The following is a 53,241-nucleotide window of genomic DNA, read 5'->3' as shown; positions in this document are numbered from 1 at the left end:
CACCTCCAGTGCGGTCAGGAGTTCGTCCAGCCAGGCGGCCGCGTCCCGGCCGTCGGCGATCGGGGCGCTCTGCACGCTCGCGCCCGGTTCGCCGACCGTGTCGACGGCGATGACCGGGCGGTGGCGGGCCAGCGTGTCGATGTAGCGGTGCCACATCAGTGCGTTTCCGCCCGAGCCGGGCAGCAGCACGATCGGCTCGCCGTGCTGCGGGCCGGTCCGGTAGAGGCGGGTGGTCCCGAACGCGGTCGGGAGGTCCAGCGCCGTCCGCGGCCCGGGCCACAGTTCCGTCAGGGCCCGCTCGTAGGCGGCGCGAAACCGGTCCCCGGCCTGGTCGTTCTTGAACTGGCTGATTCGCATGATACATGTGTATCACGGCATGATACGGGTGTACCAGGGAGGTCGTTCATGAACGCGCGGGTCGATCACGAGGAACGCCGGCGGCAGATCGCCGAAGCGCTGCTGCGCATCGCCGACACCCAGGGGCTGCAGGCGGCCAGCATGCGGGCGGTCGCCACCGAGGCGGGCGTCTCCCTGCGGCTGGTGCAGTACTACTTCACGACCAAGGAGGGGCTGCTGCTGGACGCGCTGGAGCGGCTCGGCGCCCAGCTCCAGGCCCGCATGGCGGCGTGGATCACCGCGGCCGCCACCCCGTCCACGCCGCGCGGCCTGGTGACCGCGGTCCTGTCCAGCATCCTGCCCACCGACCCGGAGAGCCGCCGGATCACCCGCACCTACGCCGCGTACTACACGCTGGTGCTCAGCGATCCCGCGCTGGTGGAGAAGCACGGGACGCCCCAGCCCGACCTGCTGGAGGGCTTCCTCGCCAAGCAGGTCCGCGCGGCCCAGCAGGACGGGCAGATCGACCCCGCCAGGGACCCGGAGATGACCGCCGCCGGGCTGCTGGCCATGGTCAACGGCCTCGGCTCCAGCGTGCTCGGCGGCCAGCGCACCGGCGACGCCGCGCTGGCGATCCTCACCCACCACCTGGACGAGCTGTTCCGCGGCCGTCCCCGCGGTGACGTCCCGGACCTGCCGGCCGCCTGACCAGTCGACCCCCGGACCGGCCGGCCTTCCCCCGCCGCCGGGGGCGGGCCGCCGTTCGGCCGGATCCCGTCCGGCCGCCCCGCAGGCGCCCTGTCCGCCCCGCCGCCGGTGCACGAGAATGTGCCGGTCCCGCGCGAGGGGCTGGCGAAGCGGCCAACTCCCGTACCGGGCACTCCTTTTCCGTTACCGAATGGGGAGGTTCACCGACCGTGTACAGGAGACTTCCGCAAGCCGTGCTGTCGGGTGTGCTGGTCGTGGCCTTCGCGGGAACGACCGCGTGGGCCACGACGACCACGGCGGGCACCGCCCCCGCCCCGGGCATCGCCGCCGGGTGCGGGGCCGACGCGACCGCCCAGGGCCTGGCCAGTACCGCCCTCCCGAACACCCTGCTGGAGACGCCGCGCTCCGACGGGCGGACCGAACAGTTCCAGCAGTTCTACGACAGTTCGGCGGCCTCCCTCCTGCCCTTCGTCTGGCACCGCTCCCAGGACGCGCCCGGGGGCGCCTACGGCGGCTGGGAGCGCGTCAGCGCCACCCCCGTGGGCCCGAAGCTGTACCAGGTGAGCGCCGTCGAGAACGGCGCCGGCGCCCTGGAGGTGTTCTTCGCCTCCTACGGCGGCTTCTGCCACACCGTCCTGCCCTCACCCGGCGACTCCTGGACCCCGACCGAGAACTTCGAGCTGTCACCGCCGCCCTACCACGGCGGGCTCACGCTCTTCAGGGAACGCGACGGCCGGCTGCACGCCTTCGCCTCCGGCGCCGACACGAGCGCGGCCATGGAGGTGCGCAGCCAGGACGGCGACGCCCGGGACTCCTGGGGCCCGGTGCGCCGGCTGCCCCGGCTGCCGGACCCCAACGCGGGCCTGGGCGCGCCGTCCTCGGTCGTCCAACTGCCGGACGGGCGGCTGCGGGTGACCGTCCGCGAGTGGAACCGCGACCGCTCCTGGCGGACCACCGAGGCGGACCGGTTCGTCTCCTGGGAGCCGTGGCAGCTCTGCGCGGACAGCACCTGCGCCTGACGGCCGGGCGGCGGGCAGTCTGACGGCCGGGCGGCGGGCAGTCTGACGGCCGGGCCCGGGCGGGCGCTCCCGAGCGGGCACCGACCCGGGCGCTCGCCCGTCCGGGCGGGCTGCGCTGGCGGCCGGGTGGGGCCGCCGGTATGCCTGGGGGGACGGCGAGGCGGCGGAGAGGACGGCGGGGTGGGCGGCGCGGACGGGGACGGGAGCGGGGAGCGGGACGGCGGGGGGACGCGGGCGCCGGGCAACCGGGCGGTGGTGCTGGGGGTGCTGGCCTCCACCGCGGTGGTGCTGCTCGCCCAGGCGGCGAGCGGCACCAGCGCCCGGCTGGTGCTGCTGCTGGTGTTCCTGCCGGCCCTGCTGGCAGGGCTGGGCACCGTCGCGCAGACGGTCGCGGCCTCGGTGTGGGTGGCCGGGGTGGTGGCGGTCAGCACGGTGCTGTTCCCGCCGTCCTCGCTGGCCGCCCGGGTGGGCACCCTGGTGGGGGTGGTCGGCGCCGAGGCGGCCGTGGTCGGGCTGTGCGCGCGCCGGGTGCGGCGCGAGCGGGAGCTGTTCCGGATGCGGCAGACCGCCGTCGCCCTGCAACGCCAGCTGCTGCGCCCGCTGCCGGTGCTCACCCCCGACGTCCAGCTGTACGGGCTGTACCGGCCGGTGGAGGAGGACGCCCTGGTCGGCGGCGACCTGTACGACGTCGCCGACACCCCGTACGGCACCCGGGTGCTGGTGGGCGACGTGCAGGGCAAGGGCCTGCCGGCGATCGGCGCGGGCTTCGCGGTGCTGAGCGCCTTCCGGGAGGCGGCCTTCCGGGAGCCGGCGCTGACCGGCGTCGCGGACGCCCTGGAGGCGGCGGTGGAACGGCACAACGCGTACGCGGTACAGGGCGGCGAGAGCGAGCGCTTCGTCACCGCGACCGTGCTGGGCGTGGAGCGCGGCGCGGACGTGCAGGCCGTCAACTGCGGCCACCTCGCCCCCTACCTGCTGCACGGCGGCCGGGTCGAGGCCGTGCCGCTGCCGGCCGGGGTGCCGCTCGGGCTGGCGGAGCTGACCGACGAGGTCCGCACCGTCCGGTGGTTCGCGCTGCCCGAGGACGGCGTGCTGGTGCTGCTCACCGACGGGATCACCGAGGCCCAGGACGCCACCGGCGCGTTCTACCCCGTCGAGCGGGGCCTGGCCGCCCTCGCCGCCGCCCCCGCCTCCCTGCTGCCCGAGGCCCTGGACCGCGAGGCCCGCCGCTGGAGCGGGGGCCGCAGCCGCGACGACGTCACGGCACTGTCCCTGCGCCGCGCGCCCTGAGGCTGCCGGGGTTCCCCCGAGGCGCCCTCACCGCTTCAGGAACTCCAGCAGGTCGGCGTTGAAGCGCTCCTTGTCGCCGGGGACCATCGCGATGCCGTGCGAGCCGTTCTCGTACACCTTCAGGACGGCGCCGGGGATGATCCGGGCGGCCCGGCGGGCGGTGGCCTCGACGGGGACGATCCGGTCGTCGTCGCCGTGCACGATCAGGGTGGGGATGTCGAACCCGGCCAGGTCCTCGTGGAAGTCGGTGTAGCCGAAGGCGTCCACGCAGTCGACGCCGCCCTCGATGGTCTGGTGCATCGCCATGAACCAGAAGGCGTCCCGGTTGCCCTGGGTGGCGCGGGAGCCGGGGCGGTCGGCGGAGAAGAAGTCGACGGAGGTGTCCTTCCAGAACTGGGAGCGCTCGGTGAGGATGCCGGCCTTGAGGTCGTCGAAGACGGTGCCGGGCACGCCGTGCGGGTTGTCGGGGCCCTGGAGCATGGACGGGGTGATCGCCGACAGCAGGACGGCGGAGCGGATCCGCCCGGTGCCGTGGCGGCCGATGTAGCGGGCGAGCTCGCCGCCGCCCATGGAGTGGGCCACCAGGGTGACGTCGCGCAGGTCGAGCCCGGTGAGCAGGCTGTCGAGGTCGTCGGCGAAGGTGTCGAAGTCGTAGCCGCCGTAGACCGGGGCGGAACGGCCGTGGCCGCGCCGGTCGTGGGCGATGGCCCGCAGGCCGGCGTCCGCGACGGCCTTCAGCTGGTCCTGCCAGGCGTCGCCGTTGAGCGGCCAGCCGTGGATGAACACGACGGGGCGTCCGCTGCCCCAGTCCTGGTAGAAGATCTCGACGCCGTCGCGGGTCCTGGAGATGGGCATGCTCCTGCTCCTTCGGGTGGTGCGCCGGGGTGGGGTGGCCTGCCGGGTTGACCTGCCGGGGGCGGCCTGCCCGGGGCCTGCCGGGCCGCAGGTTCATCCAACGGGAGGCGGGTGGGGCCCGCATCCCGCGGCGGCCGGGGCCCGCGCGGGAGCGGACGCGGCGCTACGCCGTTCGGATGAGTTCGGGCGAGGGCGGGCGGGTTTCGGATGAGTTCGGGCGGGGGCGGGTGAGTTCGGGCGGGGGCGGGTGAGTTCGGGCGGGGGCGGGTGAGTTCGGGCGAGGGCGGTTCAGCCGCTCTCGCGCAGGCGGGTGCCGAGGGCGTCGGGGGGCAGCAGGGGCGCCGGGTAGCCGGCCGGGGGCTCGGCCAGCTCCCAGGGGCGGTGGACGGCGCGGGCGGGCAGGTGGGCGAGCTCGGGGACCCAGCGGCGCACGTAGGCGCCGTCGGGGTCGTAGCGGTCGGCCTGGCGCAGCGGGTTGAGGACGCGGTTGGGGCGGGTGTCGGTGCCGGTGCCGGCGACCCACTGCCAGTTGAGCTGGTTGTTGGCGAGGTCGCCGTCGACGAGCAGGGCGAGGAAGTGGGCGGCGCCGGGGCGCCAGTGGTGGCGCAGGCTCTTGGTGAGGAAGGAGGCGGTGAGCAGGCGGGCCCGGTTGTGCATCCAGCCCTCGTGGGCGAGTTGGCGCAGGCCGGCGTCGACGATCGGGTAGCCGGTGCGGCCCTCGCGCCAGGCCTGGAGCTCGCGTTCGTCGTCGTACCAGCGGACGGGGCGGGGGCGGTAGTCGGCGTGGGCGGCGTCGGGGCGGGCCGCGAGGACCTGGTGGTGGAAGTCGCGCCAGGCGAGTTGGCGCACCAGCGCGGCCGCGCCGGGGGTGTCGGACTTCCCGGCGCGGTGGGCGAGTTCGGTGGCGGACAGGCAGCCGAAGTGCAGGTACGGCGAGAGGCGGGAGGTGGCGTCGGCGGCGAGGTCGTCGTGCAACTGCTCGTAGGCGTCCGGGTTCCAGGCGCGCAGGCGGCGGCGGGCGGCGCTCTCGCCGCCGGGGGCGCGGCCCGGGGAGGTGCCGGCGGGGGCGGCGGGCAGCGGGGCGCTCGCGGGGCCGTCGGGGGTGGCGAGGGCGCGCGGGGCGGGCAGGACGGTGCGCCGGGGGGCCTGCTGCCAGGCGCGGTGGTAGGGGGTGAAGACGGCGTAGTGGTCGCGCCCGGCCGGGGTGACGAGGCCGGCGGGGACGATGGTGAGCGCGGCGTCGTGCAGGTGCAGGCGCTCGCCGAGGGCACGGCGCAGGGCGTGTTCGCGGCGGGTGGCGAAGGCGGAGACGCCGGCGTTGGTGTGGACGGTGTCGGCGTCGCACTCGGCGGCCAGGCGGGCGGCCTGTTCGGCGGGGTCGCCGTGGCGCAGGACCAGGCGGGAGCCGGCGGCGCGCAGCGCCCGGTCGAGGTCGGCGAGGCTCTCGGCGAGGAAGGCCTGCCGGTTGGGGGCGGCGAAGCCGGCCCGGGCGATGGCCGGGTCGAGGACGAACAGGGGGACGACCTGGTCGGCGCGGGTGCGGGCGGCGTGCAGGGCGGGGTTGTCGTGCAGGCGCAGGTCCTGGGTGAACAGGACGACGGCGGTGCTCATCGGGGGCCTCGTGCGGTGGGGTGCGGGTACGGCGGCGGGCGGGGACGGGGGTATCAGGCGGCGGGTGGGGGTGTCGGGCGGCGGGTCGGGTGGGGGTGTCAGCCGGCGGGTCGGGCGGGTCGGGCGCGTTCGGTGATGTTGCGGGCCATGGCGCCGAACACCAGGGCGTGGAAGGGCGCCACCGACCACCAGTAGAGGTGGCCGGCCAGTCCGTGTGGGTGGAACAGCGCCCGCTGCTGGTAGAGCGCGCCGCCGGCGCCGTCGGGTGTCACGCGCAGTTCGAGCCAGGCCAGGCCCGGCAGGCGCATCTCGGCGCGCAGCCGCAGCAGGTGTCCGGGTTCGATCTCCTCGACCCGCCAGAAGTCGAGCGCGTCGCCGACCCGCAGCCGGTGGCGGTCGCGGCGGCCGCGGCGCAGGCCGACGCCGCCGGCCAGGCGGTCCAGGCGTCCGCGCAGGGCCCAGGCCAGCGGCAGGGAGTACCAGCCGTTCTCGCCGCCGACGCCCTCCACCACCCGCCACAGCGCGGCCGGGTCGGCGGCCACCCGGCGCCGGCGCAGGTCCTGGTAGAGGCTGCCGCCGGCCCAGTCGGGGTCGGTGGGCAGCGGGTCGCTGGGCGCGCCGGGCAGCGAGGCGGAGGACCAGCGGGTGGAGACCTGGGCGTCGCGGATGCGCCGCAGGGCCAGTTCCACGGCCCGGTCGAAGCCGGTCAGGCCCTCGGGCGGGTCGGGGATCCAGCGGGCGATGTCGTGTTCGCGGCACACCACCTCGTGGCGCAGCGACTCCACCAGCGGTCGGGCGAGCGAGCCCGGTACGGGGGTGACCAGGCCCACCCAGTGGCTGGACAGGCGCGGGGAGAGCACGGGCACCGGCACGATCAGGCGCCGGGGCAGGTCGGCGACCTCGGCGTAGTGGCGCATCATCAGCCGGTAGGTGAGCACGTCGGGCCCGCCGATGTCGAAGGTGCGGTCGACCTCGGGGGGCAGGGCGGCGGCGCCGACCAGGTAGCGCAGCACGTCGCGTACGGCGATCGGCTGGATGCGGGTGTCGACCCAGCGGGGGGTGACCATCGCCGGGAGCCGTTCGGTCAGGTGGCGCAGCATCTCGAAGGAGGCCGAGCCGGAGCCGATGATCACCGCGGCCCGCAGTTCGGCGGTGGGGACGCCGCCCGTGCGCAGGGCGCGGCCCACTTCGGCGCGCGAGCGCAGGTGGGCCGACAGGTGCGGTTCGGGGACCCCGGCGGGCAGCAGTCCGCCGAGGTAGACGATGCGCCGGGTGCCGGCGGCGGCGGCCGCCCCGGCGAAGGTCTCGGCGGCCTGCCGGTCCCGGGTCTCGAAGCCGGGCCCGGTGCCCAGGGAGTGGACCAGGTAGTAGGCGGCGTCGATGCCGTCGAAGGCCGCGGGCAGGGTCTCGGCGCGGGTGACGTCCCCGGTGACGGCCTCCACGTCGGCCCGCCAGGGCTGGTCCCGCAGCCGGAGCGGGTCGCGGACCAGGCAGCGCACCCGGTACCCGGCGGCGAGCAGTTCGGGCACCAGGCGCCCGCCGATGTAGCCGGTGGCACCGGTGACCAGGCAGTGCGGGCGCGTCCGGGTCGGCTCGTCCACCTGCGGCTCCTCTCGTGCGGGCGGGTGCGCCCCCCGTGCCCCGCCAGGCGCGGGGGGCGCTGCCGGGGTGTTCGGAGCGGGCGCGGCCGGGGATTGGACACGGCCGGGGATTCGAGTCTTCCAGGGGTCTCCTGCGGGCGCCCGGGCGTGCGCGCGGGGGTGTGCCGTGGGCCGACAACATCGCGCTGTTGCCCGCCCGGGCGTGCGCGCGGGGGGCCGGGAATCCGGGCGTGCGCGGGGGCCGGGAATCCGGTGTCCTTGGCGGGCAATCCGCGCCGGGTGCGGCTTCGAACGCCTGACGTCGCCGTGTTCCGTCGGCCCTGCCGGGTGTCCGCCCGGCCGGGATTCCCTGGAGGTCGTGCCATGCCCACCGTCCACTGGCCGGGGCCGTCGCCCGTGTGTTGCGAGCGCGAGGCGGCCGGATGAGTACGGTCGTTCACCTGTCCGGGCCGGGGCGTCCGGGTGCCGACCTCAAGGAGTTGCTGAGCAGGACCGCGCGCGGCGACCGGGAGGCGTTCGGTCGGCTGTACGACGCGGTGGCGGGCCCGGTGCTGGGGCTGGTCCGCCGGGTGCTGCGGGATCCGGCGCAGTCCGAGGAGGTCGCGCAGGAGGTGATGCTGGAGGTGTGGCGCACCTGCGCCCGCTACCGGCCCGAGCGCGGGGAGGTGCTGGCGTGGGTGCTGACCATCGCCCACCGCCGCGCCGTGGACCGGGTGCGGGCGGCGCAGGCGGCCGCCGACCGCGACCGGCGGGCCGCCGCCGCCTCGCACACGCCGGCGTTCGACGAGGTCGCCGAGCAGGTCGAGGGGCGGCTGGAACGCGAGCAGGTGCGGCGCTGCCTGAAGGGGCTGACCGAGCTGCAGCGGGAGTCGATCACGCTGGCCTACTACCGCGGGTACACCTACCCGCAGGTCGCCGAACTGCTCGGCACCCCGCTGGGCACCGTCAAGACCCGGATGCGCGACGCGCTGATCCGGCTACGCGACTGTCTGGGAGTGGGAGCATGAGCGGCGCCGACCTGCACACGCTGACCGGCGCCTACGCCGCGCACGCCCTCGACGCGGACGAGCGCGCGCAGTTCGAGCGCCACCTGGCGCAGTGTCCGGCCTGCGCCCGGGAGGTCGCCGAGTTCACGGCGACGCTGGCCAGGCTGGGCGCCGCGCAGGCCGTCGCGGTGCCCGGGGAGCTGAAGTCGCGGGTGATGGGCGCCCTGGACACCGTCCGGCAGGAGGCCCCGCGCGCCGCAGCCGGACCCGACGGTGCCCGGCGCCCAGGGCGGCTCGCCCGCGGCTGGCCGCGGCTGGCGCTGGCGGCCTGTCTGGCGGCGGCCGCGGCCCTCGGCGGCGTGGCCGTCCAGCAGCACCGGGAGGCGGACCGGGCCAGGGCCCTCGCCGCCGCGCTGCAGCGGCACCAGGACCAGGTCACCGGGCTGCTGGCGGCCCCCGACGCCCGGCGGGCGAGCGGCCCGGCGGCCGGCGGCACCGGCACCGGGGCGGTGGTCTGGTCGCACGACAAGGGCCGGGCCGTCCTCCTGGCCTCCGGCCTGCCCGCCCCGGCGGACGGCACGGCGTACGAGCTGTGGTTCGACGACGGCGCCGCGATGCGCCCGGCGGGGCTGATGCCCCGGGGCGACGGCGCGTTCCTGCTGGACGGCCCCCTGGACGGTGCGCGCGGTATCGGGGTCACGGTGGAGCCCTCGGCCGGCTCCGCGCACCCCACGGGGGCGCCGGTCCTGCTGATCCCGTTCACCTGAGCGGGAGGGCCGGGCCGGGCGGCTGGCCCGGCGGAAGGCCGGGTCGGGCCGGGGCCAGGAGACGGTGAGGGTGCCGCTCAAGGGCGCCCCGGGCGTCCCCGGGCGCCCTTGAGCGGCCTTGAGCGGCCTCGGCCCGGGGCGCCGGGGCCGGGTCTCCCGGCGGTCCGGCCCGTTCCGCCGCCCGTCCGCCGCCCGTCCGCGGCCCGTCCGCGGCCCGTCCGCCGCCCTCAACCCTGGCCGGGCGGTGTCACCCGGCCAGAGCAATGTCACCCGATCGGGGGGTATCCGGACTCGCACCCATCCGGTGGAGCCGGACCGCCGAATGAGGACCGTGACCGATGAGACGAGCAGCAGCCCGCCGGGCGCCCTCCCCCGAGCACGCACCCGTGCCGCCGGGCCGGCCGTGGCGGCGCTGTGCGGGCTGGCGGCCGCCGCCGCGGCCGTGGGAGCCGGTGAGGCGGCGGCGGCGTTCACCCGCCCCCAGGCCTCACCGGTGGTGGCGATCGGCTCGGCGGCGATCGACCTCGCGCCCACCGCCGTCAAAGCGTGGGCGGTCCAGCGGTTCGGCACCGGCGACAAGACGGTCCTGCTGGGCGGGATCTACACCGTCATGGGCCTCGCGGCCGCGGCCCTCGGCGTGCTGGCCGGACGCCGTCGCGGCGCGGCCGCCGCCCTGTTCACGGCCTTCGGCGGCCTCGGCGCCTGGGCCGCGCTGGCCCGCCCGCAGGCCCTCCCCACCGACCTGCTGCCCTCCGCTGCCGCGGCCGGCGGCGCGGTCGCCGTGCTGTGGTGGCTGGTCGGCCCCGCCCTCTCCCCCGGCCCTTCCCTCGACCCTTCCCTCGGCTCGGGCCCGGTCCTGCCGGCCGGGCCCGAACGGCGGCGCGTCCTGGCGGCCGGCGCCACGATCGGCGCGGCCGCCGCCCTCGGCACGGCCGCACGCGTCCTGTCCGACCGGCGCGGCGACGTCAGCGCGGCCCGCGCCGCCGTCCGCCTGCCGCCGCCGCTGCGCCCGGCTCCACCGCTGCCGCGCGCCGCCGGCGCCACGGTCCCCGGCCTGCCCCCGTTCATCACCCCCACCACCGACTTCTACCGCGTCGACACCGCCCTGACCCTGCCGCGCATCGACCCGCGCACCTGGTCGCTGCGGCTGCACGGCCTGGTCGACCGCCCGCTGCTGATCGGCTTCGACGACCTGCTCGCCCTCGGGCTGGAGGAGCTGGACCACACCCTGTCCTGCGTCTCCAACGAGGTCGGCGGCCCCTACGCGGGCACCACCCGCTGGCTCGGCGCCTCGCTGCCCGCCCTGCTGCGCCGCGCCGGCGTCCGCTCCGGCGCCGAGCAGCTCGTCGGCCGCTCGCAGGACGGCATGACGATCGGCACCCCGGTCGAGACGCTCCTCGACGGGCGCCGGGCGCTGCTCGCGGTGGCGATGAACGGCGAGGCGCTGCCCGTCGAACACGGCTTCCCCTGCCGCACGGTGGTGCCCGGCCTCTACGGCTACACCTCGGCCACCAAGTGGCTCGTCGACCTGGAGGTGACCACCTTCGCCGCCCGCGACCCGTACTGGGTGCGGCGCGGCTGGGACCGCACCGGCGAGGTCCGCACCGCCTCGCGGATCGACGTGCCCGCGCCGTTCGCCCGCGTGCCGCCCGGCGACGTGACGGTGGCCGGCACCGCCTGGGCCACCCACCGCGGCATCGCCGCCGTCGAGGTGCGCGTCGACGGCGGGCCCTGGCGGCAGGCCGAACTGGCCGCCGACGCCGGGCCCGACCTGTGGCGCCAGTGGACCCACACCTGGACCGGCGCCGCCCCCGGGACCCACCGCCTCGAGGCCCGTGCCACCGACGGCACCGGGGCCGTCCAGCCCGCCACCCGCACACCCCCCTACCCCTCGGGCGCGACGGGCTGGCACAGCGTCGTCGTCACCGTCACCTGACCCCACCTCACGACCTCCCCACCCCTTCGGCATCCGGGATCCGCCCGATGCCACCTGACAGGAGAATCCGTCCATGAACACGACCGTCCTGGTCCGCAAGCCCTTCGCCGCCGTCCTCGCCGCCGGCCTGCTGGCCGCCTCCCTGAGCGCGTGCAGCAGCGGCGGCGACGCGAAGTCCTCGGACACGGCCAAGAGCACCACCGCAGCCGCCGCGGCCCAGCCGTCCGGTGCCCCGGCTTCCGGTGCCCCGTCCGCCGAGCAGGTGACGGCCGGGCAGCCGTTCGGCACCGCGTGCGCGGCCGTCCCCAAGGACGGGGCCGGCAGCTTCAGCGGCATGGCCAAGGACCCGGTCGCCACCGCCGCCTCCAACAACCCGCTGCTGTCCACCCTCGTCACCGCCGTCAAGCAGGCCGGCCTGGTGGACACCCTCAACTCCGCGAAGAACATCACCGTCTTCGCCCCCACCAACGACGCCTTCGCCAAGCTCCCGAAGAAGGACCTCGACGCCGTCCTCGCCGACAAGGACAAGCTCACCAAGATCCTCACCTACCACGTCGTCCCCCAGCGCCTGGCTCCCGCGGCACTCGCCGGCGGGCACAAGACCCTGGCCGCCGACGACCTCACCGTGACCGGCGCCGCCCCGGACTTCACCGTCAACTCCGCCGCCAAGGTGCTGTGCGGCGACGTCCAGACCGCCAACGCCACCGTCTACATCGTCGACACCGTCCTGATGCCCGCCTCCTGACCCGGCATCAGCCCATGAACCGCGGCCCCGGGCGAACAACCCCCCGGTAGCCGGGGGCCGCACCCCCACCTCCCGCCCCCGCTTGCTTGCCCGCCAGCTGACTATGTAGACCGACCGACATATTCTCCCCACGTCCTGTCTCGCAGGCCTGCCCGTGCACAGGAAGTCGGACCCGCCGACTTCCTGTGCACGGTGGCATGGCGGCACTGCGGCGCTGCGGCCCAACCAGGGAAATATGTAGACCAACCGGCATATTTCTTCTGGGCCACGATTCCGGCCGCGGGGGGGGGGGGGGGGGGGGGGGGTGGCGGCCGCCCCCCCCCCCCCCCCCCCCGCCCCCCCCCCCCCCCCCCCCCCCCCCCCCCCAAATATAGATACGCCCCAATATTTTTCCGTTTCGCAGGCCGCTCGCCTGCAGGCCCCGCCGCGTGGCGAAGCCGAGGGCGAGCCACCCCGCACAGGAAGTCGGGCAGGCCGACTTCCTGTGCGCACTGCGGGCACGATCAAATCTGTAGACCGGTCGGTATATTCACTCCGGAGCCGGCGGCGCGAGCCCGCGGGCAAGGCTGTATGGCGCACGTTCCGCGGTTCCGCAGGGGCGGGGGTTCAGCGCAGCAGGTGCTCCAGCTGGTCGAGGGCGGTGGGCAGGTCGCGGGGGCGCAGGGCGCCCGGGGGGCGACGGGGGCCGGTCCAGCCGGGGCCGGCGGTCAGGACGACGGGACGGGTGCGGGCACCGTGGGGGCCCCAGGCGGTCTCGGCGACACGGCGGGCCAGGGCCCGGTCGGCGGTGCGGGCGACCTGGGACCAGAGCAGGACGGCGGGCGGGCCGGTGCGGCGGACCGCTTCCAGCAGGGCTTCGGTCGGCAGTGCCGGGCCGAACATCCGAAACGGCAGACCCCGTTCGGCCAGCCCCGCAGCCAGCGCCTCCAGCGGCAGGGCATGCAGTTCGGTGGGCATGCCCGCGAGCAGGACGGCCGGACCCTGAGGCGGCTCGACCCGGTCGGCGGCGCGGCGCAAAGCAGCGGCCACGTGCCAGGACAGCAGGTGCTCGACCTCGACGTAGCGCTCGCCCTCGGCGGCCCACTTGCGGCCGGCGGCGCGCAGCGCGGGCATCATCACCTCGGTCCAGGCGGCGACCGGGCCGAGGGTGTCGACGCTGTGTCGCAGGATCCGGGCGAGCTCGGGGGCGTCGAGGCGAACGGCCGCGCGGGCCAGCCCCCGGCATTCGGGGCGGACGGTGCCGACGGGCAGGGCGTTCCCGCCACCGGGGGCCGACCCGCCGGCAGCCGGCCCCGCCGGCTCGCGAGCCTCGGGCGGTTCTGGGGCCTCGGCGGCGAGGGCGAGGCGGGCGGCCTCGGCCGGGGTGACGCCGCGGGCGGTCAGGCGGCACATCTCCGCCAGGACGGCGACGTCCCGCGGGCTCCACTGGCGGTGGCGCCCGGGGTCGCGCCGGGCGGGGCCGATGCCGTAGCGGCGTTCCCAGGAGCGGACGGTGGTCGGGGAAACGCCGAGCATGCGGGCGAGGGCACCGGTGGTCAGGCTGGCCTGGGCCGGCGGCCGGTCGGCGGAGGCAGCCGCGGGGACGGGGACGGGGACGGGCACATGCGTGAGCCTATGCGGGACAGGCCGGGGCAGCGGGCGTCGCGGACGCGGACGGCAAGCAGGGCTCGTTCCCCGGAAGCCATCGGCGCGCGCAGGAAGTCGGGCTCGTCGACTTCCTGTGCGCACCACGACCGCGGGTCCGAGCAGAATATGTAGGCCGGTCTACAGATTCGCCCCCCCGGCGCGCCGAGAACCCCGGCAGGGCAGGCCCGGACACAGAACCAAGCCGCCGGCGCGCACAGGAAGTCGGGCCCGTCGACTTCCTGCGCGCACCACGACCGCGGGTCCGAGCAGAATATGTAGGCCGGTCTACAGATTCCCCCCCGGCGCGCCGAGAACCCCGGCAGGGCAGGCCCGGACACAGAACCAAGCCGCCGGCGCGCGCAGGAAGTCGGAGCCATCGACTTCCTGTGCGCACCACGACCGCGGGTCCGAGCGGAATATGTAGGTCGGTCTACAGATTTGGCAGGCGGGTGCGGGCGCGGGGCTGTGCCGGGTGGGGTGGGGGGTCGGCGAGTTGGGTGCGCAGGCGTAGCAGGGCGTCGCGGATGCGGGTCTTGACGGTGCCGAGGGGGGCGCCGAGGGCTTCGGCGGCCTGGGCTTGGGTGCGGCCGCCGTAGTAGACCAGCAGCAGGCATTCGCGCTGGACGTCGGTGAGGGTGGCCAGGGCGCGGCGGACCCGTTCGCGTTCCCGGCCGCGGTCCAGGTCGCGTTCGACCTGGTCGGCGACCTCGTCGAAGACCGGGGTGTAGGCGCGCAGGGCGGCGGTGCGGTCGCGGTCGGCGGCGGCCTGGGCGGAGCGGACCCGGTCGACGGCGCGCCGGTGGGCGAGGGTGAGCATCCAGGGCAGGACCTCGCCGCGTTCGGGACGGTAGCGCGCCGCCTCCCGCCACACCTGCAGGAACACCTCCTGGGTGACCTCCTCGGCCTGGGCGTGGTCGCGCAGCACCCGTAGCACGAGGCCCAGGACGGTTCCGGCGGTGGCGGCGTACAGCTCCTCGAAGGCCCACTCGTCGCCGCCGGCCACGCGTGCCGCCAGGGCGCGCAGCCCGGCCTGTCCGCCGCCGCCCGGGGGTTCGATGCCGGGGGGTTCGGTGCCGGGCGTCTCGTCTGACGGGGGCCGGGGTGCCGGGGGTCGGGGTGCCGGCCGGTCGATCAGTGCGTGCACACTGCGACCGTCCCGGAGCGGCCACCGCCCGGGCTACTCGCATCGTTTGCGCATCGTTGCGCCCGCGTGTGTGCTCCCCGGGCTGCCGCGGTGGTCCGGCCCGTCCGGCCCGTTCGGCCCGTTCGGCCCGTTCGACTTCGAAGCGTTGTGAGGCGCGTCACTTTCGCGGTGGCGGTGCAGCAGGGCGGTGCCGGGGGCCGTCATGGGGGCGAAGGTGACGGCGGAAGAGTGAAGAGAGCGAGGGCGGCGGGTGAGGCTGCGCAGGGCCAGTCCCGGGATCGACTTCGTCGAGTTCGTACAGCAGCGTTCGGGCGCGCTGTTCCGGACGGCGTACGTGCTCACCGGGGACGCGCACACCGCGGAGGACCTCGTCCAGGAGGCGCTGGAACGATCCTGCCGCAACTGGCGGCGGGTGGCGGCCGCGGAAGCGCCCGAGGCGTACGTGCGCCGGATCCTGGTGAACCTGGTCAACGACCGCTGGCGGCGGCTGAGCCGCTCCGGCGAGCGGCCCGCCGCGGCGCCCGGCGCCGAGCGCGCCGACCCGCGCGACGCCTACCGGTCGGTGGAGTTGCGCGCGGAGCTCGTCGCGGCGCTGCACACGCTGCCGATGGGGATGCGCACCGTGGTCGTCCTGTACTACCTCCACGACCTGGGGGACCAGGAGATCGCGCAGACGCTGGACATCTCCCCCGGCGCCGTGCGCTCCCAACTCGCCCGCGGCCTCGCGAAACTGCGGTCCGCACTGCCTCGGCAGGACGTCCCGTCCGCGCCGCCGACCTCGCGCGGAGGTGCGTGATGACCCGCTTCCCGTCCCACGATCCCGGCCCCGACCCCGACCACCCCGCCTCCGACCCCGCCTCCGACCCCGGCTCCGACCCCGACTTCGACAAGGAACTCCTCGCCGCCATGACCGCATTCGCCGACAACACCCCGGCCCCCGTCATCGACGCCCTCGCCATCCGGCGCACGGTGCGCCGTCGCACCGTGCTCAGCGGCGCGGTGGCGGCGGCCGCGGTGGTCGCCATCGGCACGGGTGCGGCACTGCTCGCGCCGGGTTCGGGTCCGTCGCCCTCCGGCGGCCTGCCCGCGGGCCCCGCGAACGCCTCGGCGCCGACGTCGTCCGGCACACCCTCCCCCGGCGCGCCCTCCGACACGCCCACGCCCGGGCCCTCGATGGCCTTCGGCACCCCCACGCCGCCGCCGATGCAGCCGACCGACGGGGTGCAGGTGAGTGTGCCGCCGCTCGCCAACCTGGCCAAGGACGCGGCCATCAGGGCGCTGGAGACGGCGGGACTGCGCTACGAGGTCCACGAGTTCACCGACTGGAACGTGCCCGCCGGGTCGGTCATCAACTCCGAGCCGCAGGCCGGCCGCACCACACCTGCGCACTCGACGGTCCAGGTGTTCGTCTCCAAGGGCAGGCCGGGCCGCTGACCGACACTGCCACGTCCAACGCCGCTGCGCAGGAGGCTAGTTGACGATACCCACCGGCCTCCCGCCACACGGGCGGCGAAGGGGCCGGGCGGGGCCGGACGAGGCCGTGCGCAGCGGGGTGGGCGGGCCGTGGACTGGGCCGGCCGGGTGAGGAGCGACGCGGTGCCGGGCCCCAGCCCCGGCCCCCCTGCTGCGGGCCCCACCTGCGGCGATCTAGGGTGCAGGCATGATCTCCTCACCGATATCCGGCCCCGACCAGGCGATGCGGGTGCTGATGGAGGGCAATGCCCGTTTCGTCGCGGGCAGCCCGGAGCACCCCAACCAGGACGCCGGGCGCAGGGCCGCCCTCGCTCCGGCACAGCGGCCCTTCGCGGTGCTGTTCGGCTGTTCGGACTCCCGGCTGGCGGCCGAGATCATCTTCGACCGGGGGCTGGGCGACCTGTTCGTGGTGCGGACGGCCGGGCACGTCACCGGGGCGGAGGCGCTGGGCAGCATCGAGTACGGGGTGAGCGTGCTGGAGTGCCCGCTGGTGGTGGTGCTGGGGCACGACTCGTGCGGCGCGGTGGGCGCGGCGATGGAGGCGCTGGACCAGGGGCGGCTGCCGGGCGGGTTCGTGCGGGACGTGGTGGAGCGGGTCACCCCGAGCGTGGTGTCGGCCCGGGCCGCGGGCATCGAGGACCCGGACGGGATCGTCGACGAGCACATCCGCCAGACCGTGGACCTGCTGCTGGAGCGTTCCCAGCTGTTGGCCGCCAAGGTGGCCGAGGGCGCGGCGGCCGTCGTGGGCCTGTCCTACCGGCTGCGCGACGGCCAGGCCCGTACGGTGGCCGCTCGCGGTCCGGTCAGCGCCGCGTTCTGACCGCCGGCCGTACGGGTGCTGAACCCGCCCGTACGGCCGAACCGGTGTGTCGGGGCCGAGCCGACGCGTGCAGGGCCGTCCGGCGTAGGGCCGTCCGCCCCCGTCGGGGCCGGGAACGCCGTGTCCGATCACCGCCAGCGCCCCCTCCAGGGCGGGGGCAGAGTCGGAGACCGGCAACGGTTTCCCACTCAAGGACGGCATTCCCGTGCACAAGGCCACCGACCTCAAGGTTCTCTATTTCGGCACCCCGGTGGTGCTGATCAGCTCGCGCAACGAGGACGGCGGCGCCAACCTGGCGCCGATGTCCTCGGCGTGGTGGCTGGGGCAGTCCTGCGTGCTGGGCCTCGGCAACACCGCCCAGACGGCCGTCAACCTGCGGCGCGAGGGCGAGTGCGTGCTCAACCTGCCCTCCTCCGGGCAGGTCGACGCCGTCGACGCCCTCGCGTTGCTGACCGCCAACCCGGATCTGACCGAGCACCGGCGGCAGCAGGGCTACCGCTTCGAGCGGGGCAAGTTCGCCGCCGCCGGGCTCACCGAGCAGCCGTCGGAGCTGGTGCGGGCGCCGCGCGTCGCCGAGTGCCCGGTCCAGTTGGAGTGCCGGTTGGAGGCGGCCGCGCCGCTGGCGGGCAACCCGCACTGCACCGCCTTCGAGGTCACCGTGGTGCGCGCGCACGTCGAGGAGCGCCTGATCGTGCCCGGTACGGACCACTACGTGGACCCGCTCGGCTGGGATCCGCTGATCATGAAGTTCTGCGAGTTCTTCGGCGACGGGCGCCGGCTCGCCCCTTCCCGTCTCGCCGAGGGCTGGCAGATGCCGGGCCGCCTGCCCGCCGGTGTCCGGGCCTGACGCCCCGCCGCGGGTCCGCGAGCTCCCGCCGCCCGCCCGGCCGCCCGACGAGCCGCCCGCCTACCCGACCGCCCGCCCGTCCGTCTGGCCGCCCGACGAGCCGCCCGCCCGTCTGGCCGTCTAGTCGGCCGCCGCGGCGGGCACCAGGTCGTGGAGCAGGAAGTGGAGCTCCGTGTCGTCCGTCGACTCCACCCACAGCCCGTCGGCGTCGAGCACCGAGGCCGCGACCATCCGCGCCTCGGCGACGAGTTCGGGGTGGGAGTCGAAGCCCGGCCACGGCAGGACGGGGAAGTCGTTGTCCTCGCCGAAGCGCCGCACCCGTTCGATGTCGCCCAGGACGGCGGGCGGCAGCGACTCGTTCGCCCAGGACCACAGCCAGGTCTGCCGGGCGAGGCTGACGCTGCCGATCATCGTGAGCCGGCCGGTGAGGAACACCTCGCTCTTGCGCGACCACTTCCTCCTGCGCGACCAGGTGATCCGCGCGTCGTCCATCGACCAGTGGTACTGCACGTCACCTGACAGTCCGAAGCGCTCGACCATGAGGGCCTGCCGCGAGCGGGCACGTTCGCGGGCCGCGATCACGACGCCCTCCCACCGGGAGTGGTCGTGCTTCGAGTGGTCGTCCACCGTGCCTCCTCGTACGGAACTGCCGGCAAGATCATCCCATCCGGCCTGCTGCTCCGTCCGGGCCCGGCGTGATCCGCAGGAGAGCCCCTACGCGCTGGCGCCGCAGGAGTCGCAGATGCGGGTGGCGGGCAGTTGGAGGAAGCAGGAGGGGCAGATCGCCGGGGGGCGGGGCGGGGTGGCGGCGGCCGCCTTGCGGTTGACGGCCGCTTGCAGGCGCGGGGCCAGGGCGGGGGTGCCGCCGTCGGCGGGCAGCTGGGCGCCGAAGTGCCGGTAGCAGGCGAGGCGGGCGGCGGCGGCGTGGTGTTCGCGGTCCATGTCCGCTGCCAGCGGCGGCTGTCCGGCCACGGCCAGTACTTCCTGGTAGCCGACGCCGACCATGCCGTCGGTGGAGTGGACCACCAGTGCGGTCAGCGGCGGGTCCCCGCGGCGGTGTGCCTCGCGCACCACCAGGGCCAGGACTTTGCCGATCCAGGTGCGCTGGTGCACCCGGGTGCGCACTCCGGCCGCCTCCTGCACGGTCTCGGCCAGTTCGGAGTAGGTGATCACCGCGTGGTAGCGGCGGGCCACGTCCACCAGGGCCGGGTAGGCGGCCCTGGTCCAGGCGACCTGGGCCTGGGTGGAGCTGACCGCCGAACCGTCCGCGACCCGCCAGTAGCCGCGCTGTTGCTGTTCCATTCGACCGCCCCTGAAACCTCGTCCGCCGGCCCCCGCCGGGAGCGAGGCTACCCCGCCCTCCGGCGCCTCGGGCCGCCGGGGGCTTGACTTCAAGTGCTGTTGAAGTCGTCGAATGGGTCCCGACCGCAGCCGTACGGGCATCGCGGTCGATGCCCCGCCCGTACGGAACGACCCGGGTCCGGGGCTGCCTGCTTCCCGATCGTGCCGCAGGCGGCCCCGGCCCCGTCGTCGTCCGCCGGCCCGCCATCCACCACCCGCCACGGGGCGCAGGCCGGGCGTCACCAGCAGCGCCGGGCGACGGGCTCAGGCCGCGGCTTCGGCTTCGGCTTCGGCGAGGGTGTGGGCGACGAGGGCGTTGGCGTGGCCGTGGCCGAGGCCGTGCTCGGTCTTGAGCCAGGCGACGAGTTCCATGTGCTTGCTGAGCGGGGAGGCGCGGATGAGGTCCTTCCACTCGGCGACGGGCCGGCCGTACTTCTTCTCGATGGACGGGAAGTAGCTGGCGGGGCCCTTGGCGGGGGTGGCGGTCATGGCCGGTACGCCCTTTCGGGAGCGGACGGGAACGGACGGGAACGGATGCGGTCGCGGTCTACCCAGGTAGGACCGCGACCGCATCGTCAACTCATCGCCCAGCCGGAGTGACCCGCGTCACACTCCGACCTTGCGCTTGGCCCGCCGCCCGGCGGCCGGGGTGGGGTCGGCGTTCCAGGCGGCGACGGGGTTGCCGAGCCAGCGGGTGGTGCCCGGGACGTTCTCGCCGCGCATGACCAGGGATGCGGGGCCGACGGTGGTGCCGGCGCCGAGGGAGGAGTTGAGCAGGACGATGGAGTGCGGGCCGGTGGTGGAGCCGGGGCCGAGGTGGACGGGGCCCAGGCGCATGACCCGGTCGTGGAAGAGGTGGGTCTGCAGGACGGTGCCGCGGTTGACGCTGGCGCCGGCCTCGACGGTGACGAGGTCGCTCTCGGGCAGCCAGTGGGTCTCGCACCACACGCCGCGCCCGATGTGGGCGCCGAGGCTGCGCAGCCAGGCGTTGAGGTAGGGCGTGCCGGTGATGCTGGAGCCGCCGAAGGGCATGGCGAGTTCCTCGACGAAGCTGTCGTAGAGCTCGTTGCGCCACACGAAGGTGGACCACAGGGGGTGTTCGGCGACGCGGAAGCGCCCGACGAGGAGCCACTTGGCGGCGGTGGTGACCAGGCAGGCGACGACGGCGGCGCCGATGAGGACGAGGCCGGCGGCGGCCAGGGCGCGCGGGAGGCCGTAGTCGTCGCGCAGTTCCTGGAGGGTGGCGAGGACGAGGTCGCCGAGGAGGGCGGCGAGGACGATGGGCAGCAGGCGGCACAGCTCGACGCCGGCGCGGGCCCACATCAGGCGCCGGGGCGGGTTGTAGGTGCGGGCGTCGCCGCCGGCGGCCGCGACGCGCGGCAGGGCGAAGGCGGGACGGCCGAGCCAGGAGGAGCCTTCGGGGGCGTTGACGGGGGTGTCGGACAGGACGCCGACGAGGGAGTTGTCGGGCAGTCGGCGGCCGGGGCCGACGATGCCGGAGTTGCCGACGAAGGAGCGGCGCCCGACGTGCGAGGGGCCGATGTGCAGCCAGCCGGCGCGCAGCTCGTAGGGGGCGACGAGGGTGTCGTCGGCGAGGAAGGCGCCGTCGTCGACGCGCATCAGGCCGGGCAGGGCCAGGACGGTGGAGGCTTCGACGCGGCGGCCGACCTTGGCGCCGAGCAGGCGCAGCCACACCGGGGTGAAGAGGCTGGCGTAGAAGGGGAAGAGGGTGCGCCGGGCGGTGTCGCTGAGCCGGGTGACGGCCCAGGCGCAGAAGGCGACGCGGCCGTGGGCGGGGTGGAAGCCGGGGCGCAGCGGGATGGACAGGAGGCGGACCGTGGTCGCTATCAGCGTGGCGTGGCACACCAGGGTGAGGGCGGCCAGCGGGATGGTGGCGGGCAGGAGTTGGAGGAGGGCCGCGGTGAGGGTGCGGTCGGTGTCGACCATCGTGAAGACGATGGCGAGCGCGGGGAGGGCGGCGATGATCGGCAGGAGGCCGAAGACGGTCAGGCCGACGCCGTAGGCGAGGTTCCAGAAGCGGGAGCGGGGGGTGGCGGCGGCCGCGGGCCAGGTGGTGCGGGCCTCGGTGGAGGGCCGGGCCGGGGAGCCGTGCCAGTGTTCGCCGGCGGGTACGGCGCCGGTGACGCAGGAGCCGGGGGCGATGTCGGCGCCGGCGCCGATGCGGGCGCCGGGCATGAGGGTGGAGCGGCCGCCGATGCGGGCGCCGTCGCCGATGTCGATGTGGCCCAGGTGGAGGGTGTCGCCGTCGAGCCACCAGCCGGCGATGTCGGCTTCGGGTTCGACGGTGGCGCCGGCGCCGATGCGGGCGAGGCCGGTGACGGGGGGCAGGGTGTGCAGGAGGACGCCGGCGCCGATGCGGCAGCCGAGCGCGCGGGCGTAGCGCAGGGCCCAGGGGGTGCCGGCGAGGGCGCCGACGCCGAAGAGGGTGACGGCGCGTTCGGCGGCCCACAGTCGCAGGTGGGCCTGGCCGCCGCGGGGGTGGCTGCCGGGGCGCAGGCCGGCGGTGAGCAGGCGGGCGGTGCCGGCGGCGAGGAGGGTGCGGCCGGGGGCGCTGTAGAAGAGGAGGAGGCCGGCGGCGACGGGCCACCAGGAGCTGTGCGGGGCCCAGCTGAGGTGGTTGCCGATGAGGTTGTCGAAGGCGGTGAGGGCGAGGATCCAGCGCAGTCCGGAGATGCCGAAGACGCCGAGCAGGATGAGGGTCTGCCACAGGCCGGCGCTGGCGGGGGTGCGGCGCACGGTGCGGACGGGGGCGGGGGTGGGGGTGCGCGCGGCGCCGCCGGCATGAGGGGGGCCGGCGAGGTTGTCGAGGTAGTCGGCGAGGTCGCCGAGGACGGGGTGGGCGTAGAGGTCGGCGACGGAGACGCCGGGGTGGCGGGTGCGCAGTTCGGAGACGAGGCGGGCGGCGGTGAGGCTGGAGCCGCCGAGGGCGAAGAAGTCGTCGCCGTGGCCGGGGGCCATGCCGAGCATGCTCTCCCAGCGGCCGGCGAGCCAGCCGGCGGTGCCGTCCAGGGGGGCGGCGGTGCCGGGGGTGGCGGTGCCGGTGGTGGCGAGCGGCCAGGGCAGGGCGTTGCGGTCGACCTTGCCGGAGGTGCGGGTGGGCAGGGAGTCGACGAGGGCGAGGACGGGCACGAGCGGGGCGGGCAGGCGTCCGAGCAGGTGCTGGCGGGCGGCGGTGAGGTCGGGGGTGGTGCCGGGCTGGGCGACGAGGTAGCCGACCAGCAGGTCGGCGCCGGCGGGGCTCTTGCGGACGGCGGCGGCCGCGGCGCGGATGCCGGGCAGGGCCTGGAGGGCGGCGTCGATCTCGCCGAGTTCGATGCGCCGGCCGCCGAGTTTGATCTGGTCGTCGGCGCGGCCGACGAAGACGAGGCCTTCGGGGTCGTTGCGCACGAGGTCGCCGCTGCGGTAGACGCGCGGGGAGGCGAGGGCGGGGTGGGCGCTGAACTTCTCGGCGTCCTTGGCGGGGTCGAGGTAGCGGGCGGTGCCGATGCCGGTGATGAGGAGTTCGCCGGTCTCGTACCAGGGGACGGGGTGGCCGGCGGCGTCGACGACGGCGATCTCCCAGCCGTCCAGGGGGGTGCCGATGCGTACGGGCTGGCCGGGGAGCATGCGGGCGGCGGTGGCGACGACGGTGGTCTCGGTGGGGCCGTAGGTGTTCCAGAACTCGCGGCCGGGGGTGGCGAGGCGCTCGACGAGTTCGGCGGGGCAGGCCTCGCCGCCGACGATGATCAGGCGCACGGCGTCCAGGCACTCCTGCGGCCACAGGGCGAGCAGGGTGGGGACGGTGGAGATGGCGGTGATGCGGCGCTCGACGAGCCAGGGGCCGAGGTCGGTGCCGGCCTTGACGAGGGAGCGGGGGGCGGGCACCAGGCAGGCGCCGTGGCGCCAGGCCAGCCACATCTCCTCGCAGGAGGCGTCGAAGGCCACCGACAGGCCGGCCAGGACGCGGTCGCCGGGGCCGAGCGGCTGCTGCTGGAGGAAGAGGCGGGCCTCGGCGTCGACGAAGGCGGCGGCGGAGCGGTGGGTGACGGCGACGCCCTTGGGGCGGCCGGTGGTGCCGGAGGTGAAGATGATCCACGCGTCGTCGGCGGGGGTGGGCCAGGCGGGGTTGCCGCGGGGCTCGGCCCCGGAGCCGGGGGCGAGTCGGCGTTCGGCGCCGAGGACGGCGCACACCTGGGCGTCCTGCCAGATCATGTCGGCGCGCTCGTCGGGGTCGTCGGCGTCGACGGGCACGTAGGCGGCGCCGCAGCGCAGCACGGCCAGGATGGCGACGTACAGGTCGGCGGTGCCGGAGGGGATGCGCACGCCGACCCGGTCTCCGGTGCCGATGCCGTGCCCGGCGAGGACGCCGGCGAGGGTGTCGACCTCGTGCATGAGGGCGCGGTAGTCGAGTACGGCGGTGCCGGTGTCCAGCGCGGGTGCGTGCGGGTGGGCGTCGGCGGTGGCGGTGACGATGTCGAGCAGGCTGCGGGGGTGCGCGGGCCGGACGGCCGGCCAACCGGCGGCGTGGGCGGGCCCGGGACGGTTCAGCGTTCCCGGTCCTGCCATGTCCTGGCGTGCGTCCATAAGGAGTGTCCTCGGCTGGGAGTAGTCATAAGGATGAATGCGGGGAGTCACCTTGCGTGGTGCCTCACTCACCATGACTCGACTGGGAGCCCGCTGGATGCCGTGAAGGTGGAGTCAAAGGAACTTTTCATTTTCGGCGACATATGGGGGCATCAGGGAACGATTCGAAAGTCATTTCGGGGTTTTTCGATCGCTTTCGGTGGCGAAGGGTAATCGCCGGAGGCAGGAGGCATATGACGGGAAGGCGAAGAGTGGTCTACGCCATAGCGGCGGGGACGCTACCGGTAGTGAAAGCGGACCCACCAAATCTGGAGGTTTAGCGATGATGGTGGCCGGATCCCGCCGGTGGCTGGCCGGGGGCGGGGGCGGCGCTTCCGGTAGCCCGACCGGCGGCGCGGAGGGCAGTGCGGAGGGCGGCACGGGGCTCGTCTGGTACGCGGCGTACGGGTCGAACCTGCACGCCGCCCGGCTCGCCTGCTACCTGCGCGGCGGCCGCCCCGACGGCGGCGCGCGCACCTACCCCGGCTGCCGCGACCGCCGCCCGCCGCGCCGGGACGTGGCCACGGTGCTGCCCGGCACGCTGTACTTCGCGCGGGAGTCGGCGGTGTGGGGCGGCGGCAGCGGCTACTACGACCCGGACGCGTCGGGCGAACTTCCCTGTCGCATCTACTTGGTGACGGTCAGTCAGTTCAGCGACATCGCCGCCCAGGAGATGCACCGTTCCCCCGGCGCCGACCTCGACCTCACCCGCGCCCTCGCGCACGGACGCGACCGACTCGGGCCCGGCCGGTACGAGACGCTGGTGCACGCGGGCGCACTGGACGGGCACCCGCTGCTGACCTTCACCGCCTCCGAAGGCGTGGCCGGCGCCGAACTCAACCCTCCCTCGGCGCCCTATCTGCGCACCCTGGCCGCCGGCCTGGCCGAGTCCCACGGCTGGAGCGCGCGCCGCTGCGCCGACTACCTGGCCTCCCGCCCGGGCGCCGCCGGGCACTGGAACGCGGCGGACGTCCTGGCCGTACTGGGCGGTGGTCTGGACCTTTAGGCGTTGTTCACCCCGTGGTGACCGTACGGTGACAACTACGTGGGTTCCGGCCACATCAGGCAAAGGAAGCGCCAGGCCACCGCACGGGTGAACCGGCGCTTCCCGCCGACGGGTGGCGGCGAATGGCGGCGGCCACCCGGCGGCTTCGTCAAAGGCGGTTTTAAGATCGCGCCCTTCAGCTTGAGCGTTGGCCGTGGAGGAGGAGGGGGACGGCGCGGTTGGCGAGGGCTTCGGCGGCGCGGGCCGCTTGGGCGGGGGCCATGACGTCCGGGAGTTCGTGGGCGGGGACGAAGCGGGCGCCGAACAGGCCGCTGCGGTGCCGGGGCGGGACGGTCAGGCGGGCGGCGGCGTGCTCGGTGACGGTGCCGCCGTCGAAGACCAGGTTGAGGCGCTCCAGGTAACGGTCGGCGGGGGTGAAGTCGACGGCCAGGACGTCCGTGAGGCGCAGGTTGAGGCCGGTCTCGGCGTGGAGGTGGCGGGCGGCGGCGAGGTTGGGCGGCTCGTTGGGCTGGGCGGCGCCGCCGGGCAGGATCAGGCCGTCCATGTAGTCCGGGTCGACGAGGAGGACGTCGCCGCGCGGGTTGCGGACGAGGACGAGGCAGCCGAGCCGGCACACCGGCGGCTTGGCGAGCAGACGGGGGTCGCGCATCGGGTAGTTCACCTTCTGAGGGCGGCGAGGAGCAGGAGGGAGAAGCCCGCCCACCAGAGCAGGCGGACCAGGAGTTCAGCCGTCATGCGTCAGGCGCTCGTAGCGCAGCCCCTTGCGCAGCAGGTCCACGACCCGCAGGAGTGCGGACGGGCGGGCGCAGCCGAGGCCGATGAGGTAGCAGCCCGTCCTGCGGCCGTGCTCCCAATCCACCTCGACGGAGGGCAACTTCACCCCGCCGAGGGCGAGGACGGCCGTCAGGTCGTCCAGGACGTCGGCCGCCTGGCGCCGCTGGTCGGCCGTGGCCCGGTAGACCTTCTCCCCCATCACGCCCCCACCTGCCGCCGAACCTCGAACCCCCGCCACGCGCTGAAGGCAGCGGAGAAGGAGGAGAAGGAGGCCAGCTCACCCGAGGTGCCGCTGCGCAGCCACTCCCCCGTCGTCTCGTTCCGCACCCGGTAACACCGGCCCTCCGGGTCCCAGCGGACCCCGTAGCCGTGGAGCCGGGGCACTTGGACATCGCCCATGGGAGTAACCTTCCGCGATCAGAGTTTCACGTTCTGTGCACATGGTGGCTCTGTGTCGCCTAGCATCGGAAGTGGCAGACGACTTGACCTCGGTGGTCTGGAGAGTTGGAGCAGCCATGGTGAACATCAAGGAAATTGACCCGCAGTCATCTCCCTGGGCTCCGTTCGGGGTCCAACTCCGCAGGTCACGCAGGGCGATGGGGCTCAAGCAGGAACAGCTCGCGCGCAAGATCGGAGTCCACCCGTCCTACGTCTCGTTCGTCGAACTTGCGCAGCGACCGCCGAGTGAGAAGTTTGCTACCAAGGCCGACGAAGTCCTGCAGACCGGCGGGACCCTGCTGCTGATGTACTGGCAGCTCAAGCACACTGCCCTGGTCCCGGGCTTCCCCGAGTACGCCAACTACGAGAACCGTGCCGCCGAGGTCAGGCTGTTCTCGATCGACATCGTGTCTGGCCTGCTGCAAACCCCGGCCTACGCCAGCGCTTGGGAAGCGGGCAACGTCCGGCGTGGCAACGCCACCCCCGAGCAGGCCGAGGAGCGGGTGAACTTCCTCATGACGCGCCAGCAATTCCTGAACCGCACCCCTCCGCCTCTCCTTCATGCGGTTCTCGACGAGAGTTGCCTGCGTCGGACTGTCGGAGGAACAGAGGTGATGATCGAACAACTGCGGCACCTCGATGAGTTGGCCGCAAACCCGAACATCCTCCTCCAGGTAGCCCCGTATTCTTTGGGTGAGGACCGGCCTTTCAGCTCACACGTGACGTTGCTGACCATGCCGGACCGCAAACTGCTCGGATACACAGAAACCGAGCTGCGCGGGTACCTCGACCGCGATATCAACGCTGTCCTTCCGCTAGCCAGGGACTACGATCGGCTGCAGATCGGGGCACTGAATCAGGCCGCATCCGTGAAGATGATCCGTGCGGTACGGAAGGACTATGAGGATGGACGTTGACCTGGCTAGCGCCGGCTGGCGTAAAAGCACGTACAGCGGCGGGCAGAACGGCTGCGTCGAGGTCGCCGACGGCTTCACCGGCCTCATGCCCGTCCGCGACTCCAAGGACCCCGAGGGCCCGGCCCTTCTCTTCTCCTCCGCCGCCTGGCAGGCCTTCGTCACCGCCACCCGTACCGGCGAGTTCGACTCCAACTAGGCCTATCTGACGCCGGAGTGGGAAGTCATCCCCACCGACTTCCCACTCCACCCACAGGAGGCAACCGCGATGGACACCACCTGGCGCAAGAGTTCGCACAGCGGCAGTGGCGGTCAGTGCATCGAGGTAGCCGACGGCTTCACCGGCGTGCAGCCCGTCCGCGACTCCAAGGACCCCGACGGGCCCGTCCTCCTCTTCCCCTCCCCCGCCTGGCAGGCCTTCGTCACCGCCGTCCGCGCCGACGAGTTCGACGCCCGGTAGACCCGCCTCTCGGCGAACTGATCCGTGGCCTGCGGAGGAGAAGGCTGACTGCGGCGTGGACCCGGCCGTTCTCCAGCCGGATCCACGCGGCCTTCTCGATCGGCTCGGGCATCGTGTGCGCCCTCGTCAGGGCGCGACGGGCGCGACGGGCGCGCCGGCGACGCGGCGTTCGCCGCCGTTGCGCTCGCGCCACGCCCGGTAGACGTCGATGGCCGCGTCGCTGGGCCGGTAGCGCATCGGCAGCCGGCGCTCGTCCCAGTTCTTGGCGAACTCGGTGTAGAAGGTGGCGAGTTCGAAGTACTTGCGGTCGTCGACGTAGTGCGGTTCGTAGTCGTCGCGGGTGGTGAGGAAGACGACCTCGTCGGGGCTGCAGTAGTAGAGCGAGCCCAGGCACATCGGGCAGGGGTGGGCGAGGACGTAGATGGTGGTGCCGGTCAGGTGCTCGGTGCCGAGCCTCGTGCAGGCGTCGCGGATGGCGAGGATCTCGGCGTGCGCGGTGGGGTCGCCGGTCTGGGCGACCTTGTTCGGACTCTCGGCGAGGATCTCGCCGTCCTTGACGATGACGGTGGCGAACGGGCGCCCGCCTTCGGCGACGTTGCGGCGGGCGAGGTCGATGGTGTGCTGGGCGAAGTCCACGGTGGCGGTTCCTTGCTGGTCGGGGGTGGGACGGCGGGCCGGGGGACCCGTCGGTCCGCCCCGGCCCGCACGGGGATCAGAACGGCTTGGTGGGCAGGTACTTGCCGTCCAGGGTGATGACGGCGCGGTGGCCGCCCTCGGGGTCCTCGACGGTCTTGACGTCGAGCTTGAAGTTGATGGCGCTGATGATGCCGTCGCCGAGCTGCTCGTGGACCAGGGCCTTGAGGGTGGTGCCGTAGACCTGGAGCATCTCGTAGAAGCGGTAGATGGTCGGGTCGGTGGGGATGCCGCCGGGGATGCTGCCGCGCAGCGGGATGGTCTGGAGCAGCCGGGCCGCGTCCTCGTCCAGGCCCAGGAGCTCGGTGACGGCCTTGGCCGCGTCGGCGGGCAGGGCGTGCTGGCCGAGCAGGGCGGCGGTGACGAAGGCGACGGACAGGCCGGTCGTGTCGGCGAGCTCCTGCCAGGTGAGGTCCTTGCGGGTCTTGGCGTCGACGACCTCCAGGGCGAGCTGCTGACGGGCGGTCTGGTCGAACTGCGCGTGCACCATGGGATGGGCCTTTCGGGGATGGGTCCGGGGCGGGTGCCCGGACCTGGTCTGGGGATGGTGGGAGGGAGTGGTCGGGGGGGGGACGGGGTGGTCAGCCCGCCAGGGCGACGAACCGTCCGCTGTCGGTGTCGAGCGTCTCGGCGGAGCCGGATCCGATGTCGTAGACCCAGCCGTGCAGGGTCACCCTGCCCTGCACCAGGGCCTTGGCCACCGACGGGTGGGTCTTCAGGTTGGCCAGCTGGGCGAGGACGTTGTCCTTCACCAGGGCGGCGACCCGCTCCGCGCCGGCCGGGTGCTCGGCCGCGTCGGTGCGGGCCTTGGCGACGTCCGCGTGGTGCAGCCAGGTGGCGACGGCGGGCAGGCCGGTGAGGTCGCCACCGGAGGCGAGGGCGGTCATCGCGCCGCACGCGGAGTGCCCGCAGACGATCACGTCCGTGACCCCGAGCACGCCGACCGCGTACTCGATGCTCGCCGCGACACCGTCCGCGCCCCGGGTGTACGGGGGCACGAGGTTGCCGGCGGTGCGGATGACGAACAGCTCGCCCGGATCGGTCTGGGTGATCAGCTCCGGCACGACCCGGGCATCCGAGCAGCCGATGAACAGCGCGGTCGGCTGATGGGTGGTGGCGAGCCTCTTGAACAGTGCCGCCCGGGTCGGGAACACGTCCCGGCTGAACCGCTGGAAACCCTGCGCCATCTCGTTCATGAGGTCACTCCTTCTTCGACGACCGTGGTGCCTGCCGATGGCCTCAACGATGCATGACCTGGTCCTATAGTGTCCAAGACGCGGTAACCATCACTGCCATCAGCACTGCCTATAGTTGGCTCATGGAACTGCGCCACCTCCGGTACCTGCTCGCCGTGGCCGAGCACGCCAACTTCACCCGCGCCGCCGAAGCCCTGCACGTCTCGCAGCCGACCCTCTCGCAGCAGATCAAGCAGCTGGAGAGCTCGCTGCACGTGCAGCTCCTCGACCGCTCCGGGCGCACCGTGCGCCTCACCGACGCCGGCCAGGCCTACGCCCACTACGCGCGCCGGGCCCTGCGCGACCTCGCGGCGGCCGAGCGCGCGGTGCGGGACGTCAAGGACCTCTCACGCGGCACCCTGCGCCTGGCCGTGACCCCGACCTTCACCGCCTACCTGACCGGGCCGCTCATCGGGGACTTCCACGCGCGCCACCCCGGGATCAGCCTGGACGTCCGCGAGATGGCACAGGAACGCATCGAGTCCGAGCTGGCCGCCGACCAGCTCGACCTCGGCATCGCCTTCGGCGGAGCGCACCTGCCGGCCATCACCGCCACCACCCTGTTCACCGAGCACCTCGGCCTCGTCGTCGCCTCCGACCACCCGTACGCGGCCCACCCGGGCCCGCTCCCGGTCCGCGAGCTGGGCGACCAGCAACTCGCTCTGCTCAGCGGCGACTTCGCGACCCGGCAGCACATCGACCGGTTCCTCTCCGACCACCGGGTCCGGCCGCGGATCGCCGTCGAGGCCAATTCCGTCAGCGCGCTCGTCGCGATCGTCCAACGCACCGGCCTCGCCACCGTGCTACCCGACGCCACCACCCGCGAACACCCCCACCTGCGCTCCGTCCCGGTCGACCCGCCGCTCCCCTCGCGCGCCGTCGCCCTGCTCCGCCGGGACACCGCCTACCAGAGCGCCGCCGCCCGCTCCTTCGGCGACCTCGCCCGACACCGGGCCCACACCTTCGACTACACGCCCGACGGCCCGGCCTGAAGCGGGTCGCGCCCCGCGGCCCCGCCCGGGAGAGGACCACCCCGACGACCGCGGAGTGGGAAGTCGGCCCGGCCGACTTCCCACTCCGCCCGCCCGCGCCCTGCGCACCGGCGGGCCCGGTCACGCACTCAGGACGAGCCTTCACCACGGATCAGCCGCAGCGCCGGCCCTGCACGCCCGGCCACCCGCCCGGCCCTCGGCCGCTGGGCTTCCCGCTGGGCTTCCCGCTCGGCCTCCTGTTCGGCCACCAGGTCCGCCGACACGCGGGCGCCCAACGCCCGCAGCTCGGCCTTGCGCTCCTCGTCGGCCTCCTCGTCGCCCGGGTAGGCGGCCACGTACTTGACGCCGTGCTCGTCCTCCCAGGCGTAGCTGCGGTACTGCGTCGTCACCTCGTCCGCCACAGGGAACCTCCGTTCCTCGTCTTCGGGGTGACCCACCGTAGGCGACCGACCTGCACCGGGAAAGGGGCCGTGGCGCCCGCACCGCACGCCCCGTCACGCGGCTGACGGGCCGCTTGCCGCCCTCGGACCTCGGGCCACGCCCCCCCTCACGGGCCCTCCGTCACCGACGGCCGTTCCCCCGATCGAGGGAAGCGGCGCCCGTCCGTGCGCTCACTCCGGGCCGAACCGAGACACTGGGGCCATGAGGATCTGGAACGGACCCGTCCTGGGCGTGGTGGCACTGGCCGCCGCCGCCATGCCGAGCCTGCTCGCCACGGTGCCGGCACAGGCACAGGCCACCGGTCCGGCGGTGGCCGCCCACTCCGCCGAGCGCACGTCCCGGCGCGACGTCTACGTGCCGCGCGTTCTCTCCCCTCGCGCGGGGACGGTCTGGCGGGTCGGCGAGCGGGTCGAAGTCACCTGGGACGTCTCGGATCCGCCGGCGCAGATCACCAACCGCACGGGGTCCATCGCCTTGCGCGCGGGCGGCGTCACCCTCCTCGACCGGGTCCTCGCCCGTGACTTCGACATCCTGCTGGGACGGATGGAGGTGACCGTGCCGAACGTCCCCCCTGGAGACGACTACCGGGTCGTCCTGTCCGGTGATTCCGGCAACTGGTCCGAGCCCTTCACGATCACGTCGGACGGACGGGCCGCCCCGCCGCCGGGTGCGCCGGCTACTCGTCGTCGGTGAAACTGACCGAGCCGATGCCGCTCTGGGTGCTCGAACCACCCGACCTGATGGTCTTGATCTCGTCCCGGCAGCCGGCGCCGAGGTAGACGGTCGCCTCCGCGTCGGTGTCGTTGTACAGCTCGGTGACGCGGCGGCCGAGGTCGTAGCACCGGTCGCCCTCGGGGTTCTCCAGCGTGTGCTCCTGGTTGTTGCTGATGTAGGTGAAAGTCCCCTCCGCGGCTTGGGCGTCGGACGGGACTGCGATGCACAGAACCGCAGCGGCACCGACGGTGACCAGCGTCCTTCCGAGGCTCTTCACGGACTCGTCTCCTTTGAACGGCGGGCTTCCTCAGCGCTGCCAGTGTGGCCGTTCGGACACGCGAGGACGCGGGACGTCACTCGAATGGCCCTTCGACGGCGTTTCCCCGCCCCCGAAGAGTGGTGTTGGGCGATAGGAGGGTTCGCCCCCGATTCACCGGCCAACTTCTTTGTGCCATCTGCCAGTACGGCGGCCCGCCGGGGCGGAGGAGACTTTCCGCCACGGCCGCGACCCGGCGGGCGGCACACAGGAGGGGCGGCACGTGGGCGTGCAGCAGTACGACGGGATCGGCGAGGCGTTCGAGGGGTTCAAGTCCCTGCCGTTGATCCGCTACGGGGAGGTGCCGAGCTTCCTGGGCCTGGTCGGGGACGTGGCCGCCAGGTCGGTCCTCGACCTGGCGTGCGGCACCGGCTTCTACAGCAGGGAGTTCAAGCGGCGCGGCGCCACCGACGTCCTCGGCGTCGACATCTCCGTCGAGATGGTCGCCGCCGCGCGCACGATCGAGCGGCGCGACCCGCTGGGTGTGCGCTACGAGGTCGGCGACGTGGCCGAACTGCGGCTCTTCGACCGGAAGTTCGACATCGCACTGGGAGTGCAGTGCCTCAACTACGCCGAGGACGTCGCGGCGATGGAACGGATGTGCCGCAACATCCACCGGAGCCTGGTGCCGGGCGGGGAGTTCTTCGTGCTCGCCCAGAAGCCCGACTACCGCTTCGACTGCCCCTCCCTGGACAGGTACGGGTTCCGCTGCGAGCCGACCGGCGAGGAGACCGAGACGGGGCCGCGGGTGCGGATCACGGCCCTCCTCGACCCGCAGCCGATCAGCATCGTGGGCGCGGCCCCGCGCCGCGAGGTCTACGAGCAGTGCCTGCGGGCGGCCGGGTTCGGCGACGCCGAGTGGGTCCCGCTCCAGGTGTCCGAAGCCGGCCTGCGCGAGTTCGGCGAGGACTTCTGGGCGGACCTCCTCGCCAGCCCGCCACTGGAACTGCTGCGCTGCCGCGCCTGACCGGCCCGGAGCCGTCCGCGCCTCAGCTCCAGTCGAAGGTCAACAGGGCCAGCCGGTCGACGGGTTCGAAGAACAGCATGATCCAGTCGGCGCCGCTGCTGCGGTAGTGCCAGCCGGGCACCGCCGCCACGAACTCGAAGCGGCGGCCGGACGGGCCGACGGGCCAGGTGCGGTCGCCGTCGTAGTCGAGCGGGAACAGGTCGGTCTCGATCCAGTTGCCGGCGGAGTCGGCGTAGCCGCCGAGCTGGTCCAGGAGGGCCATCTCGCCGGTGCGGCCGGGGTGCGGCAGGCCGTCGTCGCCGAGCAGGACGAGCCGGCCCTCGCGGCGGAAGCTGTCGCGGTGCGCCCGGTAGCTGCGCTCCTGGCGTTCGCAGTGCTCGGCGAGGTCGGTGTGGAACCCGGGCCAGGGGTCGGGGACTTCGTCCGGGCCCGCCGCCCGGGCGAAGTAGCGCAGGTCGCCGGCCAGGCGGAAGCGGTCGCCCTCCAGCGTGAAGCCGAGCCAGTTGGGCGCCTGGAGCCCCGTGTGGAAGGCGGAGGTGTGGTCGCCGATGCAGCCCTCCGACGGCTCCAGCGGGCTCAGCAGGTGGATCCACCCGTGCCAGGCGGGGTTGACCCGGGCCAGGTCGATCGAGACCAGCGGGTGCAGGTGCCGGGCCAACTCGGCCTGGTCGGCGACGAAGACGTCCGCCGGGTCGGGGTAGATCCGCAGGCCCGCCCCGGCCGTCATGACGTCCTCCCGCACGGCGGTGTCTTCCACGGACATCCGGGCCTCCTTCGGTGACCACGCGTCGGCGGCCGGTCGGCTGACGATCAGCCCCTTCCTACCAGGAGGCTCCGACAATCAGCCCCGGCCCGCCGACCGGCTGTCGGTGACGGGTGCTACGTTCCGGTCCTCGTCACAACGGAGGGGAGTTCCCGATGCAGCAGCTGTGGGCGCGGATCGAGGCCGTGCTCGGGCGGATCGCCCCGAAGTTGGCGGCCGCGATGCCGCCAGGCGCCACCGACGGGCAGATCCGGGCGGCGGAGGCCGCGATGGGGGTGGAACTCCCGCCGGACGTCCGGGAGTCCTACCGCTGCCACGACGGCCTGCCGGGGGTCCTGATCGGTTTACACGCCGCGCTCCACTCGCTCGACGCGATGGTGGACGACTGGCGCGAGCGGTCCGCCGACGCCGGGGATCCGCCCTGGGACGAGCTGGAGGAGGACGGCGTGATCCGCCGGGACGTCGCCTGGTCCGCCGGGTGGATCCCCTTCATCTCCATCGGCAACGGCGACGTGATCTGCATCGACCTGGACCCGCCCGCCCCGCAGCGCCGCGGCCAGATCATCGACTGGTCGCACGAGGGCTGGCGGGCCGGCTACGAGGCCGCCGGCCTGCGGGAGTTCCTGGAGGCCTTCGCCGCCGACCTGGAGGCCGACCGCTACCAGGTCGACGAGACGGGCGGCGCGTGGAGCGACGGCGGCCTGCCGCTGGTGATGCTGAAGGACTGAGGACGCGCCCCGTCAGAGCGCCCCGCTCCCCCCGGTCGCCGGATCGGGGCTGCACAGCCAGCCGTTGACGGCGAAGCGGCTGTCCTCGGGCCGCCGGGACGGGCAGCTCACCGGGCGCACCTCGTGCCAGGCGGTGGGGCGGAAGAACACGATGCTGTCGTGCTCGGGCTCCCAGTCCCGCCAGGTGCGCTTCTCCCACTCCCCCGTCGTCCCGCCGTACAGCGGCAGGGCGGCGTCGAACACGCGCAGTTCGCCGCCACCGAACGGCCGGGGCGTGCCGTGCAGGTAGTAGACGAAGGTGAGCAGGCGCCGGGGGGAGAACTCGGCGCTGGTGTCCTGGTGCGGCCGGTAGAAGTCGCCGTCGTTGTGCACGTTGAGGGTGTAGTCGGGCTCGGTGTTGCGGCAGGAGACGCCCAGGGTGTGCTCGACCGCCTCCAGCACCTCGTCGATGGCCGCCAGCAGTTCGGGCGCGGCGAACTCCCGGCACGAGCGGGAGCGGCGGAAGTCGGGGGCCAGCTCCCGGTCCCCGATCAGGGAGGGCTGCAACGCCTCGCCTGCGGAGGCGACGGCGACGGCGCGTTCCAGCAGGGCGCCGGCCGTCCGCTCGCCCAGGAGTCCGGTGATGCGGCAGACCGTCACCGGGAGCCGCCAGATCGCGTCCGTGCTCACCGGCGACGACTGCTCCGCCACGGTGTCCGGCCCTGCCATGGTGCTCGGCCCTGCCGCGGTGTCCGGCCCTGTCATGGTCTCCCGCCCTCTCGTCGTCGCGCGGCCTCGGACGCGCTCACGCCCGGGGCCGCATCGGCCGGTGCCGCACCCGCGCCCCTACCGGCTCCAGTCCACCGGGACCACGTCCTGCTTGAGCCCGCGGTCGCTGCACACGGCACACGGGTTGCCCGGGACGCCGGGGCCCTGGTCGGTTCCGATGGTGATGGCCCCGTGGGCGCCGGCCGGGGCGTGGACGCCGTCGCCGACCATCGCGGCCTCGTAGCCGCCCAGCAGTTCCTGGAGGGTGCCGGGGCCAAGGTTCTCGGGGGCGGTGATCGCGGCGATGCCGTCGTAGTCGGTGTAGGCCGCGCCCAGCGTCCGGCCGCCCACGGTGGCGAACACGATCCGGGCGCCGCGGATGGGCTCCCCGGTCACCGCGTCGGAGGCCATCGCGTGGATGTTCTCCAGCTGCATCTGGGTGACGTTCAGGCTCGCCTGACTGGCCGAGAGCCTGGTCGGCTTGAGGCTGGGGCACTCCGACCCGCTGCACGACGGAGCCGACGAGGCGGCCGCGGACGCGGTGACCGCGCTCCCCGCACCCAGCGAGGCCAAGGCCGCGGCCATCACCGCGACGGTCTTGCGACCAACAGAGCTCATGATCCACTCCCGTGGGAACCGCCCGCGCGTGCTCCGCTCCGACGCCCGAGGGCCGCGAGGGCCGGGCGCGTGCGGCACGCGACGGGTGCCGCCCCCCATCGGACGACACGGCCGAGCGTAGCCACCGCCCGGCCGGCCCAACCAGCCGACGACCACGAGTTCGCAAGATCTGATGAACAGTCAACGGCGCGGTGACAGCGGCGGTCGCCGCGCACCGGCCGGTGCGCGGCGGGGCCGGCCGCCGCGGGGCGCCGGCCCCTCAGCGGGCCGGGCGCGGCGGGTAGGTGGGCGCCGTCCAGGACGCGTGGGCGTTGAACGTCAGGCCCGCCCGGTCCGAGGGGAGCGTGTGGTCCGGGTCGTTGCGGACGACCTCGATGCGGTGGCTCTCGACGTACAGCGCGGTGAGGTGCAGGCCCGGTGCGGGGGCGCGGACCTCCTGCCGCTCCCGGGTCATGGCGGCGACGAAACGCGTGCTGTCGTAGCCCAGTTCGCGGCTGAGGGAGGCGGCCGCCCTGGCGCCGGAGCCCTCGATCTCGACGCCCGCCTCGAACCCCGCGGACAGGCCGACGGCTTCGCGGCAGGCCTGCGCCTGCGCCTCGTCCACCCCCCACGGGACGGTGGCGCCGACCGTGCCCGGGCCCGGGTCCTCCCGCAGGTCGGTGACCGCGACCCGGGTGTAGAACCGCTTGCGCCGCACCGTGTACGTCGGCGAGTTGCGCAGGATCCACTCCGTGGACGCGCCCCGGTCGAGGACGGCGGTGCACGGGAGGACCACCTCCCGGTCGACGACCGGCTCGGTCCGCTCGGGCACGTCGCCTCCGTCCGTGACGGCCGGGCCCTTCGCCGTCCCCTGCCGGACCTGCCGCATCGGCACGTCCAGCACGTGGACGTCGCCGGGGTCCTCCCCCTCGTAGTCGCCGTCGAAGTAGGAGATCCAGGTCGCGATGCCGGGGGTCAGCAGGCAGCCCGTGCCGCCGGGGATCGTCTCGGGGCGGACGGTCTCGGGGATCTCCAGGCCGCCGCGCCCGCGCCAGGCGCCGAGGGCCACGTAGGGGCGTCCGCCGATCTCCTCCTTCACGCAGCGCAGGTCGCCCTGGGCGACGAAGGCCGCGCCGCCGAGGTCGCGCAGGACGTCACGGGGCCCGTGGACCGTGTCCGAGGACCACAGCGCGCTCAGCGCCCGGTACCCGGGAGGGGCCACCGGCACCAGGCCGCGCAGCACCCCGTCGGAGTCGGTGACCTTGCGCCACTGCTTGGGCTCGGCCAGTGCGGCCGAGCCGGCGGTGCTCCCCCGCACCCAGGTCATCGGGGCGTTGTCGGGGATGACGCTGCACAGGGCGTGGTAGCCCTCGGGCGGTCTGGTCTCGCCGGTGCTGAAGACGAAGGTGAGTTCGCCGAACTGCTGTGGTGCCGAGTAGCTCATATCCGCTCCTCCTGTCGGACGGCTCGCGCTTGCCGGGCGACCGTCCCAGGGCCCGGCCCGGCCCGGGCTCAGCGGCCCGGGCTCAGCGGGCCCGCGGTCACCGGGTAGTGGTCGCTGTAGTCGGTGAAGGCCCGGCCACCCGCCTCCCAGCTCGGCGAGGCGGTCTTCAGGACCTCGCTCGTCCAGGCGTCGCACGGCGGGGCGTGGCCCTTGCGGAGCAGGACGTGGTCCGTGTCCTCGGCGGGGTCGGCCGGGTGGCGGTGCAGGGCGGCGTCGTTGGCGATGGTGTCGAAGGAGTACTTCCAGCCGGTCCGGGGGCCCGCCTCCTGGAGGTTCCCGAAGCCCAGGACGTCCTGGAAGTCGGGCGAGTGGCGGTCGGTGTTGAAGTCCCCGGCGACGATCACCGGCTCGTGCGCCGGGATGCGGCGGTCCGTCAGGAAGACGTCGATGTCGCGCAGCTGGGAGCGGCGCATGATCCTCGCCTGGCCGGTCAGGCAGGCGCCGTCGTCGGACTGCAGGTGGGTGCCCACCACGTGCACGCGCCGGCCGTCGACCTCCAGTACGGCGTAGGCGAAGCCCTTGGCGGCCTCGGCGTCCCAGCCGCAGGCCACCTCGTAGACGTACTGCTCCATCCGCAGGATGGGCCACCTGCTGACGATCGCGACCCCGCCGCGGGCGTGCAGCGGGGAGATCTGCCGGCCGTGCGTGGCGGCCCAGCCCGACTCGTCCACCCCGACCACCGGCGTGCGGTGGCGGTACCCCCGGCCCTCCAGGCCCTGCATCAGTTCCTCGGAGGGGCCGGGGTCGAAGAGTTCCTGGAAGACCAGCACGTCGTGGTCCGCGACGTACGCGGACTCGGCGATCAGCCGCGAGCGCGCCGCGTTGTTCCAGTCGCCCTCGCTCTTCTGCGTCAGCCAGGACAGGAACATCACGTTGTGCGTCAGAACCTTCAAGGCCGTCCTCTCCGAACCGGCGGGCGCGGGGCGCACACACGGCGGAACCGGTCCGGGGCGCCCCGCCCCCCAAGTCAAGGGGGTCGGCCCGCGCCCGCCGGCGTCGACGCGCCGGTGCCCCGGCGGACGCCACGGGGCGCGGGGAGGCATCACCGGCTCATGGCAGGACGTGAAGGGGCGTACACGGATGGTGCCGCGCCGGGGCCGTGCCCACCGACGGGGCGTACGGCCGCCGTGGGGAGTCGGCGTGGCCGACTCCCCACGGCGCAGCTGCCGCGAGGTGCGGCCCGGGGCCTGTTACGCGCCGCCGTGGCGGGGGGCGAGCACCCCGCGCAGCGGGACAGCGGCGAGCAGCGCGAGCAGGACGAGCAGGGCGCTCGCCCACAGTGGGCCCAGCGGCCCGGCGCTGGAGCCCAGGGTGGGGGCGGCGACCAGCGGTCCGGTGGCGGCGCCGACGTTGAGGGCCGCGGTCGCGTACGAGCCGGCCATGGTGGGGGCGGCGGCCGCCTCGTAGAGGACCCGGGTGATCAGGGTGGTGCCCAGTGCGAACGACAGCGCGCCCTGCACGAACACCAGGGCCAGCAGCGCGGCCGGCTCCTCGGCCAGGACGGCGAGGGCGGGCCAGCCGGCGAGCAGCAGCGGGCCGCCGGCCGCGAGGAGCAGGCGGGGGCGGTGGTCGGCGAGGCGTCCGGCGGTGGTGACGCCGAGCAGGGAGCCGGCGCCGAAGAGCACCAGGGCGACGGGGATCCAGAGCCGGCCCAGTTCGGCGGTGTCGGTGACGACGGGGGCGAGGAAGGTGAAGCCGGCGAAGGTCGCGGCGTTCACCAGGGCGCCGAGCGCCATGACCAGGAGCAGACGGGGGCGGCGCAGTTGGGCGAGTTCGGTGCGCAGCGCCGGTTCGGCGGTGTCATGCGGGGCGCTGTCGTGTGGGGCGCTGTCGTGTGGGGCGGGTGCGGCCGGGATGCCGCGCAGGAGGCCGGCGGCGGCGGGCAGGCAGAGGGCGGCGACGGCCCAGAAGGTGGCGCGCCAGCCGAGCAGGGTGCCGAGGGCGGCGCCTGCCGGGACGCCGGCGATGGTGGCGAGCGTGGTGCCGGAGAGCAGGACGGCCAGGGCGCGGCCCTTGCGGTCGGGGGCGACCAGGGTGGCGGCGGTGGTCAGGGCGACGGCGAGGAAGCCTGCGCAGGCGAGGGCGGCGGCGACGCGGGTGGCGCACAGGAGCGGGAGGCTGGTGGTGATGGCGCCCGCGGCGTGGGCGGCGGCGAAGGCGAGGAGGAGGCCGAGGAGGCTGGTGCGGGCGGGCCAGGTGCGGGCGAGGGCGGCCATCAGTGGGGCGCCGAGGGCCATTCCGGCGGCGAAGGCGGGGCCGAGCAGGCCGGCCGCCCCGACGCTCACGCCGAGGTCGGCGGCGAGGTCGGGCAGGAGGCCGGCGAGCATGAACTCGGAGGTGCCCATGGCGAAGACGGCCAGGGCGAGGAGGTACAGCGGGAGGGGCATCGGGCGTGTCGGGGACATCTGGGGGCTCCGGAGTGAGGAGATGCGCGGGAGGTCGGCGTCTCGTCACCGCGGTCAGCGCCCGGGGCCTGAGGGCGTGCCCGTCCGGCCGTGGGGTGCGGCGGGAGGGCGGGGTGCGCGGCTCGGGGGTTCAGGGGGCTGACGGCGCGTGACCGAAAGCCCCCACCCTGGATGCCTCGGGGCTCGACATGGTCTGCAGGCTACCGGAGCGGTGCCCGGTGGGGCACGCGGGTTTCGGGCGTCTCCGGAACCGCGCCCGTGCCGCCCGGCGGGTGCGGCCGGGCGGCTCGGGGTGGTCGGGGGCCGGGGTTACGCGGTGGCGGTCGGGAGCTTGGCGGTCAGCGCGGTCGGGACGTTGACCACGTCGGCGAGGCTGTACTTGCCGGGGCCGAAGTCGGCCGCGGTGAGGGCCTTCTTGCCGCCGCCCGCGACCAGCCAGACGGTGGGGCTGTCGGGCGAGAGCAGCAGGGTGCCGTCGGCGGGGGCGCTCTTGGCGGCGGCCGCGCCCAGCCAGGTGCCGGGGACGCCCGTGAGCGGCTGCTTGTCGTAGCCCATGGCGGTGAAGTCGGCGTAGGTCAGGGAGACCGCCAGGCCGCCGGCCATCACGTAGACGGTGGAGTCGGTGCCGGCGGCGTCGGTGAGGACCGTGCCGTTCTTCAGGGGCTTGGCGACGGCGCCCTGCAGCCAGGCCTCGGGCACGCCCATCAGGGTCTTGGTGTTGTAGCCGTCGGCGGTCCACTCGCTGCCGGAGATGTGCAGGGCGGTGCCGTTGACCATGACGTACATCGACGGGTCGGTGCCGGCCTGGCCGTTGACGACGGTGCCGTTCGGGACGGTGGCCTGGGTGGCGGAGGTGAGCCAGGCGCCGGGGACGCCCATGTCGGCGCGGGTGTTGTAGCCGTCGGCGGTCCATTCGGCGCCGGAGATGGGCAGGGCGGCGCCGGCGACGACGACGTAGCGGGCGTTGCCGCCGGCCTGGTCGTGGACGACGAGGCCGGTCGGGAGGGTGTTGGTGAGCGCGTTCTGCAGCCAGGCGGTGGGGACGCCCATGTCGGGGCGGGTGTTGTAGCCGGCCGCCGTCCAGTCCGCGCCGGAGATGGTCAGCGCCGCGCCGGCGACGACGACGTAGCGGGCGTTGCCGCCGGCCTGGTCGTGGACGACGGTGCCCTCGGGCGGGGTGGTGGGCAGGGCGTTGAAGCGGGCGTCGTCCACCAGGACGATCTTGCTCAGGTCGTAGCCGTCGGGGGCGACGTCGGAGCCGGTGACGGGCAGGCCGGCGCCGCTGATCAGGATCTTGACCGAGGAGCCGTTGGGCGACTTGACGAGCGTGCCGGTGGGCAGCGACGCCGGGTCGGGGTAGGAGGTGCCGGCCGGGTAGGGGTTGGCGTGGTCGGCGCCCAGGTTGGCCGCCGGGCCGCAGTGCGGCCAGGCGCCCTGGCCCTGCCCGGCGAGGACCTTCTCGGCGATCAGGATCTGCTGCTGCTTGGTCGCCCGGTTGGCGTAGGGGGCGTACTGGCTGCCGCCGTAGGCGAGCCAGGTGCTCTGGGAGAACTGGAGGCCGCCGTAGTAGCCGTTGTTGGTGTCGATGCTCCAGTTGCCGCCGCTCTCGCACTGGGCGACCTTGTCCCAGGTGGACACCGAGGCCGCGGAGGCCTGGCCGCCGAGGGCGAGCGGGGCGGCGAGGGCGAGCAGGGCGGTGGCGGCGGCGAGGGCCGGTGTCTTGCGGGCGGCGGCGGTCATGACGGAAGTCCCCCTGGGCAGATGCGGGTTGGCTGGTCGGACGATCGGGTGCGTGCGGGTGCGGTACGTGTGTGCAGGCGCGGGGCGGCCCGGCCTGCGGTGGCCGGGCCGCCCTGGCGGGGTGGGTGCGTCAGGCGACGGTGGGGAGCTTGGCGGTCAGCGCGGTCGGGACCTTCACCACGTCGGCGGCGTTGTAGGAGCCGGGTGCGGCCGCCTTCTTGCTGCCGCCGTTGACGACCTGCCAGACGGTGGGGCCGTCGGAGGACTGGAGCAGGGTGCCGTCGGCGGGGGCGCTCTTGGCGGCGGCCGACTGCTCCCAGCTGCCGGGGACGCCGCGCAGCGGCAGCTTGTCGTAGCCGTAGCCGGTGAAGTCGGCATAGGTGAGCGGGACGGCCAGGCCGCCGGCCATCACGTAGACGGTGGAGTCGGTGCCGGCGGCGTCGGTGATCAGGGTGCCGTTGGCGAGCGGGCGGGCGACCTCGGCGGCCTCCCATTCCTCCGGGACGCCCAGGACCGGCTGGTTGGCGTAGACGGTGGTGAACTCGGCGCTGGTCATCGGCAGTGCGGAGTTGTTGGCCATCACGTAGATCGACGGGTCGGTGCCGGCCTGGCCCTTGATCAGGGTGCCGTCCGGGACGGTCTTCTTGGCCGTGGTGTTGAGCCACTCGCCGGGCACGCCCATCAGGGACTGGAGGTTGTAGCCGTCGGCGGTCCACTCGGAGGCGGAGATGTGCACGGCGGCGCCGTTGACGACGACGTAGCGGCTGGGGTCGGTGCCGGACTGGTCCATCAGGACGGTGCCGTTGGGCATGGGCTTGGCGATGGCGGCCTTCAGCCAGTCGCTGGGCACGCCCATCAGGGACTGGGTGTTGTAGCCGTCGGCGGTCCACTCGGCGGCGGAGATGTGCATGGCGGTGCCGTTGACGACGACGTAGCGGCCGGCGTCGGTGCCGGACTGGTCCATCACGACGAGTCCGGTGGCCGGGCCGGTGTTGATCGCGCCCTGCAGCCAGCTGGACGGGACGCCCATGTCGGCGCGGGTGTTGTAGCCGTCGGCGGTCCAGTCCGCGCCGGAGATGAACAGTGCCGCGCCGCCGACCACGACGTAGCGGGAGGAGCCGCCGGCCTGGTCGTGGACCACGGTGCCGGGCGGCGGCACGGTGGGCAGGGCGTTGAAGGCACCGTCGTCGACCTGGACGATCTTGCTCAGGTCGTAGCCGTCGGCGGCGACGTCGGAGCCGGCGACCGGCAGGCCCGCGCCGTTGACGATGACCTTGACCGAGGCGCCGTTCGGGGACTTGACCAGCGTGCCGGAGGGCAGCGAGGACGGGGAGGTGCTGACGTCCTCGACGACGTTCTTGTAGCGCCGCGCCTTGTAGTCGCCGTTGGGGTGCGAGTCGAACTTCGCGGCGTTGATGGAGGCGCCGGCGATGTGCTTCACCGGGGTGGAGCCGAAGGAGTAGTAGGAGAAGGTCGTGTGGCCGGGGTCGTCCCACTTCTCGAAGAGCAGGACGTGGTCGTAGAAGCTGTTGAGGACGTCCCCGGGGCGCAGGTCGCTGCGCGGGATCTCGTAGCTCTCGTCGGTGGCGATGGACTGGGTGGTGGCGCTGTAGCCCAGGTGCCAGGCCATGGAGACGTAGCCGGAGCAGTCCTTGCGGTAGTAGCGGCCGCTGGAGTCGGGGAAGGTCGCGCCCTGGTTGTAGGTGAGGCCCGGGTTCTGGTTGAACCAGTACTGGGCGCGGGAGAGGATCTCCGACCGGGTGATCTGGCCGCCGACGGTGGACGAGGCGGCGGCGTGGGCCGCGGTGGTGGTGACGGCCGTGGCGGCTATCGCGCCGGAGGCGGCGATGGAGGCGGCGAGGGTGACGCGGGCGAGTTTGGAGAGCCCGGAGGGCATGGCGACACGTCCTGACGGTGTGAGAGCGGCGGTGGGCGCCCGGTGCGGGCACGGGAAGACGGGGGGCGTGGCCCGGAGGGAGGCGGACAGCTGCCCTGCAGGAGCAGCGGTCGGGTGGCCTCGGGCGGCGGCGGGGCGGGTCAGTCCCGGATGGTGTTCACGGCGGTGGCCGGCGCGGGGCGGGTCAGTCCCAGATGGTGTTCGCCGGGGTCACGGTGACCGACGCGGGGGCCGGGCCGTCCCAGATGGTGTTCGCCGTCGTGGCGGCCGGGGCGGGGGCGGGAGTGGGGCTGTCCCAGATGGTGTTCGCCGTCGTGGCGGCCGGGGCCGGGGCGGGGGTGGGGCTGTCCCAGATGGTGTTCGCCGAGGCCTGGCCGGCGATCGGCAGGGTGGCGGCGAGGGCGAGGGCGGCGACCGCGGCGGCCTTGGCGAGCGGGGTGCGAAGCATGGGAGTTGACCTCTTTCGAGAACTGGACGGGTGGCGGTGAGTCCGGTGTCGCGTCCCGCGGTAGACGCTCGGCCGGTTTGCCTCCGGGCGGTGGGCCCTGCTGGCGAGTACTAGCTTCGTCGCAGTTCAGGGCGGGTGGAAGGGTTCTCCGGTGGACGGAAACGGCAGCGTCCGGATCCGTCCAGCCGGGCCGGATCAGTCCAGCAGGCGCTCGTAGAACGGCGCGACGAGCGGGGCGCCGACGCGGGTGAGCGTCCAGCCGCGCAGCGCGGGGACGGTCTCGACCGCGCGCCGGCAGAACGCGTCGACGACGGTCTCGGCGGCGCTCAGCCGGCCGGCGACCAGGTAGACGCCGAGGACGGCGCCGGGCCCGGCGCCCTCGTGCACGGCGACGTGTTCGATGCGTTCCTGGGGCCGCGCGCTCGCCAGCAGCACCCCGGCGGTGTCGGGCGCGAGCGCTGCTGCCGGGGCCGGGGCCGGGGCCTGGATCTCGGCGTGAATCAGGTACATGGAACGGACTCTGCCGAACCGTCGACATCCCGGCATAGAGGATCAACCTGGACGGTTCCGGCGGTGTCCGGAACCGTCCAGGGACCCTTGCTGGCCCCCCTCGCACTCGCGTGCGATGATCGCGTACGCAGCGATTGGCGATTCAGGCCTTACACACCGGGGGGTAACGAGGCATGCTGACCGCACTCGGGCTGGATGCCGTGTCGGAGAGCGTCTACCGCAGCATGCTCGCGCATCCCGGCGACGGGGTGCGGGCGCTGGCGGAGCGGCTCGGGCGCAGCGAGGAGGAGGTCCGGCGCTGTCTGGACCTGCTGAGCGAGCTGGCGCTTATCCGGCCCTCCTACGAGCGGGAGGGCGAGCTGCGTGCGGTGTCGCCGCAGGTCGGCATGGAGTTGCTGATGGCCCGCCAGCAGGCGGATCTGGCGGCGCAGCAGCTGCGGATCGAGGCGTCCCGGGCGGCGGCCGCGCAGTTGATCGCGGAGTACGCGGATCTGCGGCCGGCCGCCTCGCACGCGGGGGTGGAGCAGTTGGTGGGCCTGGACCAGATCCGGGACCGGATCGCGTCGCTGGCCCGTGGCCTGACGGCGGAGATCATGACCTTCGCGCCGGGTGGCGGGCATTCTCCGGAGAGCATCGAGGCGTCCCGGCCGCATGACCGGGATCTGCTGGGCCGGGGGGTGCGGATGCGGACGGTGTACCTGGACAGTGTGCGCAACAGCCAGCCGACGGTGGCGTACGTGGGCTGGCTGGCGGAGCTGGGCGGGGAGGTGCGGACGGTGCCGGAGCTGCCGACCCGGATGATCATCTTCGATCGGGCGACGGCGCTGATCCCGGTGAGCGGGGAGGACACCCGTGCGGGGGCGGTCGTGCTGACCGGTCACGGGACGCTGGTGGCGCTGTGCGCGCTGTTCGAGCACGTGTGGGGTCAGGCGCGGGAGCTGGGGCCGTCGGTGGTGCGGGACGAGGGCGGGCTCAGTGCGCAGGAGGCGACGGTGGTGCGGTTGCTGGCGCAGGGGCTGACGGACGAGGCGATCGCCAAGCGGCTGGGGGTGTCGTCGCGGACGGCGCGGCGGGTGGCGACGGATCTGATGGAGCGGCTGGGTGCGCGCAGTCGTTTCGAGTTCGGGATGCGGGCGGTGCAGAACGGCTGGCTGCCGCAGCAGTTGTAGGGCCGGCGTTCGCGCGGGTGGCCGTGGCGGGAGCCGGGCGGCTGGTGCGGGTGTGGGTCCGCCCGCCGCCCCCGGGTCGCGGGGGCGGCGGGCGGCGCCGGAGGTGTTGGAGCGGGGCTGCTAGAACGGCGGGAGCGTGCCGAGCTTGACGTCGCCCGTGTAGTGCTTGCCGAGCGCGTCGAAGTCGTAGTACAGGTGCACGTCGTCGCCGACCAGGTAGAACCTCTGCGTGCCGTTGACGAACGGCGACAGGCCCAGGTGGAAGGTGATGCCTTCGGTCAGGCTGCCGGAGGCGCTGCCGACCTTGACCTTGCCGAGGAGCGGCACGTTCGCGTACACCACGATGGACGCGGAGCGGGCGGTCGTGTCGAGGGTGAGCGTGGTCTCCAGCGGGCCGGTGACGTAGGTCCAGGTCTGCACGGCCGTGATGGCGGGCGTGACGTTCTGGACCACTGCGACCGGGGCCAGGGCAGGGGCCGGGGCGGCCGCCATGGCCGCCGTGCTGCCGAAGCCGACTGTCAGGACGGCGAGGCCGGCCACCACAACACCCGCACGACGTACGAAGCGGTTCTTCATGGTTCCCTCCCAGAGGTGTGAGCTGATGGTCGGGTCCCCCGGGGTGATTCCTATCAGTCAACTCGCTTGGGGTGCCAGCGTGTTGTACATCACGACCGCCCTCCGGCGTAGAAGTGGACCCCCCCGTTCGGGTGGTTTTTCTTGACTTTGCCAGCGCCTGTGTGCAGTGGGGGTGGATCTCGTCGCGCGGCCCGTTCCGGGTACGGAGCAGCCGTCCCCTCGTGCGGGTTCGGGGCTTTGCCGGGCGGCCGCGGTGCGGGGCCTGCGGGCGGGCCGGGGCCGGTGGCGGGCCCGGGCGGGGGCGGGAGGGCCTGCGTCCGCGGGCCAAGTGGACCGGTCGCGCGGGTGACGCTACGCGCGTCCGTTTCCGTCCCCCCGGGGGGATTTGTCGGACCTTCACGGTTCCCCCATCAGATGATCACTCGGCTGCCGGATCTCCGACCCCTGGCGTACGGCGCGGTCCACTCGAATTCCTTCGCACACCGCCGAGCAGCGAAAGGCCTTCACCCCATGACCCGCCCTGCCGACCGCCCCTCCCCCGACCAGCAGCTGCGCGAGGCCGCCGCGCGGCTGGACCGGCGCCGCTTCCTCACCGTCACCTCGGCCGCCGCCGCGCTGGCGTTCACCGTCAACCTGCCGTCCGCGCACGCCGAGGACGCCGAGTTCGGCCCGCGCGCCATCACCGGCAACCCGTTCACCCTCGGCGTGGCCTCCGGCGACCCGCTGCCCGGATCCGTCGTGCTGTGGACCCGCCTGGCGCCGCGCCCGCTGGAGCCCGGCGCCGGTCTGCCGCCCACCGGTTCGGTGCGGGTGGGCTGGGAGCTGGCCCGCGACGAGCGGTTCCGCAAGGTGGTACGGCGCGGCAGCGCCCGCGCGCACGCCGAGTTCAACTACGCGGTGCACGTGGACGTCGACGGCCTCGACGCGGACCGGGTGTACTGGTACCGCTTCACCGTCGGCACCTGGAGCAGCCCCGTGGGGCGCACCCGCACCGCGCCGGAGCGCGGGCGCAGGCTGGACGCCGTCCGCTTCGGGCTGGTGTCCTGCCAGGCCTACGAGGACGGCTACTTCACCGCCTACCGCCACCTGGCCGACGAGGACCTGGCGGCGGTGTTCCACGTCGGCGACTACATCTACGAGTACGGGATCGACGCGGCGGGCGGCGACCGCAAGTACACCGACCGCACCCTGCCGGCGCTGTTCGACCACGAGACGGCCACGCTGGAGGACTACCGGCTGCGCTACTCCCTCTACAAGAACGACCCCGACCTCCAGGCCGCGCACGCCGCCCACCCCTGGTACGTCACCTGGGACGACCACGAGGTGGAGAACAACTACGCGGCCGGCATCCCCGAGAAGGGCCAGGACCCGGCGCCGTTCATCGCCCGCCGCGCCGCCGCCTACCGCGCGTACTGGGAGAACATGCCGCTGCGGATGCCGCAGCCGCGCGGCACCGAGCTCACCCTCTACCGGCGCGTCCACTTCGGGCAGCTGGCGCAGTTCGACATCCTCGACACCCGCCAGTACCGCGACGACCAGGCCAACGGCGACGGCTGGCAGTACCCCACCCCGGAGTCCGAGGACCCGCGGCGCACCCTGATGGGCGCCGCCCAGGAGCGCTGGTTCGCCGAGGGCCTGCGCCGCTCCCGGGCGACCTGGAACGTCGTGCCGCAGCAGGTCGTCTTCTCCCGCCGCAAGAACACCACCGCCGAGCGCTCCAAGCTCTCCATGGACGCCTGGGACGGCTACCCGGCCGCCCGCGAGCGCTTCCTGGCCGCCGTCGACCGGGCCGGGGTGGAGAACCTGGTGCTGCTCACCGGTGACGTCCACGTCGCCTACGCCCTGGACGTCAAGCGCGACTTCGACAAGCCGGACTCGCGCACCGTGGGCGTGGAGTTCGTCGGCACCTCGATCAGCAGCGACGGCGACGGCGAGGAGCGGCCGTCCAACTGGCAGAACCTGATGTCGGCCAACCCGCACATGAAGTTCTACGACGGGCGGCGCGGCTACACCACGCTCACCCTGGACCGCCACCAGGTGCGCGCCGACTACCGGGCCGTCTCCCACATCACCCGCCCCGGCGGCACCGTCACCACCGCGGCCTCCTTCGTCACCGAGGCCGGCAACCCGGGCATCCGCCCCGCCTGACCCGCCGCCCTTGGGTCCCACCACCACATGGTCCCGCCGCTCACGGGGGCGGCGGGACCATGTGGTGGCTGAGCCTTGAGCGTGACCGCGCCGCACCAGTCGCCTCGCGTAGGCCCCCCGGCTGCTCAGGACTGAGCAGCCGGGGGACTCGACTACGCGCGAAGGTGTTCCAGTGCCTTCTCCAGCGCATCCTCAGCGGCAACCGCCACGTCCGGCTCCACGCCAACGCCCTCCCAGTTGGTGCCGGTGACCGGGTTGATCGAGCGGGCCGCCGGCACGGTCACCGTCACATGCGGCGCAACAGGAATACGGGCCGTCGGGTGGGCGCCACCACGCGTCGTCTGCCCGACCAGCGTCGCACGCTTGAGCACCTTCAGGTTGTACGACAGCTCCTCCCCACCGGAGAACGTGAAGTCGCTGGTCAGCACCGCCACCGGACGGTCCGAATAGCGCGGCGCGGCGAGGTGCCCGAGGGTCCAGTACTGGCGGGTGGAGTCGGTAGCCCGGTCGTAGATGTCGTTGAGGTGCACCTCGTCGTCAGCGAAGAAGTAGCTGCACCACAGCTGCACACCCTCCGGTGAACCGCCGCTGCACTGCCGCAGGTCGATGACCAACGCCTCGGTGGAAGCGACCAGTTGCATCGCGGCGGCGATCGCGGGGCCGCCCACCCCGGCCGGGGGAATCATGCGCAGATCGAGGTAGCCGATGTTGCCGTCGAGCTGCTCTGCCCGCCGGATGCCGTAGTTCTTCTCCCGGGCGTACCGCTCGAACCGGGCCCGGGCGACGTCCTCCGGCTCCTCGTCCATCGACTGCGGCTCCTCGCTCCACAGCAGCCTCAGGTGCTTGTCCGGACACACCCCCTGCAAGTCCTCCGTGACCCGCTCGCACAGCCCCCGCTCGTCCAGGCCCTCATAAGCGCCTTCCGCCAGCCGGTTCCGGATCGCCACTTCCATGGCCGCCGTCTTCTCGGGGAACACGTAACCAGCGGTGATCCGGGCGAGGGCGGTGTCGAGTATCGCTCCATGAGTGATCATTCGCGCGATCGTAGGTCAAGGCCGAACCGATGCCCAGCGGTTTCTCAGCGAACTCCCCACCGCCACCCCCTCCCCCGGCCCCCGCCTCAAACCCGCCCTCACCCACTGCCGCACCCAAGCCACCCAAGCCACCCACACCACCCGCACCTGAAAACCCGTTCCGCGCGCAGGAAGTCGGCCCCGCCGACTTCCTGCGCAGCGCGGTCGCTCCCCGGCTACGGGGCGAGCCGCAGGTGGATCGCGAGGACGCCGAGCCGCTCCTTCTCCAGCGGGTGGATCTCGCGGTAGGCGGCGAGGAGTTCGGCCCGGCTCATCCCCTCGGATCCGATCGCCTCCAGGTCCTCGGCGTCGAGCATCGCGTCGAAGCCCGGGCACTCCACCACCTCGGTGACCCGGGCGCGGTAGCGGGCGTCCCCGGACTCGAAGACGAGCAGCTGCCCCGGATGGATCTTTCGCATGCTGGGGTAGCCGACGCGCACCCCGACGGTCTTGGTGCCGCCGGCGATCAGGTCGAGATGGGGCGGCGGATCCTGATGACGCGTTCCTGGTCCGGCATGGGGTGGTGTTCCGCTTCCATGCCGAAGAGGGAAGGGGCAGGGCGGCCAGGCGCCCGCGCGATCGCCGGGCGGCGAGGGCTTGCCCGTGCTCGACGGCCTCACCCGCAGGGTCGCCGTCGCGGAGTTCAGCGGGTCGGACGGATCATCGCCGTCAATCGAGGCGATTCCGGTGATGGCTGCTGGGCGTTGAACGCCTGGTAGCCCCAGGTCTCGTAGAGACGCTGGACCTTCCCGTCCCCGGCGAGCGGGTTCACCATCAGCGTGACTCGGCCTTCGGTGCGGTTGGCCAGCAGTGCGTCGTGGATGCGACGGGCGGTGCCGGTGCCACGCCAGGGCGTGCGCACGCCGATCTCCTTGATGGCCAGGGTCGGCGTGTCGGTCCAGCCGTCGGGAAGCTGATCGGTCATGCGCTTCCAGTACCGGTCGCCGGCCTCGACGGTGTTGCCGTAGACGTATCCGACCGGCAGTTCACCGTCGTAGCCGAGGACGAGTTCGAAGCCGGGCTCGGCGGTATGCCGGTCAAGGCGTTCGGCGAATGCGGCGACACGGTAGTTCGGCAGGTGCAGCAGCGGGCCGCGCACGTCGGCGTAGACGTCCAGCAGATCCTGTCGGGCCTCGGGCGCCAACGCAGTGTGGTGGCGGAGTTCGACGGTCACGCGGTGGTCCTCCAAGTGTCGTGAGTGTACGCGGTCCAGGTCCTGTCCGATGTGCTGCCGGGCGCCCGCTCATGCAGGTTGGTGCCGAAGGCCGCCAGCATGCGCTTGACACGGGGGTGGGTGGAGCCTGCGGTCGGCACGGACATCGCCGTGGCGACCGCAGGCTCCAGGTCCCCCTGACCGAGCTGGGCCCTGGCGAGGCGGACGGTGGTGATCGCGATGGACCGCCGCATGGCGTCGCGCCGCTGGGCGATGCTGCGGTGGGCTCGTGCTTCGGCGTCCTCCCAGTTCCCGGCCGCCAGGTGGGCGGCGAGGGCGAGGGAGTCGAGCTCGGACTGATCGTAGAAGGCGGTTATCCACACCGGTCGGGTGGCTGCCTGGTCCACCCGGTCGAGAGCGTCCTGTGCGTGTCCGAGCGAACGGCGGACCGCGTTGGAGTCGCCTGTCAGGCCGTGGATGGCCGCGTGGCGGGCGTGCCCGAGGGAGGCGAACAGCGGGTCGCGGCGGGCGATCGGCAGGCTGCGGGCCACGTCGTTGGCTGCCAGAGCGTCGCCCACCTGTCCCAGATGCCGGTACATACTTCCCGCGTGGGACCAGATCCGGAACTGGATGCCGGAGTCTCCGGACATAGCAGCCAGGGAGGCGGCCTTCCGGTGGTGTTCGAGTGCGGCATCGAAGCGGCGGCCGTCGATCGCGGCCCACATCGCCGAGGACATGAAGGCCGCCGCGCTGGCGTACAGCTGGGCCCGGATCCGCTGGGTCGCGATGCCGTTCTTCTGCAGTTCGAGGGCTTCGTCGGCGAGCGATGCGGCCTTGGACTCGATGCTGAGCCGGCCGCCGTGAAGGTGGTCGCTGGCGATGACCTCAGTAAAGCGCCGTTGCAGGTTCTGCACGTCGGTGATGCCGATGCGGCTACCTGCCGACGCTGCAGGGGTAGGGGTGAGTACGGTGACCGCCGTACCGCCGGCCGCCGCTATGAAGTCGCGTCGCCTCACGTCTTCCTCCGGTGTGGTGCGGGCCCTCCCGGTCGGGACGAAGCCCAGCTCTTCGGGCGTACAGCCGAATACTGCCTTGAGCGCGCGGCGAATCTTCTCCGGTGGCCACCGGGTCGAACCGCTCAGCCAGTTGTGCACTGTGCGCTCTGATACGGTGCCGAGCCGCCCGGTGAGGATCTCGATCTCCAGGTTCACTTCGCGGGCTAACTCGACCTTCGTCATGCGGCGTTCGGCCATCCGGTGACGGAGCTGGACGTTGACCACCATGGAGTCAACGTAGCCGCGCCATCACCTGCCGTGCAGGCGACCAGGCAATGGGACGGTCAAGTTTTCCGGCTGGGATCCGACCAGAACGCCGCCGACTTTGCCTCACCACCCGTCTCGTGATGGCCGTTCACTGGATGCAAGCCGCCCGCCCCTCGGGGCGGATGCCCGGCACCGGGCCGCGTCCCACGTGGGCCTGGCGCCGGCCAAACCTCCCATCACCAGCTCTCTTTCCGGAGTCGCGCCGTGATCGCCACTGGTAGGCCCTCGCACGTTGTCCGTCTGCTCGCTCTTCGGCGATGGAAGGCGGCGTGAACACGACCGTTGCCTCCACCCCGGCCCTGGTGGGCGGCGAGAGGCGGCAGGCCGTCCACCTGCCCTACCGACCCGAATCGGCTTCGACAGCCCGCCACCTGGTCCGGACAGTGCTGGTCAAGTGGGGCTTGGAGGACCTGGCCGACGACGCCGAGCTGATCGTCTCCGAGCTCGTCGGCAACGCCAGTAAGACCGGCTGCCAGCTCACGATGAGCGTCGAGATCGTCTCGATCACCGGCAGGGACGTGCGGATCGGGGTGACCGACGGCTGCCGGATCCTGCCTGTGAGGGTCGACGCCGGTCCGAACGCCGAGGGCGGCCGGGGCCTCGACCTCGTACACAAGCTCACCCGGGGCCACTGGGGCGCCGCCCTCATGTCCGACGGCAAGACCGTCCACGCCGACCTCAAGCTCAGGACCACACAGTGAACCGGCAGCAGCACGATCCGGTGGGAAACACCATGAAGGTCCTGCTGGTGGCCGGGCGCCCCACCTGCCTCGACCTGCATCGAGGTCCACGACGCCAGCACCAGCCACTCGCCGTCCGGGCGGTCGCCCCGGACGACGAACACGGACGCGGCCAGTTCCTCGTCGACGAACTCGCCGAACACTGGGGCTGCGCCAACCGCCCTGGCAGCATCGGCAAGTTCGTCTGGGCCCGCATCGCCCCCTCCTCCCTCACCACCGTCTGAAAGACCGACTCCCCATGCACCAGCCCTCCCTGACCGCCCTCGCCCGACACGTCCTCTCCCGCGGCAGGACCCCTGCCGAGACCTACGCCCTCCTCTCCCGCCGCACCCGCAAGCCGCTGCCCTCCGCCCGCGCCGTCTGTCTGGCCCTCGGCATCCCCCTCACCGACACCCAACTCCGCCTCGACGACTGCTACGACGCCCTCCTCGCCAACCCCCGCCCCGGCTCCGAGGCCGACACCGGCGAACTCCTCGAAGCCCTCGGCGTCTTCGACATCCCCAAGACCCTCGACGCCACCGAACTCGCCGTTGTCGACCTCTTCCTGGCCGCCATCGACGCCATGGGTGGCATCCGCGCCGGCCACCAGCACGGCCTGGCCCGCTGGTTCACCACCGGGAACCTCACCGCCGCCTACCTCTCCCTCACCGCCGCCCGCCCCCGCCCTACCGTCGGCGACCCCGCCCACTACTGGACCGCCCTCGTCGACGCCGGCGAACTCCTCGTCGCCGCCCCCACCGCCGACATCCGCATCAAGCACGCCCTCGCCCACTGCCGAGACCGCGCCGCCCGAACCACCCGCTCCTGAGCAACACCGCACCGTGCGCGGGAAGTCGGGCCCGCCGACTTCCCGCGCAGCACGGTCGGCTCGTCCAGGTCAGCCGGACCTCAGGGCCGCCATCCGCCGACACCCTCCACTTCCACTCGCCTCGGCACCACACGGCGGTTTCTAGTGTCCTGCGCCGGAGATCTGTCGTTAGATCTTGCGTGAGTGATTCTTCGGATGCGTCGGTGCGGCGTCGTGGTCCCGCGTTGGAGCCGTT

Annotated in this window: 58 protein-coding genes (1 of these 58 only partly in view); 25 read left to right on the top strand and 33 right to left on the bottom strand. The window is 73.8% G+C overall.

Annotated features, from left to right (window positions below):
• A protein-coding gene (locus tag ACIO9K_RS29590) for an alpha/beta fold hydrolase (RefSeq protein WP_400334546.1) crosses the window boundary here: on the bottom strand, positions 1-357 show its start. 507 nt of this gene lie to the left of the window's left edge; only the first 357 of its 864 coding nucleotides appear in the window; its start codon is at positions 355-357; the stop codon falls past the left edge of the window.
• 48 nt (positions 358-405) lie between these two features.
• Between ACIO9K_RS29590 and ACIO9K_RS29585 the strand changes: the two genes are divergently transcribed.
• The 3 genes from ACIO9K_RS29585 to ACIO9K_RS29575 all read left to right on the top strand — a co-directional run bounded on the left by ACIO9K_RS29585 (position 406) and on the right by ACIO9K_RS29575 (position 3,353).
• Complete coding sequence (locus ACIO9K_RS29585; RefSeq protein WP_363624042.1) at positions 406-1,044, top strand: TetR/AcrR family transcriptional regulator; 639 nt, start codon at positions 406-408, stop codon at positions 1,042-1,044.
• A gap of 209 nt (positions 1,045-1,253) precedes the next feature.
• Positions 1,254-2,063 (top strand): hypothetical protein, encoded by an 810-nt coding sequence (locus ACIO9K_RS29580; protein WP_363624040.1) that lies wholly within the window; start codon positions 1,254-1,256, stop codon positions 2,061-2,063.
• A 180-nt stretch (positions 2,064-2,243) separates the two neighbouring features.
• A complete protein-coding gene (locus ACIO9K_RS29575; RefSeq protein ID WP_363624038.1) occupies positions 2,244-3,353 on the top strand; it encodes a PP2C family protein-serine/threonine phosphatase in 1,110 nt (369 codons plus the stop codon).
• Positions 3,354-3,380: 27 nt separating this feature from the next.
• Here ACIO9K_RS29575 and ACIO9K_RS29570 read toward each other — a convergent pair whose 3' ends face one another.
• The 3 genes from ACIO9K_RS29570 to ACIO9K_RS29560 form a co-directional block, all read right to left on the bottom strand.
• Positions 3,381-4,208 carry an alpha/beta hydrolase gene (locus ACIO9K_RS29570; RefSeq protein ID WP_363586783.1) on the bottom strand — a complete coding sequence of 276 codons (828 nt, stop codon included), beginning with the start codon at positions 4,206-4,208 and terminating at the stop codon, positions 3,381-3,383.
• Positions 4,209-4,496: 288 nt separating this feature from the next.
• The gene (locus ACIO9K_RS29565) at positions 4,497-5,819 is read right to left on the bottom strand and encodes a deoxyribodipyrimidine photo-lyase (protein ID WP_363624036.1); all 1,323 of its coding nucleotides are present in this window, start codon (positions 5,817-5,819) and stop codon (positions 4,497-4,499) included.
• 98 nt (positions 5,820-5,917) lie between these two features.
• Positions 5,918-7,420: an SDR family oxidoreductase gene (locus ACIO9K_RS29560; RefSeq protein ID WP_363624034.1), complete on the bottom strand. Its 1,503-nt coding sequence runs from the start codon at positions 7,418-7,420 to the stop codon at positions 5,918-5,920.
• Between the two features lie 422 nt (positions 7,421-7,842).
• Here ACIO9K_RS29560 and sigK (ACIO9K_RS29555) point away from each other — a divergent pair, with 422 nt between their 5' ends.
• The 4 genes from sigK (ACIO9K_RS29555) (at position 7,843) to ACIO9K_RS29540 (ending at position 11,854) form a co-directional block, all read left to right on the top strand.
• Positions 7,843-8,427 (top strand): ECF RNA polymerase sigma factor SigK, encoded by a 585-nt coding sequence (gene sigK, locus ACIO9K_RS29555; protein WP_363624032.1) that lies wholly within the window; start codon positions 7,843-7,845, stop codon positions 8,425-8,427.
• Positions 8,424-9,173 (top strand): anti-sigma factor, encoded by a 750-nt coding sequence (locus tag ACIO9K_RS29550; protein ID WP_363624030.1) that lies wholly within the window; start codon positions 8,424-8,426, stop codon positions 9,171-9,173. The genes sigK (ACIO9K_RS29555) and ACIO9K_RS29550 overlap by 4 nt, the downstream gene beginning before the upstream one ends.
• A gap of 322 nt (positions 9,174-9,495) precedes the next feature.
• Positions 9,496-11,109 (top strand): molybdopterin-dependent oxidoreductase, encoded by a 1,614-nt coding sequence (locus ACIO9K_RS29545; protein ID WP_400334542.1) that lies wholly within the window; start codon positions 9,496-9,498, stop codon positions 11,107-11,109.
• 73 nt (positions 11,110-11,182) lie between these two features.
• On the top strand, positions 11,183-11,854 hold the full coding sequence (locus tag ACIO9K_RS29540) for a fasciclin domain-containing protein (RefSeq protein ID WP_363624026.1): 672 nt from the start codon (positions 11,183-11,185) through the stop codon (positions 11,852-11,854).
• A 606-nt stretch (positions 11,855-12,460) separates the two neighbouring features.
• Here the strand turns inward: ACIO9K_RS29540 and ACIO9K_RS29535 are convergent.
• Together ACIO9K_RS29535 and sigK (ACIO9K_RS29530) are read right to left on the bottom strand one after the other, a co-directional pair.
• Positions 12,461-13,369 carry a MerR family transcriptional regulator gene (locus ACIO9K_RS29535; RefSeq protein ID WP_400334661.1) on the bottom strand — a complete coding sequence of 303 codons (909 nt, stop codon included), beginning with the start codon at positions 13,367-13,369 and terminating at the stop codon, positions 12,461-12,463.
• Between the two features lie 541 nt (positions 13,370-13,910).
• Positions 13,911-14,537, bottom strand: a complete 627-nt coding sequence (gene sigK, locus ACIO9K_RS29530) for an ECF RNA polymerase sigma factor SigK (RefSeq protein ID WP_400334659.1) — start codon at positions 14,535-14,537, stop codon at positions 13,911-13,913.
• 343 nt (positions 14,538-14,880) lie between these two features.
• On the opposite strand from sigK (ACIO9K_RS29530), the gene ACIO9K_RS29525 reads away from it, so the two are divergent.
• From ACIO9K_RS29525 to ACIO9K_RS29505, 5 genes are all read left to right on the top strand, one after another.
• On the top strand, positions 14,881-15,420 hold the full coding sequence (locus tag ACIO9K_RS29525) for a SigE family RNA polymerase sigma factor (protein WP_400334657.1): 540 nt from the start codon (positions 14,881-14,883) through the stop codon (positions 15,418-15,420).
• Complete coding sequence (locus tag ACIO9K_RS29520; RefSeq protein ID WP_400334540.1) at positions 15,420-16,058, top strand: PASTA domain-containing protein; 639 nt, start codon at positions 15,420-15,422, stop codon at positions 16,056-16,058. The genes ACIO9K_RS29525 and ACIO9K_RS29520 overlap by 1 nt, the downstream gene beginning before the upstream one ends.
• 226 nt (positions 16,059-16,284) lie before the next feature.
• Positions 16,285-16,917, top strand: a complete 633-nt coding sequence (locus ACIO9K_RS29515) for a carbonic anhydrase (protein WP_363586774.1) — start codon at positions 16,285-16,287, stop codon at positions 16,915-16,917.
• 205 nt (positions 16,918-17,122) lie between these two features.
• Complete coding sequence (locus ACIO9K_RS29510; protein WP_363624020.1) at positions 17,123-17,764, top strand: flavin reductase family protein; 642 nt, start codon at positions 17,123-17,125, stop codon at positions 17,762-17,764.
• Entirely contained in the window at positions 17,751-17,888 is a 138-nt protein-coding gene (locus ACIO9K_RS29505; RefSeq protein ID WP_400334665.1) for a hypothetical protein, read from the top strand. The genes ACIO9K_RS29510 and ACIO9K_RS29505 overlap by 14 nt, the downstream gene beginning before the upstream one ends.
• Here the strand turns inward: ACIO9K_RS29505 and ACIO9K_RS29500 are convergent.
• From ACIO9K_RS29500 to ACIO9K_RS29485, 4 genes are all read right to left on the bottom strand, one after another.
• Positions 17,885-18,391, bottom strand: a complete 507-nt coding sequence (locus tag ACIO9K_RS29500) for a DUF6882 domain-containing protein (RefSeq protein ID WP_363586772.1) — start codon at positions 18,389-18,391, stop codon at positions 17,885-17,887. The genes ACIO9K_RS29505 and ACIO9K_RS29500 overlap by 4 nt on opposite strands.
• 87 nt (positions 18,392-18,478) lie before the next feature.
• Positions 18,479-19,066: a hypothetical protein gene (locus ACIO9K_RS29495; protein ID WP_063352909.1), complete on the bottom strand. Its 588-nt coding sequence runs from the start codon at positions 19,064-19,066 to the stop codon at positions 18,479-18,481.
• A 303-nt stretch (positions 19,067-19,369) separates the two neighbouring features.
• Complete coding sequence (locus tag ACIO9K_RS29490; protein ID WP_400334537.1) at positions 19,370-19,594, bottom strand: DUF4287 domain-containing protein; 225 nt, start codon at positions 19,592-19,594, stop codon at positions 19,370-19,372.
• Positions 19,595-19,711: 117 nt separating this feature from the next.
• A complete protein-coding gene (locus tag ACIO9K_RS29485) occupies positions 19,712-23,689 on the bottom strand; it encodes a Pls/PosA family non-ribosomal peptide synthetase (protein ID WP_400334535.1) in 3,978 nt (1,325 codons plus the stop codon).
• 325 nt (positions 23,690-24,014) lie between these two features.
• Here ACIO9K_RS29485 and ACIO9K_RS29480 point away from each other — a divergent pair, with 325 nt between their 5' ends.
• Positions 24,015-24,734: a histone deacetylase gene (locus ACIO9K_RS29480; RefSeq protein WP_400334533.1), complete on the top strand. Its 720-nt coding sequence runs from the start codon at positions 24,015-24,017 to the stop codon at positions 24,732-24,734.
• A gap of 175 nt (positions 24,735-24,909) precedes the next feature.
• On the opposite strand, the gene ACIO9K_RS29475 is transcribed toward ACIO9K_RS29480, so the two are convergent.
• The 3 genes from ACIO9K_RS29475 to ACIO9K_RS29465 all read right to left on the bottom strand — a co-directional run bounded on the left by ACIO9K_RS29475 (position 24,910) and on the right by ACIO9K_RS29465 (position 25,907).
• On the bottom strand, positions 24,910-25,383 hold the full coding sequence (locus tag ACIO9K_RS29475; RefSeq protein WP_400334531.1) for an NUDIX domain-containing protein: 474 nt from the start codon (positions 25,381-25,383) through the stop codon (positions 24,910-24,912).
• 75 nt (positions 25,384-25,458) lie between these two features.
• The gene (locus ACIO9K_RS29470) at positions 25,459-25,707 is read right to left on the bottom strand and encodes a hypothetical protein (RefSeq protein ID WP_400334529.1); all 249 of its coding nucleotides are present in this window, start codon (positions 25,705-25,707) and stop codon (positions 25,459-25,461) included.
• Entirely contained in the window at positions 25,707-25,907 is a 201-nt protein-coding gene (locus ACIO9K_RS29465; RefSeq protein WP_363378178.1) for a hypothetical protein, read from the bottom strand. Before ACIO9K_RS29465 ends, ACIO9K_RS29470 begins: the two co-directional genes overlap by 1 nt.
• Positions 25,908-26,023: 116 nt before the next feature.
• Here ACIO9K_RS29465 and ACIO9K_RS29460 point away from each other — a divergent pair, with 116 nt between their 5' ends.
• From ACIO9K_RS29460 to ACIO9K_RS29450, 3 genes are all read left to right on the top strand, one after another.
• The gene (locus ACIO9K_RS29460) at positions 26,024-26,863 is read left to right on the top strand and encodes a helix-turn-helix transcriptional regulator (RefSeq protein ID WP_363624006.1); all 840 of its coding nucleotides are present in this window, start codon (positions 26,024-26,026) and stop codon (positions 26,861-26,863) included.
• Positions 26,853-27,059, top strand: coding sequence for a DUF397 domain-containing protein (locus ACIO9K_RS29455; protein WP_400334527.1), 207 nt, complete (start codon positions 26,853-26,855; stop codon positions 27,057-27,059). The genes ACIO9K_RS29460 and ACIO9K_RS29455 overlap by 11 nt, the downstream gene beginning before the upstream one ends.
• A gap of 69 nt (positions 27,060-27,128) precedes the next feature.
• Positions 27,129-27,320: a DUF397 domain-containing protein gene (locus tag ACIO9K_RS29450; protein ID WP_400334525.1), complete on the top strand. Its 192-nt coding sequence runs from the start codon at positions 27,129-27,131 to the stop codon at positions 27,318-27,320.
• A 126-nt stretch (positions 27,321-27,446) separates the two neighbouring features.
• On the opposite strand, the gene ACIO9K_RS29445 is transcribed toward ACIO9K_RS29450, so the two are convergent.
• The 3 genes from ACIO9K_RS29445 to ACIO9K_RS29435 all read right to left on the bottom strand — a co-directional run bounded on the left by ACIO9K_RS29445 (position 27,447) and on the right by ACIO9K_RS29435 (position 29,209).
• Positions 27,447-27,956, bottom strand: a complete 510-nt coding sequence (locus tag ACIO9K_RS29445; RefSeq protein ID WP_400334523.1) for a nucleoside deaminase — start codon at positions 27,954-27,956, stop codon at positions 27,447-27,449.
• Positions 27,957-28,032: 76 nt separating this feature from the next.
• Positions 28,033-28,503, bottom strand: coding sequence for a cyanase (gene cynS, locus ACIO9K_RS29440; RefSeq protein ID WP_350881326.1), 471 nt, complete (start codon positions 28,501-28,503; stop codon positions 28,033-28,035).
• Between the two features lie 91 nt (positions 28,504-28,594).
• Entirely contained in the window at positions 28,595-29,209 is a 615-nt protein-coding gene (locus tag ACIO9K_RS29435; RefSeq protein WP_400334521.1) for a carbonic anhydrase, read from the bottom strand.
• A gap of 122 nt (positions 29,210-29,331) precedes the next feature.
• Here ACIO9K_RS29435 and cynR point away from each other — a divergent pair, with 122 nt between their 5' ends.
• On the top strand, positions 29,332-30,240 hold the full coding sequence (gene cynR / locus ACIO9K_RS29430; protein ID WP_400334519.1) for a transcriptional regulator CynR: 909 nt from the start codon (positions 29,332-29,334) through the stop codon (positions 30,238-30,240).
• Between the two features lie 128 nt (positions 30,241-30,368).
• Here the strand turns inward: cynR and ACIO9K_RS29425 are convergent, their stop codons facing one another.
• Positions 30,369-30,641 carry a hypothetical protein gene (locus tag ACIO9K_RS29425; RefSeq protein ID WP_363623997.1) on the bottom strand — a complete coding sequence of 91 codons (273 nt, stop codon included), beginning with the start codon at positions 30,639-30,641 and terminating at the stop codon, positions 30,369-30,371.
• 241 nt (positions 30,642-30,882) lie between these two features.
• Here ACIO9K_RS29425 and ACIO9K_RS29420 point away from each other — a divergent pair, with 241 nt between their 5' ends.
• Positions 30,883-31,374 (top strand): GPI anchored serine-threonine rich family protein, encoded by a 492-nt coding sequence (locus ACIO9K_RS29420; protein ID WP_363623995.1) that lies wholly within the window; start codon positions 30,883-30,885, stop codon positions 31,372-31,374.
• Here ACIO9K_RS29420 and ACIO9K_RS29415 read toward each other — a convergent pair.
• Positions 31,358-31,672: a hypothetical protein gene (locus ACIO9K_RS29415; RefSeq protein WP_363623993.1), complete on the bottom strand. Its 315-nt coding sequence runs from the start codon at positions 31,670-31,672 to the stop codon at positions 31,358-31,360. The two genes, ACIO9K_RS29420 and ACIO9K_RS29415, sit on opposite strands and share 17 nt — an antisense overlap.
• Before the next feature lie 262 nt (positions 31,673-31,934).
• Here ACIO9K_RS29415 and ACIO9K_RS29410 point away from each other — a divergent pair, with 262 nt between their 5' ends.
• A complete protein-coding gene (locus tag ACIO9K_RS29410) occupies positions 31,935-32,678 on the top strand; it encodes a class I SAM-dependent methyltransferase (RefSeq protein WP_400334516.1) in 744 nt (247 codons plus the stop codon).
• 22 nt (positions 32,679-32,700) lie between these two features.
• Here the strand turns inward: ACIO9K_RS29410 and ACIO9K_RS29405 are convergent, their stop codons facing one another.
• Positions 32,701-33,441: a hypothetical protein gene (locus ACIO9K_RS29405; protein WP_400334514.1), complete on the bottom strand. Its 741-nt coding sequence runs from the start codon at positions 33,439-33,441 to the stop codon at positions 32,701-32,703.
• 155 nt (positions 33,442-33,596) lie between these two features.
• On the opposite strand from ACIO9K_RS29405, the gene ACIO9K_RS29400 reads away from it, so the two are divergent.
• Positions 33,597-34,169 (top strand): SMI1/KNR4 family protein, encoded by a 573-nt coding sequence (locus ACIO9K_RS29400; protein ID WP_363623987.1) that lies wholly within the window; start codon positions 33,597-33,599, stop codon positions 34,167-34,169.
• 12 nt (positions 34,170-34,181) lie between these two features.
• Here ACIO9K_RS29400 and ACIO9K_RS29395 read toward each other — a convergent pair whose 3' ends face one another.
• The 9 genes from ACIO9K_RS29395 to ACIO9K_RS29355 form a co-directional block, all read right to left on the bottom strand.
• Positions 34,182-34,877, bottom strand: a complete 696-nt coding sequence (locus tag ACIO9K_RS29395; RefSeq protein ID WP_400334512.1) for a 2OG-Fe(II) oxygenase — start codon at positions 34,875-34,877, stop codon at positions 34,182-34,184.
• A gap of 117 nt (positions 34,878-34,994) precedes the next feature.
• Complete coding sequence (locus ACIO9K_RS29390; RefSeq protein WP_363623983.1) at positions 34,995-35,534, bottom strand: hypothetical protein; 540 nt, start codon at positions 35,532-35,534, stop codon at positions 34,995-34,997.
• Positions 35,535-35,793: 259 nt separating this feature from the next.
• Positions 35,794-36,957 carry a hypothetical protein gene (locus tag ACIO9K_RS29385; protein WP_400334510.1) on the bottom strand — a complete coding sequence of 388 codons (1,164 nt, stop codon included), beginning with the start codon at positions 36,955-36,957 and terminating at the stop codon, positions 35,794-35,796.
• A gap of 68 nt (positions 36,958-37,025) precedes the next feature.
• Positions 37,026-37,910: a sphingomyelin phosphodiesterase gene (locus ACIO9K_RS29380; RefSeq protein ID WP_363623979.1), complete on the bottom strand. Its 885-nt coding sequence runs from the start codon at positions 37,908-37,910 to the stop codon at positions 37,026-37,028.
• Between the two features lie 297 nt (positions 37,911-38,207).
• Positions 38,208-39,404, bottom strand: coding sequence for a Cmx/CmrA family chloramphenicol efflux MFS transporter (locus ACIO9K_RS29375; protein WP_363624090.1), 1,197 nt, complete (start codon positions 39,402-39,404; stop codon positions 38,208-38,210).
• A gap of 327 nt (positions 39,405-39,731) precedes the next feature.
• A complete protein-coding gene (locus tag ACIO9K_RS29370) occupies positions 39,732-41,162 on the bottom strand; it encodes a transglycosylase family protein (RefSeq protein ID WP_400334508.1) in 1,431 nt (476 codons plus the stop codon).
• Between the two features lie 130 nt (positions 41,163-41,292).
• Positions 41,293-43,059, bottom strand: a complete 1,767-nt coding sequence (locus ACIO9K_RS29365) for a hypothetical protein (protein ID WP_400334506.1) — start codon at positions 43,057-43,059, stop codon at positions 41,293-41,295.
• Positions 43,060-43,243: 184 nt separating this feature from the next.
• A complete protein-coding gene (locus ACIO9K_RS29360) occupies positions 43,244-43,507 on the bottom strand; it encodes a hypothetical protein (RefSeq protein WP_400334504.1) in 264 nt (87 codons plus the stop codon).
• A gap of 195 nt (positions 43,508-43,702) precedes the next feature.
• Positions 43,703-44,017, bottom strand: a complete 315-nt coding sequence (locus tag ACIO9K_RS29355) for a hypothetical protein (protein WP_400334502.1) — start codon at positions 44,015-44,017, stop codon at positions 43,703-43,705.
• Positions 44,018-44,190: 173 nt separating this feature from the next.
• Between ACIO9K_RS29355 and ACIO9K_RS29350 the strand changes: the two genes are divergently transcribed.
• Entirely contained in the window at positions 44,191-45,186 is a 996-nt protein-coding gene (locus ACIO9K_RS29350) for a helix-turn-helix transcriptional regulator (RefSeq protein ID WP_363623973.1), read from the top strand.
• Between the two features lie 120 nt (positions 45,187-45,306).
• On the opposite strand, the gene ACIO9K_RS29345 is transcribed toward ACIO9K_RS29350, so the two are convergent.
• On the bottom strand, positions 45,307-45,762 hold the full coding sequence (locus ACIO9K_RS29345) for a hypothetical protein (RefSeq protein ID WP_363587849.1): 456 nt from the start codon (positions 45,760-45,762) through the stop codon (positions 45,307-45,309).
• Between the two features lie 510 nt (positions 45,763-46,272).
• Here ACIO9K_RS29345 and ACIO9K_RS29340 point away from each other — a divergent pair.
• The gene (locus ACIO9K_RS29340) at positions 46,273-47,910 is read left to right on the top strand and encodes an alkaline phosphatase D family protein (RefSeq protein WP_363623971.1); all 1,638 of its coding nucleotides are present in this window, start codon (positions 46,273-46,275) and stop codon (positions 47,908-47,910) included.
• Between the two features lie 152 nt (positions 47,911-48,062).
• Here ACIO9K_RS29340 and ACIO9K_RS29335 read toward each other — a convergent pair whose 3' ends face one another.
• The 4 genes from ACIO9K_RS29335 to ACIO9K_RS29320 all read right to left on the bottom strand — a co-directional run bounded on the left by ACIO9K_RS29335 (position 48,063) and on the right by ACIO9K_RS29320 (position 51,419).
• Positions 48,063-48,944, bottom strand: a complete 882-nt coding sequence (locus tag ACIO9K_RS29335) for a S41 family peptidase (RefSeq protein WP_363623969.1) — start codon at positions 48,942-48,944, stop codon at positions 48,063-48,065.
• Positions 48,945-49,159: 215 nt separating this feature from the next.
• Positions 49,160-49,603, bottom strand: a complete 444-nt coding sequence (locus ACIO9K_RS29330; RefSeq protein ID WP_400334499.1) for an ASCH domain-containing protein — start codon at positions 49,601-49,603, stop codon at positions 49,160-49,162.
• Between the two features lie 23 nt (positions 49,604-49,626).
• A complete protein-coding gene (locus tag ACIO9K_RS29325) occupies positions 49,627-50,157 on the bottom strand; it encodes a GNAT family N-acetyltransferase (RefSeq protein WP_363623967.1) in 531 nt (176 codons plus the stop codon).
• The gene (locus tag ACIO9K_RS29320) at positions 50,154-51,419 is read right to left on the bottom strand and encodes a helix-turn-helix transcriptional regulator (protein WP_363623965.1); all 1,266 of its coding nucleotides are present in this window, start codon (positions 51,417-51,419) and stop codon (positions 50,154-50,156) included. Before ACIO9K_RS29320 ends, ACIO9K_RS29325 begins: the two co-directional genes overlap by 4 nt.
• A 308-nt stretch (positions 51,420-51,727) precedes the next feature.
• Between ACIO9K_RS29320 and ACIO9K_RS29315 the strand changes: the two genes are divergently transcribed.
• From ACIO9K_RS29315 to ACIO9K_RS29305, 3 genes are read left to right on the top strand one after another with little or no spacing between them, the layout of a single operon-like run.
• A complete protein-coding gene (locus tag ACIO9K_RS29315; protein WP_363623963.1) occupies positions 51,728-52,159 on the top strand; it encodes an ATP-binding protein in 432 nt (143 codons plus the stop codon).
• Between the two features lie 20 nt (positions 52,160-52,179).
• Complete coding sequence (locus ACIO9K_RS29310; protein ID WP_363623961.1) at positions 52,180-52,422, top strand: ATP-binding protein; 243 nt, start codon at positions 52,180-52,182, stop codon at positions 52,420-52,422.
• Between the two features lie 14 nt (positions 52,423-52,436).
• Positions 52,437-53,006, top strand: coding sequence for a hypothetical protein (locus ACIO9K_RS29305; protein ID WP_400334496.1), 570 nt, complete (start codon positions 52,437-52,439; stop codon positions 53,004-53,006).
• Positions 53,007-53,241: the final 235 nt, after the last annotated feature.

Origin of the sequence: Kitasatospora sp. NPDC087271 (assembly GCF_044744605.1) — a bacterium.
Classification (GTDB): Bacteria; Actinomycetota; Actinomycetes; order Streptomycetales; family Streptomycetaceae; genus Kitasatospora.
Note: the sequence above shows the minus strand (reverse complement) of the source record. Positions and strands in the feature narration are given on the sequence as shown.

Coding starts and splice junctions, on each gene's coding strand:
- ACIO9K_RS29585 (WP_363624042.1), top strand. CDS start 406: ATGAACGCGCGGGTCGATCACGAGGAACGCCGGCGGCAGATCGCCGAA.
- ACIO9K_RS29570 (WP_363586783.1), bottom strand. CDS start 4,208: ATGCCCATCTCCAGGACCCGCGACGGCGTCGAGATCTTCTACCAGGAC.
- ACIO9K_RS29565 (WP_363624036.1), bottom strand. CDS start 5,819: ATGAGCACCGCCGTCGTCCTGTTCACCCAGGACCTGCGCCTGCACGAC.
- sigK (WP_363624032.1), top strand. CDS start 7,843: ATGAGTACGGTCGTTCACCTGTCCGGGCCGGGGCGTCCGGGTGCCGAC.
- ACIO9K_RS29550 (WP_363624030.1), top strand. CDS start 8,424: ATGAGCGGCGCCGACCTGCACACGCTGACCGGCGCCTACGCCGCGCAC.
- ACIO9K_RS29545 (WP_400334542.1), top strand. CDS start 9,496: ATGAGGACCGTGACCGATGAGACGAGCAGCAGCCCGCCGGGCGCCCTC.
- ACIO9K_RS29540 (WP_363624026.1), top strand. CDS start 11,183: ATGAACACGACCGTCCTGGTCCGCAAGCCCTTCGCCGCCGTCCTCGCC.
- ACIO9K_RS29535 (WP_400334661.1), bottom strand. CDS start 13,369: ATGCTCGGCGTTTCCCCGACCACCGTCCGCTCCTGGGAACGCCGCTAC.
- ACIO9K_RS29520 (WP_400334540.1), top strand. CDS start 15,420: ATGACCCGCTTCCCGTCCCACGATCCCGGCCCCGACCCCGACCACCCC.
- ACIO9K_RS29515 (WP_363586774.1), top strand. CDS start 16,285: ATGATCTCCTCACCGATATCCGGCCCCGACCAGGCGATGCGGGTGCTG.
- ACIO9K_RS29495 (WP_063352909.1), bottom strand. CDS start 19,066: ATGGAACAGCAACAGCGCGGCTACTGGCGGGTCGCGGACGGTTCGGCG.
- ACIO9K_RS29490 (WP_400334537.1), bottom strand. CDS start 19,594: ATGACCGCCACCCCCGCCAAGGGCCCCGCCAGCTACTTCCCGTCCATC.
- ACIO9K_RS29485 (WP_400334535.1), bottom strand. CDS start 23,689: ATGGACGCACGCCAGGACATGGCAGGACCGGGAACGCTGAACCGTCCC.
- ACIO9K_RS29480 (WP_400334533.1), top strand. CDS start 24,015: ATGGTGGCCGGATCCCGCCGGTGGCTGGCCGGGGGCGGGGGCGGCGCT.
- ACIO9K_RS29475 (WP_400334531.1), bottom strand. CDS start 25,383: ATGCGCGACCCCCGTCTGCTCGCCAAGCCGCCGGTGTGCCGGCTCGGC.
- ACIO9K_RS29470 (WP_400334529.1), bottom strand. CDS start 25,707: ATGGGGGAGAAGGTCTACCGGGCCACGGCCGACCAGCGGCGCCAGGCG.
- ACIO9K_RS29465 (WP_363378178.1), bottom strand. CDS start 25,907: ATGGGCGATGTCCAAGTGCCCCGGCTCCACGGCTACGGGGTCCGCTGG.
- ACIO9K_RS29460 (WP_363624006.1), top strand. CDS start 26,024: ATGGTGAACATCAAGGAAATTGACCCGCAGTCATCTCCCTGGGCTCCG.
- ACIO9K_RS29455 (WP_400334527.1), top strand. CDS start 26,853: ATGGACGTTGACCTGGCTAGCGCCGGCTGGCGTAAAAGCACGTACAGC.
- ACIO9K_RS29450 (WP_400334525.1), top strand. CDS start 27,129: ATGGACACCACCTGGCGCAAGAGTTCGCACAGCGGCAGTGGCGGTCAG.
- cynS (WP_350881326.1), bottom strand. CDS start 28,503: ATGGTGCACGCGCAGTTCGACCAGACCGCCCGTCAGCAGCTCGCCCTG.
- ACIO9K_RS29435 (WP_400334521.1), bottom strand. CDS start 29,209: ATGAACGAGATGGCGCAGGGTTTCCAGCGGTTCAGCCGGGACGTGTTC.
- cynR (WP_400334519.1), top strand. CDS start 29,332: ATGGAACTGCGCCACCTCCGGTACCTGCTCGCCGTGGCCGAGCACGCC.
- ACIO9K_RS29420 (WP_363623995.1), top strand. CDS start 30,883: ATGAGGATCTGGAACGGACCCGTCCTGGGCGTGGTGGCACTGGCCGCC.
- ACIO9K_RS29405 (WP_400334514.1), bottom strand. CDS start 33,441: ATGTCCGTGGAAGACACCGCCGTGCGGGAGGACGTCATGACGGCCGGG.
- ACIO9K_RS29400 (WP_363623987.1), top strand. CDS start 33,597: ATGCAGCAGCTGTGGGCGCGGATCGAGGCCGTGCTCGGGCGGATCGCC.
- ACIO9K_RS29395 (WP_400334512.1), bottom strand. CDS start 34,877: ATGGCAGGGCCGGACACCGTGGCGGAGCAGTCGTCGCCGGTGAGCACG.
- ACIO9K_RS29390 (WP_363623983.1), bottom strand. CDS start 35,534: ATGAGCTCTGTTGGTCGCAAGACCGTCGCGGTGATGGCCGCGGCCTTG.
- ACIO9K_RS29385 (WP_400334510.1), bottom strand. CDS start 36,957: ATGAGCTACTCGGCACCACAGCAGTTCGGCGAACTCACCTTCGTCTTC.
- ACIO9K_RS29375 (WP_363624090.1), bottom strand. CDS start 39,404: ATGCCCCTCCCGCTGTACCTCCTCGCCCTGGCCGTCTTCGCCATGGGC.
- ACIO9K_RS29370 (WP_400334508.1), bottom strand. CDS start 41,162: ATGACCGCCGCCGCCCGCAAGACACCGGCCCTCGCCGCCGCCACCGCC.
- ACIO9K_RS29365 (WP_400334506.1), bottom strand. CDS start 43,059: ATGCCCTCCGGGCTCTCCAAACTCGCCCGCGTCACCCTCGCCGCCTCC.
- ACIO9K_RS29360 (WP_400334504.1), bottom strand. CDS start 43,507: ATGCTTCGCACCCCGCTCGCCAAGGCCGCCGCGGTCGCCGCCCTCGCC.
- ACIO9K_RS29355 (WP_400334502.1), bottom strand. CDS start 44,017: ATGTACCTGATTCACGCCGAGATCCAGGCCCCGGCCCCGGCCCCGGCA.
- ACIO9K_RS29350 (WP_363623973.1), top strand. CDS start 44,191: ATGCTGACCGCACTCGGGCTGGATGCCGTGTCGGAGAGCGTCTACCGC.
- ACIO9K_RS29345 (WP_363587849.1), bottom strand. CDS start 45,762: ATGAAGAACCGCTTCGTACGTCGTGCGGGTGTTGTGGTGGCCGGCCTC.
- ACIO9K_RS29340 (WP_363623971.1), top strand. CDS start 46,273: ATGACCCGCCCTGCCGACCGCCCCTCCCCCGACCAGCAGCTGCGCGAG.
- ACIO9K_RS29335 (WP_363623969.1), bottom strand. CDS start 48,944: ATGATCACTCATGGAGCGATACTCGACACCGCCCTCGCCCGGATCACC.
- ACIO9K_RS29320 (WP_363623965.1), bottom strand. CDS start 51,419: ATGGTGGTCAACGTCCAGCTCCGTCACCGGATGGCCGAACGCCGCATG.
- ACIO9K_RS29305 (WP_400334496.1), top strand. CDS start 52,437: ATGCACCAGCCCTCCCTGACCGCCCTCGCCCGACACGTCCTCTCCCGC.